Source organism: Streptomyces sp. NPDC127190, from assembly GCF_042672505.1.
Classification (GTDB): domain Bacteria; phylum Actinomycetota; class Actinomycetes; order Streptomycetales; family Streptomycetaceae; genus Streptomyces.
In genome coordinates this window covers 317,441-372,796 of sequence record NZ_JBHXVE010000002.1, presented here as the reverse complement: position 1 = coordinate 372,796, position 55,356 = coordinate 317,441, and the positions used below count along the sequence as shown (strand labels likewise).

Below are 55,356 nucleotides of genomic sequence, written 5' to 3'. Positions count from 1 at the left end.
TGGTCTTCCAGGGCGACAGCCTCATTCCCGCCCTGAACGTGCTGGAGAACGCCGCCCTGCCGCTCGTCCTGGCCGGCCGGACCGAGACGGAGGCTCAGGAAGCCGCCCGCGCGGCACTGGACCAGGTGGGTGCCGCCGACCTCGCCGAGCGCCTGCCCGAGGAGATCTCCGGCGGACAGGCCCAGCGTGCGGCCGCCGCCCGGGTCCTGGCCCAGAGCCCGCGCCTGATCCTCGCCGACGAGCCCACCGGGCGCCTCGACCATGCCACCGGCACCCGCGTCCTGGACGCCCTGCTGACGGCAGCCGACCGCACGGGCGCCGCACTCGTGGTCACCACCCATGACCCGGCCGTCGCCGCCCGGCTCACCGTCCGGCGCAGCATGCGCGACGGCCGCCTGCTCGCACCCGAGGGGACGTCATGATCACCGCATGGGCGCGCGGGCTGACCCGGCACCGGGCAGGACGGCTGCTGGCCGCACTGGCCGGGATCGCCCTCGCGGTCGCCCTCATCGCCGCCCTCGGCTCCTTCCTCACCGCGTCGAAGGCCACGATGACCCAGCGCGCCGTGCGCTCCGTCGCCGTCGACTGGCAGGTCCAGGTCCAGCCGGGCGCCGATACGCACACCGTCCTGTCACTCGTCCGCAGGACACCCGGGACCCGCGCCGCCCTGCCGGTCGGCTTCGCCCACACCTCCGGCTTCACCGCCCAGGTCCAGGGCAGCACCCAGACCACCGGCCCCGGTATGGCGCTCGGTCTGCCCGACGGCTACCGCAGCCGGTTCCCCGGCGAGATCCGCCCCCTGTCCGGGCGCGCCGATGGTGTCCTGCTGGCCCAGCAGACCGCGTCCAACCTGCACGCCGCCCCCGGTGACACGATCGGCATCGGTCTCCCCGGCGCCGGCATGCGCCAGGTGAAGGTCGACGGCGTGATCGACCTGCCCCAGGCCGACTCGCTCTTCCAGACCGTCGGCGCCCCCAGCCAGTCCCAGCCGACCGCGCCTCCGGACAACGTCGTCCTGCTGCCCGCGACCCGGTTCGCCTCGCTGACCCGGGGCGCCACCGGAGTCACCACCCAGATCCACGTCGCCCGCGACGACGGCCGGCTGCCCTCGGATCCGGCCGCCGCGTTCACCGCGGTCACGGGTGCCGCGCACAACCTCGAAGCCCGCTCGTCCGGGGCCGCGCTCGTCGGCAACAACGTCGGCGCCGCCCTCGACTCCGCCCGCCAGGACGCCCTCTACGCACAGATCCTCTTCCTCTTCCTCGGCGTCCCCGGCGCCGTCCTGGCCGCCTCTCTCACCGCCGCCGTCGCCGCCGCAGGGGGTGACCGGCGCCGCCAGGAGCAGGGACTGCTGCGGCTGCGCGGCCTTCGCCCCCGCCAGATCACCGCCCTCGCCGGCCTGGAGGCGGCACTGATCGCCGTCGCCGGCGGCCTGGCGGGCGTCGCTCTCGCCGCGCTGACCGGCCGCATCGCCTTCGGTACCGCGTCGTTCGGGACCGGGGGCAGCTGGGCCCTGTGGTACGCCGTCGCGTTCGTTCTCGGTGCCGCCGTCGCCGCCGGCGCCGTCCTCGTGCCCGCCGTGCGCGACCTGCGCACGCTCACCGTGTCCGACACCCGCAAGGAGGCGGGCGCCCGCAGCACCCGCAACCCGTGGTGGATGCGGTACGGCCTGGACTTCCTGCTGCTGATCGGCTCCTGGCTCGTCTTCCGGGCCTCGTCCGGGAACCAGTACGCCCTCGTCCTGGCCCCCGAAGGCGTCCCCAGCATCTCGGTGTCGTACTGGGCCTTCCTCGGCCCCGCCCTGCTGTGGATCGGCGCCGCCCTGCTGCTGTGGCGCCTGACCCTGCTCGCCCTCGGCCACGGCCGGCCCGTCCTGGCCCGGCTGGCGCGCCCTCTGACCGCTTCACTCGCCGGGACGACGGCCGCCGCCCTCTCCCGGCGCCGACGTCCCCTCGCCCGCTCGGTGGTCCTCCTCGCGCTGGCCGTGTCCTTCGCCGTGTCGACCGCCGTCTTCAACTCCACCTACAAGCAGCAGGCGGAGGTCGACACCCGGCTGACCAACGGCGCCGACGTCACCGTCACCCAGCCCCCCGGCGCCCGGGTACCGCCCAGTGCCGCCGGCACTCTGAAGATCCCCGGCGTGCGGCACGTCGAACCGCTCCAGCACCGCTTCGCCTACGTCGGCTCCGACCTTCAGGACCTCTACGGCGTCCGCCCCGACACCGTCGCGCAGGCCACCTCCCTGCAGAATGCCTACTTCTCCGGCGGCACCGCGGCCCAGCTGATGCACCGGCTCGCCCAGCGGCCCGACAGCCTGCTGGTCAGCGCCGAGACGGTCAACGACTTCCAGCTCTCCCCGGGCGACACGGTCAACCTGCGCATCCAGGACGCCCGCACCAAGGCCCTGCTCACCGTTCCGTTCCACTACGCGGGCATCGTCAAGGAGTTCCCCACCGCCCCCAGGGACAGCTTCTTCGTCGCCAACGCCTCCTACATCGCCAGGACCACAGGCAGCGACGCCGTCGGCGCCTTCCTCCTCGATACCGGCGCCACCCATCAGAAGCAGATCGCCGCACAGCTGCGCCACCGGCTCGGCACCGCCGCCACCGTCACGGACCTCACCCAGACCCGCGGCACCGTCGGCACCAGCCTCACCTCCGTCGACCTGGCCGGCCTGACCCGCATCGAACTCGCCTTCGCCGTCCTGCTGGCCGCCGGAGCCGGAGGACTCGTCCTCGCCCTCGGCCTCGCCGAACGCCGCCGCACCTTCGCCATCGCCACGGTCCTCGGCGCGAGGAAACATCAGCTGCGCGGCATGGTCCTCACCGAAGCCCTCCTGCTGATCACCGGCGGGCTGGCCGGGGGTGCCCTCATCGGCTGGGCCCTGTCCGACATGCTGGTCAAGGTACTGACCGGTGTGTTCGACCCACCCCCCTCGGCTCTTGCAGTCCCCGGCTCCTACCTGGTCCTCACCGCGCTCGCAGCGGTGCTGGCCGTGCTGGCCGCCGCCCTGAACGGCATCCGGCGGGCCAAGCGCCCCGCGGTGGAGGAGCTGCGAGACCTGTGAGCGCCCCACGGCCGCCGGTCCAGCCGGCCACGACGTCTGCTCCTACGCTGTCGGGCATGCGCTCACCCGCCATGCCGGACCACGACCGCCCCCGCGTCCTCGTCGTCGAGGACGACGACACCATCGGCCGCCACCTGGAAACCGGCCTGCGCAGCAACGGCTACACGACCCATTGGAGTCGCACCGGCGAGAGCGCCCTCACGGAAGCCTCCGGCACGTCCTATGACGCCCTGCTCCTGGACCTCGGTCTGCCCGACACGGACGGCATCGACATCGCCCGCACGCTACGCGCCCGCCGTCCCGACCTGCTGATCATCATCCTCACCGCACGCACCGACGACATCGACGTCATCGCCGGCCTGGACGCCGGAGCCGACGACTACCTCGTCAAACCCTTCAGCCTGACCGTCCTGCTCGCCCGCCTCCGCGCCCACCTGCGCCGCCACACCCCCACCACGACCGCCGTGCCGCTCCGGCTCGGCGACCTCGTCGTCGACACCGTGGCCCGACGCTGCACCCTGCACGGCGCGGACGTCCCCCTGCGCCCGAAGGAGTTCGAGCTGCTCGCCCTTCTCGGACGCCACGCGGGACAAGCGGTCTCCCGCGAGACCCTGATGGCCGAGGTCTGGGACGAGAACTGGTTCGGCTCCACCAAGACTCTCGACGTCACCATGGCCGGCCTGCGCCGCCGCCTCGCCGAAGCCACCCGAACAGCCTCCCGCCCGGCCCGTATGCCCGGCATCACCACGCTCAGGGGACACGGTTACCGACTGGAGGGCTGACACACTCGGCCCACGGCGGCAACGCCGGGCCGAGCACCGTCGACGGGGCGCGGGCAGGTCAGCCGGCCGTGGCGGCGCTGTGCGCGGGCTCGTCGGGGCAGGGGGCCGTCACGGGTCCGGGGTGTCTTCCTTGAAGTCCGTCACCCGTTCCAGCAGGATCGGCTCCCACGCCCGCCGCAGCTGGGTCCGCAGCAGGGTCGGGGAGCCTCCCGCGCGGCCCTCGATGTGGCCGGTGAGCCGGATGACGGTGTCGCAGCGGGCGAGCCACAGGCCGCGCAGGCAGGGGCGGGCGCCGTACCCGGCGAGGGTCGCGGCGCGGACGGCGGCCGGCGAGCCGACGGCGAGGGCGAGTCCGGCGATGTCCTCGGCGGGGTCGCCCACGGCCGCCCGGGTCCAGTCCAGGATGCCGCGCACCCGGCCGTCGGCGCTGACCACCACGTGCTCCCCGGTCAGCCCGTGGTGGGTGAGCACGGCGGTGCCGGGCTGCGCGGCGAGCTGGGCGGCGCCCGCGGGGGTGAGCTGGAGCAGCCGGGCGGCGTCGAACTCGTCGGCCGCGGCGAGCCGTTCCGCCGCGTGCACGGCCATCCGGCGCAGCGCCTCCAGCGAGCGCGGGGCGGTGCGTGGCACGCCGAGCGCCTCGGCCTGGCGTGCGGGCACCGCGCGCAGCCCGGTGAGCAGCCCGGCGAGGTCGGCCTCGCCGAGGGCGGAGACGTCGTGCTCGTCGGCCGTGCCGCCGGGCAGCTTGGTGTCGAGGGTGTAGGCGAGACCGGGCGCCCAGTCGCCGTGCGCGACGCTGGTGGGGACGGCGAGCGGCAGATGCGGGCGGACCAGGTCGCGCAGCCGCAGTTCCCTGCGGCGCAGCGCCGAGGCCTCCCGGTCGGGCGCCAGGCGCAGCACCTGACGGGTGCCGACGTACCAGGTGTAGTCATGGCCCTCGCGGACCGGACGGACGTCGGGTCCCGCGGTGCCGCCCGCCTTGTCGCCGCTGTCCTTGATCAGCGAACGGACCAGTCTGCGGACGGTCTCCGCGGTGGGTGTCGGTGCCTCGGTCATGGTCGGATGTCGCCGTTCCGGGTGTCGTCGAGGGTGTGTCTCCTGGGCCTCTCAGTCCACTATGACCATCTCACGCGTCGTGGTGTTGAAACGGCGGCCGCCGTCCTCCGTGACGGTGACGATGTCCTCGATGCGCACGCCGAAACGGCCGGGCAGATAGATGCCGGGCTCCACGGAGAAGCACATGCCGGGCACAAGGGGCTGCTCCTCGCCCTCGATCATGTACGGCGGCTCGTGCGTGGTGACGCCGATACCGTGCCCGGTGCGGTGGATGAAGTACTCGCCGTACCCCGCGCCGGCGATCACCGCGCGGGCGGCACGGTCGACCTCCTGACAGGCCACGCCCGGCCGTACGGCCAGGAAGCCCGCCTCCTGGGCGGCGCGCACGGTGTCGTGCACCCGGCGTTCCTCCTCGGTGGGCTCGCCGACGTGGACCGTGCGGGTGGTGTCGGAGCCGTAGCCGTCCTTCAGCCCGCCGAAGTCGAGGACGACCATGTCGCCGTGCCGGATGACCCGGTCGCCGACCTCGTGGTGCGGGTTGGCGCCGTTGGGGCCCGAGCCGACGATGGTGAAGTCGACCTGGGAGTGGCCGAAACGGCGCAGCAGGTCGGCGAGGTCGCGGCCGATGTCGGACTCGCGGCGGCCGGCGAAGGGAACCTTCCGGATCTCCTCGAACGTTGCATCGGCAGCCGCTCCGGCGGCTGCCAGGAGTTCCAGCTCGGCGGCGTCCTTGACGGCGCGCAGCATGGGCAGGGCGTCGGTGAGGGAGGCGTAGGAGGTGTCGGGCAGCGCCTGTTGCAGGCCGAGCAGGTGCATCGCCCAGGTGTTGTCGCTGATGCCGAACCGGCCGCGGGCGTCGAGGAGCGCGGCGGTGACGGCGTACGGGTCCTTGCCGTCGGTCCAGTCGCGCAGCGCCACCGCGGCGGCGCCGGCCGCCTGCTCGGCGTCGGGCGCCTCCAGGGTGGGCACGACGAGGACGGGGTCACGGCCGGCGGCGAGGACGAGCACGGTGAGCCGTTCGGTGACCGCGGCCGGTGTGTAGCCGGTCAGCCAGACCATGTCCGGGCCGGGTGCCACGAGCAGGCCCGCGAGGCCCGCGTCGGCGGCGGAGCGTGCGGCGCGTTCCATGCGGGCCCGGTAGTCGGCGGCGGTGAAGGGCGCGGGCGCGCTACCGGTCATGACATGCCTCCGGGGGCGGACGGGAGAGACGGGAGAAGCGGGCGGGGATGTCTCTCGGGCAGCATCCTGCCCGGAAGGACAGGGCCCCGCGAGCCGGTCGCACGGCGTCGGGGGGCAGCGCGGCCGGCCCGGTCAGACCACCACTCCCGGCACCACCGTCAACTGCTGGTACCCCCCGCTGCTGTGACGGATGGTGAGCAGCACACCGCTGCCGGGCCGGGCGTGGGCCACCGCGCGGGCGAGGTCGGCCGCGGTGTCGACCCGGACGGCGCCGAACTGGAGCAGGACGTCCCCGCGGACCAGACCGGCGGTGTAACCGGGCCCCGGCACATGGACGCCCACCACCAGCGCCCCGACCTTCCCGGCGTCGACGGCCTCCACGCCCAGGGTCGCCGTGGGCCCTGCCGGGGCGGGGCTCTGGGTGGCGGCGGGGCCGGGTCCGGTCGAGGGGGTGGGCCTCGGTTCCTGGCGTTGCAGCCCGGCGAGTCTGCTCATGCCGATCACAGTGGCGCCGACCGCTCCGATGCCGACCCCGGACAGCACCAGCACGGCGCCGGTGAACAGGCCGAACAGCAGGGTCCGCAGCCGCCGGCCGCGCCGGCGCGCGGCGTGCGGGCGGCGGGCGGGGCCGGGGTTGCCGGGGTCACGCGGGTCCTGTCCGGGCATCGGCTTGGGCCGCAACGCAGTCTGTTCCATGGTTCGCTCGCCTCCGGCTGGTGCCTACCCGGGGCACCGGGCCGCGACAAGACACGAACGAGTGAGACTGGTCGGGGCGTGGCGCAGGGTATCCATCCCCTGGGGTGCTCGTCGCCCCCGTGGGTGGCCCCCTCCGCTGTCCGCACCCGCTCATGCACCCGGCACCAGTCTGCTCACGAGCTGGGCCGCCGCTCCCCTCGGGGTTCCGCCGTGGAGGAGTTCCGTGCGGTGGACGAGGCGGGGGTCGGTGAGGGGGACGGCGGTCGTGCCCGGTACGGCCTCGGCGGTCGAGCGGGGCAGCAGGACCAGACCGTGGCCGGCGGCCGCGAGGGCGGTGAGGGTGCGCAGGTCGGTGCCCTCGTAGCGCAGGGCGCGGCGGAAGGCGCCGCCGCCGGTGGCGGCGCGCGCTTGCGGGAGCGGCAGGGCGGCGTCGGGCGCGTCGAGCCAGCGGGCGTCGCTCAGGTCGGCGAGGCGCAGACCGGGGCGGCCGGCGAGGGGGTGGGCGGCGGGCAGCAGGACGCTCACGGGCTCCTCGGCGACGCCGTGGCTGCTCAGCGGTGCCACATCGGACAGCCGCAGCGGATCGCTCGGCGCGGCCAGCCCGTCGACGAGGCCGAGATCGGCGGTGCCGGTCGCGACGGCGGCCGGGATCTCCTCGCGGGTGAGCACGCGCAGGGTGACGCCGGAGGGCGGCAGCGCGGCGAGGACGGCGGCACCGAGGGCGGTGGGCGTGGTGGCGAGGGTGAGGCCATGGGCGGGCGCGGTGGCCATGCGGGAGACATCGGCGCGGGCCGCGTCCAGGCGCAGCAGCAAGGGACCCGCGTGCTCCAGCAGCCGCTCCCCGGCCGCCGTGGGCGTGACCGGACGCCGGGTCAGCAGGGCCGCGCCCAGATCCTGTTCGAGCGCGGCGATGTGCTGGGAGACCGCCGACTGGGTGTAGCCCAGCTCGCGGGCGGCCGCGGAGAAGGAGGCGAGGCGCGCCACGGTGACGTACGTGCGCAGCAGATGGGGGTCCATGCGGCTCAGGATCCCACCCTGCGGGGCCTGCGCCATCAGCTGTGCTTATCGACCGTGCATGAATCATCGTTGGACGTGAACAAGAGGCCGAGCCGAGGATGGGGGACATGACGAACACCGCCACCGTCGCCCTCGTCGGCGACCGCTCCCCGAACGTCGTCTCGCACACGCGTGTGCCGCTCCTGCTGGAGGCGCTGGCCGCGCGGGACCGGCTGGTCCTGGACGCCTACTGGATCCCGTCCGAGGACGCCGAGGCCGACGGAGCCGTGCGCGGTTTCGACGCGGTGTGGGTGCTGCCGGGCAGCCCGTACCGCAGCGAGGCGGGCGTCCTCGCGGCCGTACGGACCGCGCGCGAGGAGGGCATTCCGTTCCTCGGCACGTGCGGCGGCTTCCAGCACGCGCTGCTGGAGTACGCGCGGAACGTGTGCGGGCTGAGCGGGGCCGCGCACGCGGAGAACGACCCGGGCGCCGAGGATCCGCTCATCGAGCCGCTGGCCTGCTCGCTGGTCGGGCACGAGGCCGCGGTGGTCATCGAGCCGGGCTCGCTGGCCGAGTCCGTGATCGGCTCGGCGCGCACGGTCGAGCGGTACTTCTGCGCGTACGGGCCCTCCCACCGCCTCGACCCGCTCCGCGCCCATGGTCTGCGCTTCTCCGGGCATGACGAGGACGGCCGGGTCCGGGTCGCCGAACTGCCCGGTCACCCGTTCTTCCTGGCGTCGCTGTTCCAGCCGGAGCTGGCCGGCGACGGCTCGCGCCCGCACCCGATCGTCCGGGCGCTGGCGCGGGCCGCCGTCGAGCACGCGGCGTCGCGGCGCGCTCAGCCCGTGTGACCCTCGCCGTGACCGCCGTGCGCCGCGTCGTGGCTGAACTTCATGGCCTCGGCCGGCATGACGACGAAGGGCCGCATCATGCCCTCGTCCTCGTGCTCCAGCAGATGGCAGTGGTACATGAACCGGCCGTACGCGCCGTCGAAGCGGCCCATGACCCGCAGCAGCTGGCTGCCGGGCACCCGGAAGACGTCCTTGTAGCCCCGCTCGTTGGGGGCGAGCGGGATCACCCGCCCGGTGTCGTACCGGATCGGGGTGCGGGTGCCGCCGACCGCCGGGTCGAAGCCGGACACGTCGTAGGCGTCCCGGCCGAGCAGCTGGAAGTCGGCCAGGTGGATGTGCATGGGATGCACGATCGGCGCCAGGTTGAGGAAGCTCCACTGCTCGTAGCCGCCCTCGGGGACGGTGAAGCCGAGACCGTCGTTGAACGTCCGTGCGATGCGCCGGTAGGTCTTCGTGGTGCCGTCGGGTCCGGTGACCTGGACGATGCCGTCGGCCGGGAGGGTCAGTCCGGCGCCGTCCTCGACCTCGGCCATCTCCCAGATCTCCGGGTGGCCGCCGCTGCCCCTGGTGGGCGGCGGGGTCAGCAGGATCAGGCGGTGGCCGTGCGGGAGGTCGTGGGTGAGGCGGCGGAAGGAGCCGGAGAGGACCGCGGGCAGCTCGAAGGTGTCCTCCTCGCAGGCGTCCCGGACCCGGAACTCCAGGACGTCGGGGTGGCGCACGTCCCCGGCCGGGTCGGGCACCCCGGCCGGCTGGTTGCGGCCCTTGTTGACCAGCCGGAGTGTCCGGCCGGCCAGCGCTCGGAAGTCGACCAGGAGGTCGAACCGCTCGGCCGGGGCCGCGGTCAGGGTGGGCAGGTCCGCGTCGAAGTCGACGGGCACCGGGCGCGGCAGCAGCCCGCCGTCGCTGCCGATCTGGTGCACGATGCCGGGCACCGGCTCACCGTCCTCGTCGATCAGCACGAGGTCGTAGATGCGCGCGTTGGAGGCGTTGAGCAGCCGGAAGCGGTACCAGGCCGCGTCCACGTCGGCGTACGGCCAGATGCGGCCGTTGACCGTGGTGTACGGGCCGGTGAAGGGCAGTGTGACCGGCTTGCCGGTCTCCGGGTTGCTCTGCTGGACGATGACCGTCTTGTGCAGCAGCCGGCCGTTGAGGCGGCCGTCCTCGTCGGTGTCGAGGTTGCGGTCGGCGATGATCAGCGGGATCTCCCGCTCGCCCGAGGGCAGGTGGAGGGCGTCCTCCTCGTCGTCACGGAGGAGGTAGGTGCCGAACAGGCCGGACATCACGTTCCACCGGGTGATGTTCATGGCGTGGTCGTGGTACCACCACTGCACCGCCTGGTGGTCGTTCGGGTACTCGGACAGCTGGGCGTCGCCGTGGCCGACGGCGTTGTCCGCCCAGCCGTCGTTGCCGCCGCCGGTCTGGGCGCCGTGCAGATGGGTCACCGTCCAGGCGGGCAGCGCGGCGACGTCCTTGTCCGGCTCGACGCCCTCGCGGCCGGGCTCGGTGGAGGCGGGCGGGGTGCCGGGCGCGCGGGCGGGCACCTGGACCGCGGTGACCGGGTACTCGGACTCCTTCGGTATGCGGTTGGTCCAGGCGATGCGGACGCGCTGGCCGCGCCGCACCTCGACGGTCGGGCCGGGCACATGGCCCTCGTAACCCCACATCAGGGTCGGCGGCAGCTGCGGGTGCAGCCGCACCCAGGTCGGACGCTGGGCGATCTCGGTCTCGTGCCGGACGTCCCCGGCGGCCGGGCGCAGGACGGGCGGGACGGTCAGCGGCGCGAGGTACGGCGTCAGTTCGGCCGTGACCGACGGCTGTTCCGCCCCCTCCGGCACCTGTTCCGGATGCTGTCCGGCGGCTTCGACGGTTCCCGCGATGAGGTCGGTCAAGATGAACACCCCCGTGTGTTCCGTGGTGGTTCCCCCTATGTCCCGCAAGACTTCCGGCGGGCCGACGGCGTTCCCTGAATGCCCCGTTCCGCACGCGAACGTCCGGAAACAGTCGGTCCGGGCAGGCCGGGCCGGGCGGCGTTGTCAGTGGGCGCTGTTACGTTCTGTGACATGAGCGATCGTCTTCTGCGGCAGCTGCGCCGGCACCGGCACCTCGCCGAACTGGCCGCCTTCCCCTTCGGCTTCGACCTGGACCGGGCCGCCCACGGCCATGTCGAACCCGTCCGTCTGGCCTCGGGCGGCCCGCTGGAGGTGCTCGCGGGTGACGACACCGGAGGCACCTTCTTCCGCTGCCCCGACGGGTCCGTGCTGTACGCCGACTCGGAGGGCGGCGCCGGGATCGTCGGGGCGAGCGTGGACGAGGCGCTGGAGATCCTGATCGGCCTGCCCGGCTGGCCGGATCACCTCGATCTGTCACCGGCGGACGGCGCGGAGACGATCCTCGCGCGCGTGGCGGAGACGGAGGAGGAGCTGCGCGAGTGCTACGGCATCGACGCCGAGCGGGCCGAGCTGCGTGCGGCGCTCGGGCTGCCGGAGCGCTCCCCGGTGGAGCTGGTCGGCATGCTGCACGCGGCCCTGCTGCGCACCGAACCGGAGCATGTGCTGCTCAACGCCGAGGAGGGGCGGGCCTACCGGCTGCTCGACGGCCATCCCCGTCCGCCGCTGTGGGAGCGGGTGCTGGCCGAGGGACGGGCCGGACTCGCCCGGCTGCGCGCCGGGGACACGTCCGTGGCCGGCGATCCGGTGCGGCGCCGACTGGTGCTGCGGGCCGCGCAGTTCGACCGCGCGGACGGCGATCTGCCCCTGCTGCGGCTGCTGCTGCGCCGGGAGGCGGAGTCGTCCATGACGGACGAACTGCGGCTCGCGGCCGTCCTGGTGGGACTGCACGGCGATCCGGCGGACCTGCCGCTGCTGCACGAGGTGCGGGAGACGGACTTCGACACCTGGTGCGGCCTCGGCGGGCTACCGGAGCCGGAAGCCGGCGGGGCCGCGCTGCGCCGCTGGGCCGAGGGGCTGGACGCGTCCCTGTTCGGCGGCGCCGACCCGGCCGACGAGCCGGAGTCGACCTGGACCGACCTGGCCGCCGCGCAGGGGCTCACCGAGCCGGCCCGGGTGGCCCTGATCCGGCGGCTGGACGCCATCGAGATGGACCAGAGCCTGCTGCGCCGGCCCGGCGACCCCACCGCGCTCGACCCGTCCCCGCTCGCCGCCCTGGCCTTCGACTTCGAGCACCTCGGCGACCTGGACCAGGCGCTGCGCGCCCAGCGGCTGTACGCCGCGCTCCGGGACAGCGCCTGGGACCGGGTGTCGGCCCTGCACGACCAGGCCCGGCTGGAGCGGGCGACGGGCCGGCTCGTCCCGGCCGCGCGGTCGCTGGCCAGGCTGCGGGAGATCCTCACCGCCCCGGGTGACGACTCGCTCGGGTACTGGCGGGAGGTGAACCTCGGCCGGTATCTCGCCCAGGAGCACTACGCGCTCGTCCGCGCCCTGGCCGACGCGGACCTCCTTGCGGAGGCGCGTGCGGCCTTGGCGGGCGGCGGGGCGATACGCGCCGAGTTGCGCGGGGCGGCCCGGGCGGGGCTGGACGAGACCGCGGCGGAGGCTGCGGAGCACATCGCCGCGGCCGAACGGCGGACCGCGGAGGTCAGCTGACGAGCTGGAGGGGTGGTGCCGGCGTGTGGCCGGGCAGGAAGCCATGGGCCCGGCGGCCCAGCCACTCGGCCTTGTAGCGGTCCACCTTCCGGTGCCAGTTGAGAATCCCGGCCAGCCAGTTCTGGAGGTCCAGGACATAGGCGTCCATCGCCGCGCGGGCCTCCTTAGACAGTTCGAAGTCGTCGCAGAGCACGGGCAGTTCGTGCGCGATGACATGCTCGAACTGCTGCATGCGCTGGGTGGTCAGGTCGTGGACGACCCGGAGCGCGGTCGGATAGTCCATGCCGAAGAAGTTCTGTACGACGAGGACGGCGTTGTGCAGCTCGCCCTCGTACTCGATCTCCTTCTGGTAGGAGAAGATGTCGTTGAGGAGGCACGCGTAGTCGATGGCGGCGTTCTCCAGGGAGCGCACCGGGCCGCTGCGGTAGACCTCCGGCGGGAGGGCGGGGCCCTGGCCCATCCGGCACAGGCTCAGGGTGAGGTCGGAGCCGAAGGTGGAGCGGCGCATCTCCAGGTAGTCGACCGGGTCGGGGACGCGGTTCTGCATCTGGTTGGACAGCTCCCAGACCCAGCTCTCGGTCATCGTGTCCACGGATGCCTTGACGGTGCGCCGCTGCTCGGCGGTCATCCTGGCCGTCGTCCGGGCCCACAGGTCGATCAGCCCGCGCTCCATGGCGTTGGCGGGCACCAGGGCCGGCTCGCCCTCGACGGGCATGCACTGGGAGAGCCGGGCCGTGGTCAGCCGGGCGGCGGCCAGGTCCCGGCGGTGGCCGTAGACGAGCGGGTAGTAGTCGTCGCCGTAGGTGCCCCAGGCGAGCCACTGGGCGCTGAGGTCGAGGGCCTCGGGGGTGGCGTCCGGGTCCAGGCCGGCGGAGCACAGGGCGAGGTCGTAGGCGGCGAGCTTGTCCTCGTCCCAGACGCCTTCCTGGAGGATGCCCATCCGGTGCGACCAGGTGACGAGGTTGCTCCGGGCGCTGTCCAGGTGCGCGCTCAGCTGGAGCGGGTACGGCATGCGGAACTCGGGCAGCACGGACGGGCCGACCTTCTGGTACGGCACGTGCGCGTAGGCGCGCAGGCGTTCCTGGGCGGCCGAGGCGAGCAGTGCGCCGATGCCGGCCGCGGAGGTGCCGGGCCCGCTCGGGAGCTGCCACGGCGACCGGGAGCGCGCGCCCTTGTTCATGTAGCGGCTGGAGCGCATGTGCCACTCGTGGCCGCCGGACTGCCAGTCCTGGAGCCCCTTGGTGTAGGCGGCGACCGCGGCGACGTCGACGGGGGTGAGGCCCTTCTCCAGGGCGACGGCGGGGACTTCGGTGAGCGCGGTGTGCTCGAACTGGTGCAGCCGGGAGGTGAGGATGTCGTTGACGGTGTCGGCGGCCTCCTGGGTGGTGCAGCCGAAGAACTTCTCCAGCACGAGGACGCCGTTGCTGTTCTCGCCCTCGTCCTCGACCTCGCGCTGGTAGGAGAACAGGTCGTTGCGCAGATGGACGGCGTCGGAGAAGGTCTCCATCAGCACGCGCAGCGGCCGGGTCCCGGCGACGGCCGCGGGCACCTCGGCGGTCGCGTACTCCACCAGCCCCGCCGACCAGGGCGCGCCGCCCACCTTGCGGCGCATCTCGATGTACTCGACGGGGTTGGCGATCCGCCCCTCGTTGATGTTGGACAGCTCCCACATCGACTCGTTGAGCAGGTGCTCGGTGGCGACGGCGAAGCGGCGGCGCCAGTCCGCCGACATCGAGGGCACCGTGCGCTCCCACAGGTCCTTCAGGCCCGCCTCGACCGGGTTCGCGGGCTCGGGCACCTCGGTCGCGAGGTCGAGCGGCATGAACAGCGGCAGGCGGTCCAGGTGGGCCTTGCCCGCGGCGCGGTCCTGGGTGCGCTTGAACATGTCCAGGAAGTGGTCGTCGAAGAAGAACACCCACACATACCAGTCGGTGATCAGCGAGAGGGCGGGTCCGTCGCAGTCGGGGTGGGTGTAGGCGCACAGGAGCCCGTAGTCGTGCGCCTCCAGGTCGGCCTGGTCCCAGATTCCGGAGCCTTCCAGCATGCCCATCTCGCGTGCCCACGCGGTGGAGTGGGCACGGGCCTCGTCGAGGTGCGGGTTGAGCCGCGCGGGATACGGCATGTAGAAGTGCGGGAGTTCGAACGGCTGCGTCATGGCCGGGGCCCTACCCGTGCCCTCCGAGGCCCATCCACCGGGAGGCACATGATCACACCATCGCGTGAAGTGTCGTCGAAACACCGATGCTCCCGCGCACCGGTGTGCACGCGGGCGCCGGGCGACGCGTTGTGCCGGTGCCCTTGCCGCGGCCGTGCGGGGACGTCACGGTAGGCCCATGACCTCCTTCGTACTGCCTCATGAGGTGCACGGCGACGGCGCCCACAAGGTGTTCGCGGTGCACGGCTGGTTCGCCGACCGGTCCGCCTACGCGACCGTCCTGCCGGACCTGGACCGTACGGCCTTCAGCTACGCGCTGGTGGATCTGCGCGGCTACGGCGAGGCCCGCGACGCCGGTGGCGCGTACACGACCGCCGAGGCGGCCGGGGACCTGCTGGTGCTGGCCGACCGGCTCGGCTGGGCGCGGTTCTCGGTGATCGGGCACTCCATGGGCGGCGCGGTCGCACAGCGGCTGCTGGCGCTCGCCCCGCACCGGGTGCGCCGGATCGTCGGGGTCTCCCCCGTGCCCGCCTCGGGCATGCCGCTGGACGGCGAGCAGGGCGCCCTGTTCACGGAGGCGGCGCACAGGGCGGAGAACCGCAGGGCGATCATCGACATCACCACCGGGGGCCGCCGTCCGGCCGCCTGGCTGGACCGGATGACCGCGCGCTCGCTGGAACGCAGTGACGCCACGGCGTTCCGGGCCTGGCTGGACTCCTGGGCGGGCGAGGACTTCCACACGGAGGTCAAGGGCAGCGAGGTGCCGGCGCTGGCGGTCGCGGGCGAGCAGGATCCGGCGCTGTCGGCCGAGGTCATGACGCAGACCTGGATGGCCTGGTATCCGCGGGCGCGGCTCGTCAGCCTGCCGGGGGCCGGGCACTACGCCATGGACGAGACCCCGCTGGAGCTGGTCCGCACGGTCGAGGACTTCCTGCGCGCGGACGGGGACGCACCGGCGTGAGCGTGCGCGCGACGCCGTCGGTCCCCGATGTCTTCGACCCGCGCCGCTATGCGGCCGGGGTGCCCTACGACGACTACCGCGTGCTGCGCGACCACCACCCGGTGGCCTGGCAGGAGGAGCACGAGGTGCTGGGCTGGCCGGCCGGGCCGGGTTTCTGGGCGGTGACCCGGCACGCGGACGTGGTCCGGGTGCTCAAGGACGCGGCGACGTTCTCCTCGTACCTCGGCGCAACGCAGATCCGGGACCCGGAGCCGGCGGACCTGCCGTTCGTCCGGCGCATGATGCTCAATCAGGATCCGCCCGCCCACGGGCGGCTGCGCAGGGTGGTGAGCCGGGCGTTCACCCCGGGGCGCGTGGACCGGTTCGCTCAGGCCGCCCGGGAGCGGGCGCGCGGTCTGCTCGCCGGGGCGCTCGCGGCGGCGCGGGCGGGCGACGGCACCCTCGACCTGGTCGGCTCCGTCACGGACGAGTACGCGCTGCTCAACCTGGCGGATCTGCTGGGGGTGCCGGCAAGCGACCGGGGCCTGCTGCTGCACTGGACCCGGCGGGTCATCGGCTACCAGGATCCGGACGAGGCCGGGCCGCAGGTGCGGGACGCGGCGGGCCGCCCGGTCAATCCCCGCTCCCCGGCGCTGCTGGCGGACATGTTCGGCTACGCCCGCCGGCTGGCCGCGTACCGGAGACGGTGTCCCGCCGACGACATCCTGACCACCCTCGCCCACGACCCGGATCTCGACGACGCCGGCCTGGAGATGTTCTTCTTCCTGCTCACGGTCGCGGGCAACGACACCGTGCGCAGCGCGGCCCCCGGCGGCCTGGCGCAGCTCGCCGCGCACCCGGCGGCGTACGAGCGGCTGCGCACCGGGAAGGCGGAACCGGGCCCGGCGGTGGAGGAGTTGCTGCGGCTGCATCCGCCGGTGCTGACCTTCCGGCGGACGGCCGCCCGGGACACCGAACTGGCCGGCCGGCGGATCCGGGCGGGTGACAAGGTCGTGGTGTTCCATGCCTCGGCCAACCGCGACGAGCGGGTGTTCGCCGACCCCGACCGGCTGGATCTGGCCCGCTCGCCCAATCCGCATGTGTCCTTCGGCGACGGCCCGCATGTCTGCCTCGGCGCCCACTTCGCCCGGTTGCAGCTGCGGATCCTCTACGAGGAGGTGCTGAGCGCCCTGCCCGAGCTGCGGCTCGCCGGGCCGCCGGTGCGGCTGGTGTCGAACTTCATCAACGGCCTCAAGTCACTGCCGGCGCGGGCCGCGTGAGGCGTTGACCTGGATGAGGGCGTGGGTGCCCGCGGTGCGCCAGCGCTGTCCCTCCGCCGCCACCAGGGCCGTCTCGGTGGCGGCGGTCAGGCCGGTGATCACGTCCGACTTCAGGGTACGCAGCGCCGCGACCGGGCCGGGGAACCAGCCGGTCGCCTCCTGGAAGGACGTGGTCGGCGGCCACCACCGGTCGCCCACCAGGCGCCGGTAGTTGAGGTCGCCCTTGAAGACGGTGAGCGCGGCGGCGGCGAACTCGGCGCGCAGGTCGTCGGGCATGTCGGCGTACGGCAGGGGGGCGCACGAGAAGGGGTGCGCGCGCACGGTCAGCCGGCCGTCGGCCAGCGCCGACCAGAGCACCCCGCCGTATCCGGCGGCCGCGCCGCCCGCCGCGCGCAGCCGGTGCAGAGCGTCGACCACGTCGGCGGTCGTGGCGTCGGAGACGTAGTAGGGGTACGGCTTGACGTGCAGCACGGCGCGGGCGGCCCGGCCCTCGGTGAGCAGATGGGCGATGAGCAGCAGGTCGGGGACGAGTTCACGGCCCGCGTTGTCGGCGACCAGGACCAGGGTGCCCGTGCCGCCGGGCGGCAGCAGCCGCCACAGGGTGTCGCTGTCGTCGGCGACCAGCGCGGGCGCCGGCTCGCCGGCCTCGGCGCCCGCGGCGGAGAGCCGGAAGCCGAGGTCGGCGCGGTTGCCCCAGAGCGAGCCGTGCAGCAGGGCGTGCGCGCGCTCGGCCGCGGGCCGCTCGTGCAGCTCGTCCAGGGCAGCCAGTTCCGCGTCGGTCTCCGGGGCGTCCAGTTCGGCGCGTTTGAAGGGGCGGAAGGGGTCGATGCCCTGCCAGGCGCCGGGCCCGAACCAGCCGACGGCGTCCAGCAGTCGGCGGTAGAAGTAGCTCTCGGCCCACAGCCAGGGCACCTCGTACCAGGACCGCCCGGTGTGCTCGGCCAGGCCCCAGGCGTGCCACCGGTCGCGGTCCGGCGCGTCGCCGGGCAGCGGCTCCACCGTGCCCTCGGTGCAGCTCTTCAGCAGCTCGTCCAGGGCCCGGTGCTGCCCGGGGCCGTACGGGAAGGCGTCCCGCACCTGCCGGATGATCGCGGGGTGCCGCTCGGCCAGCACGCTGTGCGGGAACGAGCCGGGTTCGTTGCCGAGGATCACGGGTGCGAACGGGGTGTCGGGCATGTCGGTCACCGTATCGCGGCGGTCAGGCGGTCCTGGTCTCCCGCTCCAGCTGCGTGGCGAGGGTGACATAGCGGGGGCGGCGGTGCACCGGGACCAGGCTCCGGATCAGCAGGTGCCACATCTCGGCGATCCGGCGCGGAAGCCGTCCCACCGGTTCGAGGGAACGTCCGGCGACACGGGTGCCGATGAAGAAGCAGACGAGGGAGTGGGCGACGACGCCGACATCGAGGTCGCTGTGCACGTCGGCCTCTCGGATGGCTCCGCTGAACTTGCGGGTGGCGAACTCCAGCGCCTCGGTGAAGGGGTGCCGCAGCGGCGGCCGTACGGCGACGTCCGCGGTGGCCAGCCGGAGTCCGGCGCGCGGCACCGGGTCCTCCACGGCGAGCCGGGCGACGCCGAACGTGCAGCGCATGAGGGCCTCCAGCGAGGAGTAGCCGCGGCTCTCGACGTCGGCCACGACCGCTTGCGCGGACTTGAACTGGAGTTCCAGGATGGCGTGGGCGAGGTCCTCCTTGGCGGCGAAGTGGAAGTACAGCGCACCCTTGGTGACCTTCGCGTGTGCGACGATGTCACTCAGACTGGTGGACTCGTAGCCGTGCCGGTCGAACAGATCGGCGGCGGCCGTGATGATCGTCGACCGGGTCTGCTCAGCGCGTAACTGCCTCGCCATCGGTGGACCCCTCCTCGCGGCTCGGACGAACAGGACATGCGGTTTGTTTTAGCCCCTTGCACACGATAACTCACCGAATGCCAGCGGGAATCCCCGGATTGATCGCCACGATACGAGGCCGACGGCCGGCTCCTCAACGGGGCCGCGCGCGGGAGCAAAACAGCCGATTCGGTCTGTGACCGGCCCCGGGACCGGAAAGCCGTGCGACAGGGCGGGCGGCACGGGGAACTCCGCACACGGAAGGAACGGGGAACTCCGCACACGAAGGAGCCGCCGGCGACGGCACTCCGTGACGGAGGCCACGCGCGGCGGCTCGGGATCCTCGACACCGGCCTCGAAGTCGGCCGGGTCCGGGGTCAGTTGACGAAGACCTTGGCTCCGTTGTCGGTGACGGGGGCGTACTTGGCGGTGAAGTAGCCGCTGGAGAAGCAGAGCGAGGAGCCGGACACCTTGGTGAACTGCTGGTTGGTGAAGGCGATGCTGTTGTCGGTGTTGTCGGCCTTTCCGGTCAGGGCGGGGGCCTGGTAGACGCAGGTGACGGTGCCCAGCAGGGTGGTCAGCTTGACCGTGGTCTGGATGGTGGAGCCACTGGCGGGCGAGACGGTGAGGGTGCCGTCGGAGGCGACCGTCGCCGAGTAGGGCAGGTTGTTGACGGTGATGCCGCTGACCCCGAGCACCCCGGCGACGTTGCTGGTGCAGCTGCCGCTGTCGAAGGTGTGCGCGACGACCGACTCGGTGGCCGTGCCGGGCGCGGTGGGGTTGCCGGTGACCTTGGCGGTGAACTGCGAGGACTTGCAGCTGACCCCGCTGGTGCCGGTCGCGCTGGAGTAGAGGGTGGCGGAGGTGCCGGAGGCCAGGGGCGCGGTGAGGGTGTCGCCCACGGCGGCCGCGGTGCCGCCGGCGCCGCCGGTGGTGAGGACGGCGCCGCCGTCGGCGGAGGCGGGACCGGCCGTCGCGAGGGCGAGCGCGGTGGCCGTACCGGCGAGGGCGAGGAGGGTACGTGTGCGCATGCGGGTGCCTCTTTCCAGGAGTGGGGGGACGGTGGGGTGAGGTGGGGGGTGGGCATGCGGGCGCGGCCGGAGGCGGGGGGTTGACCTGCGGCCGCACCCGGACAGGGCAGGGCCGGGCACGGAGAAGGAGGAGAAGAGACCGTGCCGAAGCCAAGCCGGGGGTGAGCCGGCGGAAGCGGCGGCCGTCGGGATGAGCGGTCGCCGAATCGCCGTACGGGCGGAAGCGGTTGCCGTGCGTGCCGGGAAGCGGGGCTCGCGGCCTTGCCGCCGCCCCTGCTGCCGCTCGGTGGATCCGGCGCCACGGATCCGCGGAAACACCGGAAGTTGTAGACCTGATGAACCATCAACGTCAAGGCTCGAAAGGGCAGTTGATGAGGACGGGAAGCGGTGCGCGCATGTCCGACACCGTTTTTTCACATCTCCCTTGACCCCCCGAAGTAACCGGCGGTAACTTCCTGGAAGCTACCGCCGCGTAACGAGAAAGCCCTTGCACCCGCCGGGAGTGCGAGGAGGCGTCCGCGGCGGCCGCTGTCCGCGCCAGGACACGCGCCACTGGAGCCCAACCCGCATCCGATCCACTTGATCCATGCCCATGGGAGCAGACATGGCCTCGTCCCCGGACGTCCCGTCCACCGGCAACACCCCCGACAACCCGGACAGCGGTTCCCCGTCCGCAAGCCCGAGCGCCACCGAGACCGCCGCGGGCGGCGAGAGACGGGGACGGGTCCGGGCCCGCAGGGCCGCGGTGATGGCGGTGCCCGCCACCCTGGTCGCCGCCGGCCTCGCGGTGCTCACCGCGCAGGGCGCGCTCGGTGTGCAGTTCGCGATCTCCGGCATGCCGTTCACCGTCACCGCCACCGACCTGAACGGCACCGGGTTCGAGCAGTACGGCGGGCTGGACAACATGGCGGACGGCAGCCCGAACGCCGGGGACTCCGGCGGCCAGGTGCTCATCGTCACCTCGGCGATCAGGAACGCCACGCTGGACCACCTGTGCCAGAGCGTCGACCTCGGCGGCACCAACCTGCTGATCACCGCGGGCAGCGGCGCACAGAAGGTGCAGGCGAGCGATCTCACCACCGACTCCACCGAGTTGTCGGGCAACGCGGAGTTCAACAACATCGAGATCGGCAACGACGCCAGCACGCTGACGAAGGCCGGCAAGAAGGGCCCGATCGGCGTGTTCAGCCAGCAGGCCGACACCGTGCACATCGGCAATCTGCGCCAGACGAACTACGCCACGACCGCCGGTGTGTTCAAGCTGCCGGGCCTCAAGCTCCGCTTCAGCGACTCGGGTTGCTGAGCACCGTGCCGGAGCGTCCACGCCGGGGAGCGCGGCTCGCCTTCCGCGGCTGGCGGGCCCGCCGGCCGTTCTGGGGCGGGCTGCTGCTCGCCCTGGGCGGCGGGGAGATCCTGCTGACCGAGAAGGCCTCGCTGAAGGTCGTCATGCACATCGGGATGCAGGGCCTGGCCGGCTATCTGCTGCCCGCCCTGATGCTGCTGCTGGGTCTGCTGATCCTCTTCAACCCCGCACAGCGGCTCTTCTACTCCGTCACCGGCATCCTGCTGTCCCTGGGCACCTGGCTCACCTCCAACCTGGGCGGCTTCTTCATCGGCCTGCTGCTGGGCGCGACCGGCAGCTGCCTCGCCTTCGGCTGGCTGCCCGACCAGGAACCGCGCGTCGGCCGCCGGAAACGCCGCAGGCAGGCCCGGGCCGCGGCGCAGGCGGCGCAGGCGGCACAGGCCGAGGGCGCGTGAGGGGAGGCTGACCCCCTCACGCGCGCGACCGCCGGCCGCCGGTGACGGGTGGTTCAGCCGAGGCCGGCGGAGCCCAGCCACGCCCGGGCCACGTCCAGCGGGTCCTTCTTCTGGGCCTGCACCTGGGTGTCCAGGTCCCGCAGGGTCGCGGTGTCCAGCTTGGCCGAGACCGCGTTGAGCGCTGCCACGCCCTTCTGCGGCAGGGCGCCCTTGCGCACGAGCGGCTGGATGTTCTCGAACCCGAAGAGGTTCTGCGGGTCCTGGAGGACGACGAACTTCTCCTTGGAGATGGTCGGATCGGTGGTGAAGATGTCCGCGACCTGCACGGTGTTGCGTTGCAGCGCCGCCTGGGTGAGCGGGCCGCCCGCGTCCAGCGCCCGGAAGGACCGGAACTCCAGCCCGTAGACCGACTTCAGGCCGACCAGGCCCTGCCGCCGGGCCTGGAACTCCGGCGAGGCGCCGATGACCAGGTCCTTCGCCAGGGGCTTCAGATCGGCGATGGAGGACTTCCCGGTGAGGCCGTACTTCCGCGCGGTGGCCGCGTTGACCGTCACCGAGTCCTTGTTCTGCGCGGCGGACGGCTCCAGCAGGGTGAGCCCCGCGTCCAGCTTGGCCTCGATGGCCGAGGTCGTGGCCGCGGTGGTCTTCGGCGCGGCCTTGGGGTCCAGGTAGGCGAGCAGCGCGCCGTTGTACTCGGGCAGCACCTGCACCGAGCCGTTCTTGAGCAGCCCGTAGGTGGTCTCACGGCTGCCGATGTTGGGCTTGTAGGTGACCTTGATCCCCTTGGCCTTGAGCGCCTCGCCATAGAGGTCGGCGAGCAGGGTGCTCTCGGGGAAGTTGTTGGAGCCGACGACGACCGTGCCGGCGCTCGCCTTGCCACCGCCGTCCGACAGGGGGTCGCGGGAGCTGCCGCTGTGGGAGGAACAGCCCGCCAGCAGGGCTGTCGCCGCCGCGAGGACGACCGCCGCCGCGCCCCGACTCCGCCGGATGGGCCTGCTGTTCTGGGGTGTTGAAGTCACCCGCCGATCCAACCCAGGTCGTTCTCGGTCAGTCAAGGGCGTCGGATCATCAATTTACCTGGCGTTACGATCAGTTGTTCAGGCGTTCGGCGGGGCCTCGCTGATGTGGGCGAGGACCGAGTCCGGGTCCCGGACCAGGGCCAGGTCGCCCAGGCTGAGGGTGCCGACCAGCCGGTCGTCCTCCAGCACCGGCAGCCGTCGTACGGCGTGCTCGCGCATCAGCCGGACCGCGTCCTCGACCGGGTCCTCCGGCGCGCAGGTGAACAGATCGCCGCTGCACACGTCGCCGGCCGCGGTGGTCGCGGGGTCGCGGTGCTCGGCGACGGCCCGGATCACCAGATCGCGGTCGGTCACCAGGCCGAGGACATGGCCCGACTCGGCGACGACGACGTCCCCGATGTCCCGCTCCCGCATCAGCCGCGCCACCTCGGTGAGTGGCGTCCGCTCCGTCACCGTCGCCGGGTCCGGCGTCATGATCTCCCGGACGTGCTGCACCATGACCGCCTCCCTGGGCCTCGCGGTACGCCGGTCCCTGCGGCCGGCGCGCTCCGGGTACCCGGCGCCGCCCGGCCCACCCGCGCGACCGGCCCACCCGCCCTGCCGGCCCACCCGCCCTGCCGGCCCAGCCGCGCGGACAGCCCACCCACGTGGTCGGCCCCGCCGTTTCGTCCCGCCGCCGGTGGCTACCCGGTGTCGCGGACCGCCCGGCGGTCCGGCCTGCCCCTGTCCCTGCTCTCTTCCCTGCCCAGGAGGTACCGATGAGCCGGCGGATTCGAGACGTGATGTCGTGCGGTGCGGTGGCGGTGGAGCCGATGACCACCGTGGAGCGCGCGGCACTGGTGATGCGGGAGCACGACGTCGGTGACGTTCTGGTGGCCTACGACTGCGATCTGTTCGGCGTGCTCACCGACCGGGACATCGTGGTGCGGGCGCTCGCCGAGGGCCGGGACCCGCACACCACCCCGGTCGGCCAGGTGTGCAGCAAGCCGCCGGTGGTGACGGTGTCGCCGGAGGACACCACCGACCACGCCATGGAGCTGATGAGCCGGCACGCCGTGCGCCGGCTGCCCGTCGTGGAGCGCGGCGGCTGCCCGGTCGGCATGGTGAGCATCGGCGACCTGGCCACGGTCGAGGACCCGCACTCCGCGCTGGCCGACATCAGCGCCGCCGACCCCGGCCACTGAGCGCCCGCGCGGCTCAGCGGCCGCGCGGCTCAGCGGCCGCGGCGCACGCCCGGCGACACCGTCAGCCGGGCCACCGCCCAGAAGACCGCGAGGGTGGCGAGGGCGAGCCCGGCGACCAGGGTGGCGCCGCCGACGACCTTCTCGTAGCTCTTCTGGTAGAGCCCGTCGATGATGTACCGGCCGAGGCCGCCCAGGCTGACGTACGCGGCGATGGTGGCGGTGGAGATGATCTGCACCGCCGCGTTGCGCAGACCGCTCAGGATCAGCGGCAGCGCGACCGGCACCTCCACCTGGAACAGCACCCGCGACTCGGACATGCCCATGCCCCGCGCCGCGTCCACCGGGGACGGGTCGACGGAGCGGACCGCCTCGTAGGTGGTGACGAGGATCGGCGGCACGGCGAGCACCACCAGCGGGATCATCACCGGGAGCAGACCGAAGCCGATCCAGATGAACATCAGCACCAGCAGGCCGAAGCTGGGCAGCGCCCGGCCCGCGGTGGCGATCAGGGACAGCACGGTGCCGCCGCGGCCGTAGTGCCCGGTGACCAGGCCGACCGGCAGGCCGATCAGGGCGGCGATCAGCAGCGCCTCCCCCGCGAAGGCGAGGTGCTCGGCGAACCGGGTGGGGATCCCGTCGTAGCCCTGCCAGTGGGTGCTGTCGGCGAAGAAGGCGCGGGCGAAGTCGAGGACGTTCACCGGGCGGCCCCCGAGCGTGCCATCCAGGGCGTGAGCAGCGTCCGGAGCAGGACCAGCGCGCCGTCGGCGAGGGCGCCGAGCACTCCGATCGTCACGACCGCGTTCACGGCCAGGGCGGGCCGGTGGTAGGTCATGGCGTCGTAGAGCAGATTGCCGAGCGCGCCCTGGTTGCCGATGAGCATGCCGACGCTGACGAGGGAGATGCTCGACACGGTGGCCACCCTGAGGCCCGCGATGATCGCGGGTACGGCGATGGGGAGCTGCACCTGGAGATAGCGGCGTACCGGGCCGAAGCCCATGGCGCGGGCGGCGTCCAGGGTCTGCGGCGGCACCGAGCGGACGCCGTCCACGATCGCCGGGACCAGCACCACCAGGCTGTACAGCGCGAGCGGGATCATCACCGTGGTCTCGCTCTGCCCGAAGTAGTCGATGAGCACGACGAAGAGGGCCAGCGACGGGATGGCGTACAGGACGGTGGTGACGCCGAGGACGGGCGGATAGAGCCAGCGCAGCCGCACGCACAGCTGGGCGACGGGCAGCGAGACGAGCAGCCCGGCCAGCACCGGCAGCAGGGCCTCGCGCAGATGCAGTCCGACGAGGCCGGCGTAGCTGTGCTGGAGGTCGCTGGGGAGGTCGAAGAAGCCGTTCATCGTACGGCCCTCGCGTCGCTGTCCGCGGTCGCGCGGCGGTGGGCGGCGCGGATGGCCTCGCCGATGTCCTGCTGGGAGACCACACCGACGGCGCGTCCCTCGCCGTCCACGGCGACGGCCCAGCCGGTCGGGGAGAGGACGGCGCCGTCAAGCGCCGTGCGCAGTGAGTCGACGCCGGGCACGAACGGCCTTCCGTACGGCAGGAGGTGGTGCCGGTCGACAGGTCCGTCGCCCTCGTGCCAGCCGAGTGGCCGGCCGTCCTCGTCGGTGACCAGCAGACAGGGGGCGTCGGTTCGGGAGGCGAGCTGCTCGGGTCCGGCGTCGGCCGGGACGAGCGGCGCGGTCCGCAGGCCGAGCCCCGCCGAGGAGAAGAAGGACAGCCGGCGGATGCCCCGGTCGGCGCCGAGGAAGTCCTCCACGAAGGGGTCGGCGGGCGCGCTGAGCAGATCGGCCGGCGAGGCGAACTGGGCGAGCCGGCCGCCGGTGCGCAGTACGGCGACCATCGTGCCCAGCTTGACCGCCTCGTCGATGTCGTGGGTGACGAAGACGATGGTCTTGCCCAACTCCTCCTGAATGCGCAGGAGTTCGTCCTGGAGCTGCTTGCGGACCACGGGGTCGACGGCGGAGAACGGCTCGTCCATCAGCAGCACCGGCGGGTCGGCGGCGAGCGCGCGTGCCACGCCGACCCGCTGCTGTTGGCCGCCGGAGAGCTGGTAGGGGTAGCGCCGGGCGAGCGAGGTGTCGAGGCCGACCCGCGCCATCAGCTCCGCGGCCCGGTCCCGGGCCTGCCGCCTGCGCTCGCCGAGCAGCCGGGGCACGGTGGCGATGTTGTCGAGGACGGTGCGGTGCGGGAAGAGTCCGGCGTGCTGGATGACGTAACCCATCGAGCGGCGCAGGGTGTTGACCGGCTGCCGGCGGATGTCGGTGCCGTCGAGGAGGATGCTGCCCTCGGTGGGCTCGACCATCCGGTTGATCATCCGCAGCGTGGTCGTCTTGCCGCAGCCGGAGGGGCCGACGAGGACGGTGATCGCGCGATCCGGTATGTCCAGCGACAGCCGGTCGACCGCGACCGTGCCGTCCGGGTACCGCTTGGTGACTGCGTCTATCCGTATCAAAGCGCCGCGTACCCTTCGGGTCTGACCGGTCCTGGACTGATGCGGGTCGAGTCTAGACCGCGGGGTGACCATCATCGGGTGACGTGTCGTCACCGGAGCACCGCGATCACGAACTCGCACTGCGGGTGGTGCGGCGCGGTTGTGGGCGGGCGCCGAGGACGGCCACGTCGTCCTCGGCGTTCCGGGCGTCCAGGTGGCCGAGGACGGTGTCGAGGATGGCGTCGAGACCGGCATCGGGGGCGAAGCGGAGGGCGGCCAGCCGGGCGAGGGAGTCGTCGATGTCCTCGCCACGGCGTTCCACGAGCCCGTCGGTGAACAGCACCAGCGTCTGTCCGGGCTCCAGGGTGTGGGTGGTGACGTCGTACCCGCCGAGCCCGGTGCCCAGCGGCGGTCCGACCGGCACCGGCAGCAGGGTGGCGGCGCCGTCCCGGTTGATCAGCAGGGGCGGCAGGTGACCGGCGCTGGCCAGCGTCAGCTGGCCCCGGGCGGGGTCCACCCGGACGAGCAGACAGGTCGCGGGCCGGTGCTCGGCCTCACCGGCGGCGAGGTCGTCCATCTGCCGCAGCACCCGGTGCGGCGGGAGGTCGGCGGCGGCGATGGCGCGCAGTGAGGAGCGGTAGGCGTTCATGTCGACGGCGGCCTCCAGCCCGTGTCCCATGACATCGCCGACGACCAGCAGGGTCCGGCCGAAGTGCAGCCGTACGGTCTCGCACCAGTCGCCGCCGACCAGGGCGCGCCGGCCGGCCGGGAGGTAGCGGGTGGCGACGTCCAGGTTGGGGTGCGGCCGGCCGGGCTCGGCGAGCAGGGCGCGTTGCAGGTCCACGGCGGTGCGGCTGACGCGCTCGTGGGCGCGGGCGTGCCTCAGGTGGGAGGCGGCGCGTTCGGCGAGCAGGGCGAGCAGCTCGCCCTCCGCGGGGCCAGGCGGCCGCCCGGCGCTCGCCCACACCAGGACGCCGTACGTGTCGTCGCCGCTGGTCAGCGGCGCACAGAGCGCGGTCCGGCGGTGGGTGCCGGCGGGCTGCTCCAGCCAGCTCCGGGCCGGGGCGTCCAGCACCGGTACGGCCGTCTGCCGGGCCACGGCGGTGGCCCAGCGGGCGTCGGGCAGCAGGTCGGTGTCCCCGGTGATCGCCGTGTACCCGGAGAGGGTCTGCCCGTGGCGGAGCAGTACGGCGGCGGCCCCACCGGTCAGCCGTACGGCGGCCCGGGTCAGCTCGGTGCAGGTCGTGGCCTCGTCGAGGGTGGTCCCGATCGCGGCCAGGGCCGTGCGCAGCGTGGCCGGCGGCACGGCGGCGGCCTGCGTGTCCGCGCAGGGCTCCCCGGCACCGCCGTCGCGGCGGTGGCGCAGGCCGACGGGTACGGGCCGGCGCCGGGACCGGATCCAACGCGGCACACCCAACACCCTCACAGCGTCTCAAACCAGAACAAGCAGGACAGCCCGGCCCAGCCGCCGCTCGGCGCCGGCCGCCGAGGCTCAGCCCTGGTCCGGGGTCAGCCGCAGCGAGATCGAGTTGATGCAGTAGCGCTGGTCGGTGGGGGTCGGATAGCCCTCGCCCTCGAAGACGTGTCCGAGGTGGGAGCCGCACCGGGCGCAGCGCACCTCGGTGCGGACCATGCCGTGGGACCGGTCCTCGACCAGTTCCACGGCGTCCGTGTCCTTCGGGTCGTAGAAGGACGGCCAGCCGCAGTGCGACTCGAACTTGGTCTGCGAGGTGAACAGCTCGGCACCACAGGCCCGGCAGGAGTACACCCCCTTGGTCCTGGTGTCGGTGTACTCACCGGTGAAGGCCGGCTCGGTGGCGGCCTGGCGCAGCACCGCGTACTCCCCCGGAGTCAGCTCCGCGCGCCACTGCTCGTCCGGCTTCTCGACCTCGTACGACATGGGTCCTATCCCCTCACTGCTGCTTACTGCCGCGCCAGGCGGTCCAGGATCAGCGGGCCCAGGTCGGTCACGTCGCCCGCGCCCATGGTGAGAACGAGATCGCCCGGCTTCGCCATTCCCGCGATCACCTCGGGGATCTCCGCCTTGTCGGACACGGCGGTCACCTCGGCGCCCGCCGTGCGCGCGGCCTCGATGATCAGCTCGCTGGTGACGCCCGGGATCGGGTCCTCCCGGGCCGGGTAGATGTCGAGCACGGCCGAGGCGTCCGCGAGGGCCAGCGCCTGGCCCATCTCCTTGCCCAGCTCCTGGGTGCGGGAGAACAGGTGCGGCTGGAAGACGACGAGGATGCGGGAGTCGCCGGCGGCGGCCCGCATGGCCTCCAGGTCGGCGGTCATCTCGGTCGGGTGGTGCGCGTAGGAGTCGATCACCTGCACCCCGGCTGCCTCGCCCTTGAGCTGGAGGCGCCGCTTGACGCCGGTGTAGGCGGCCAGCGCGGGCGCCAGCTCGGCGGCCGGGATGCCGAGGGCGGCACCGGCGGCGAGCGCGGCGACGGCGTTGAGCGCGTAGTGCCGGCCGGGCACGGAGACGGCGAAGGTCAGCTCCTGCCCGTCGAGGACGGCGGTGACCTGGCTCTTCAGGCCCTGCGGGACGATCGACAGCACGCGTACGTCGGCGTCCTCGGCCTCGCCGTAGGTCACGGTCCGCACGGAGCCGGCCAGTCGCCGGGTCAGTTCGCGGGCGCCCTCGTGGTCGGCGGAGATCACCAGCGTGCCGCCGGGCACGATCTTCCCGGCGAAGGTCTCGAAGGACTCGTAGATCTCGTCCATCGAGGCGTAGTTGGCGTGGTGGTCCAGCTCGACGTTGAGGACGATGGCGACCTCGGGGGCGTACCGGTGGAAGCTGCGGTCCGACTCGTCGGCCTCGGCGACGAAGATGTCGCCCGTGCCGTGCAGCGCGTTGGAGCCGGGGGCGTCCAGGTCGCCGCCGATGGCGTACGACGGCTCCAGCCCCAGCTCGGTGAGCGAGACGGCCAGCATCGAGGTGGTCGTGGTCTTGCCGTGCGTGCCCGCCACGGCGATCGGGCGCAGCCCCTCCATCAGTGCGGCGAGCGCGTCGGAGCGGTGCACGGTGGGGATCCCCAGCTCGGCGGCGCGGGCCAGCTCGGGGTTGTCCTTGCGGATCGCCGACGACACGACGACACAGCTCGCGTCGTCGGCGAGGTGCTCGGCGGCGTGCCCGATGTGCACGGTCACGCCGAACGAGCGCAGCGCCTCGGCGGTCGCCGACTCCTTGGCGTCGCTGCCGGCGACCTTGGCCCCGCGCTGCGCGAGGATCTTGGCGATGCCCGACATCCCGGCGCCGCCGATGCCGATGAAGTGCGGTCGGTCCATGGCGGTAGGAAGGCCGGGTGCCATGCGTTTCTCCCCAGGGGCGGTACGTGACTAGAGCGGGCCCTAGCCTATGCGCTGCGGCACCGGGCCACGCGCAGCGAGGGCCGACCGGCTCCGCGCGGGCGTCGGCTAGGCCTTGCTGTGCGAGAACAGCTTCAGGACCGGGACCCCCACCTTGTGCCGGGCCCGGGAGGCCCAGTCGCGGTGGAAGAACTCCTCCACGTAGTGCGGGTCCGTCAGCACGATCACCTCGTCGGCGGAGACCGAGGCCACCAGGTCCTTCAGCGCGTCCAGCGGGTGGTCCTCGACCAGCGAGCCGTGCGCCTCGCTGCCGGCCGCCCGCAGGGCCGCCAGGGAGACCTCCAGCGCCCTCCGGCCGACGCTGAGCGCCTCCTCACCCTCCGGCGTCTCTCCTTCTCGGACGGCCTCGTCGAGTTCGCCCAGCGCGATGTCGTCGATGGCCCGCAGCAGCCGGTCCGCCTGGTCTCCGCGCGGCTGGAGCAGCACATGGAAGGTCACCGGCTCCTCTCCGTGCAGGGTGGTGACGAACTCCACGTCGGCGGACGTCAGGGCCTTCTCGATCATCAGAACGCTTGTGAACACCAGGCGCCTCTTCTCCTTTGGGGCCCGGACAAGGCCCTTGCGGAAACCATCCTTCCCCGTGATCGCACGGGTACTGCCGGACTAAGTCTGCCCGCCGGAAGCTAACCGGAACGGTAGATTCCGCTGAATTCAGGAGCGCTGGTAACGACCGAACAGAAATCCGTCCTCTTCCAGCAGGGACGCGAGCGAGAACCGGCGCGGCACGGTGACCGACGGCCCCCCGGCGATCCGCTGGGCGTCACCGGCGGTCAGCATCGGCGAGACGGTCAGACACAGCTCGTCCAGCACCTCCGCGGCGACCAGCTGGCCGAGCAGCCGCGGGCCGCCCTCGGTGAGCAGCCGGGTGTGGCCGAGACCGGCGAGGGCCTCGACGGCCCGCGCGGGATCGACGCCCATGCCTTCGCCGGCGATCACGACCCGGGCGCCGGCCCGCTCGGCGGCGGCGACCCGGTCGGGGGCGGCCGCGGCACCGGTGAGGATCAGCGTGGGCACCGTGGGCGAGGTGAACAGGGGCAGCGAGAAGTCCAGGTCCAGGCTGGCGGTGACCACCGCGACGGCCGCGGCCGGGGTCTGTCCGGCGGCCTTGCGGGCCCCGGCGAACTCGGCCCGCGCGCGGGCCGGGCGGTAGCCCTCCATCCGCACCGTCTCCGCGCCGACCACGATGACGTCCGCGAGCGCCCGCAGCGTGCCGAAGATCCGCATGTCGGCGGCGCTGGAGATGGGCTGGGAGCGGCCCTCGTGCTGGGCGGCGCCGTCGAGCGTGGAGACCATGTTGGCCCGCAGCCACGGCCGCGGGGCGCCCTGGGCCGGCGGGTAGGCGTACGCGGCGGCCAGCTCGGCGAGGCTCCACTCACGGTCCGCGAGCGCCCCGGCGTCCGACCCACCACCGGCGCCCTCGGCACCGGGGGCCGTACCGGCGGTCTGGGCTGCTGTTTCGTCGGTCACAGGGAACAGGCGTCGCATGCCGTGCAGTCTGACACGGCGCTTAGCATGGATAACCGTGTCGTCCTCCACCACCGCCCCCGGTTCCGCCCCGCTGACCGACGCGGGCCCCTTCTCCCTGTGCGAGCGTGAGCCGCACGTGCCCGCGGACCGGCTGGTCGCCGAGATGGTGCCGCCGCCGCGCTTCGACTCGGTGCGCTTCTCGACGTACATCCCGGACCCGAAGCAGCCCAGCCAGACCGAGGCGGTCGGCGTGCTCGAGGGCTTCGCGGCCGGGCTCGGCGGGGCGCACGCCTCCGGCGCCGGGCGCCGCGGGTTCTTCGGGTTCGGCCGCGGGAAGGCACCCAAGGCCCCGGCGGGTCCGCGCGGGATGTACCTGGACGGCGGCTACGGCGTCGGCAAGACCCATCTGCTCGCGTCCCTGTGGCACGCCACCCCGGCCGAGCCCGCGCTGAAGGCGTTCGGCACCTTCGTGGAGCTGACCAACCTGGTGGGCGCGCTCGGCTTCCAGCAGACGGTACGGACCCTGTCCGGCCACCGCCTGCTGTGCATCGACGAGTTCGAGCTGGACGACCCGGGCGACACGGTGCTCGTCTCGACGCTGCTGGGCAAGCTGGTCGAGGCGGGTGTGGCGCTGGCCGCGACCTCCAACACGCTGCCCGGGAAGCTGGGCGAGGGCCGGTTCGCGGCCGCCGACTTCCTGCGCGAGATACAGGGCCTGTCGGCGCACTTCCGCAGCCTGCGCATCGACGGCGAGGACTACCGCCACCGCGGTCTGCCCGAGGCGCCGGCGCCGTTCACCGACGAAGAGGTGACGAAGGCGGCGTACGCCACCGAGGGCGCCTCGCTGGACCACTTCCCGCATCTGCTGGAGCACCTGGCCCGGGTGCACCCCAGCCGGTACGGCGCGCTGACCGACGGCCTCAAGGCGGTGTGCCTCACCGATGTGCGGCCGGTGCCGGACCAGTCGACCGCGCTGCGCCTGGTGGTGCTCGCCGACCGGCTCTACGACCGCGAGGTCCCGGTGCTGGCCTCGGGGCTGCCCTTCGACCGGCTGTTCAGCGAGGAGATGCTGAAGGGCGGCTACCGGAAGAAGTACTTCCGTGCGATCTCCCGGCTCACCGCGCTGGCCCGGGACGCCAAGGGGCTCGTCCCCGGCGACCGGCACAGCGACTAGTTCACGCCACCCGACAGCGCTTTCCACGCTTCCTTCGGCACGTAACCCTCCGTTAACCCTGCAAAGGACTTTGCAGGGTTAATCTGTTTCTTGACCAACCATTGACCAATGTTTGGTCCAAGCGAGAGGTGTGGACTTCCCGGAGGGGGGCGCATGTTCCGAGGTACGACGACCCGCACCCGGCTCGCCCTGCTTGCCGTCACCCTGCTCGCCCTCAAGTTCTTCGCTCTCACGGGCCCCTTCGCAGCCGCGCACACGCTCAGCCATGCGAAGGCCAAGGCCACTTCCGGAACCGTGCTGTCCACGCAGCCCGTGCGCCACAAGCCCAGCACCCTGCGCGACGGCGGCGGCACCCAGGACGCCGCGTCCACCCAGCATCTGCGCGACCGGCAGCGCGGCTCCGGCCACGGATGGCCGGCGGATCGCGCACCGATATCCCGGCAGTCCGCCGCTGCGCGGACCCCGGGCGCGACCGGCGCCCCGCACCCGCACGCCCCGAGAAGCTCCAGAGCCCACGCCCCGGCGGCGCTTCAGGTCTTCCGCTGCTGACGGCCACTGACAGCCGCTGCCGGCCGCGCCGCGGCTCCGCTCCCCCCACCCCTGTCGTGCACGTCCGACGCGCCACGCAGGCGCGCCAGGAGGAACCCACACACATGCAGCCCCTCATCGACAACGCCCGTACGTTCGGACAGCGCCCTGAGGAGTTCGCCCCGCTCGCCGAAGGCCAGTCCCCCGAGGTCCTCTTCATCACCTGCTCCGACTCCCGGGTCGTCCCGGCCCTGATCACGGGCGCCCGCCCCGGCCAGCTCTTCGAGCTGCGCACCGCGGGCAACATCGTCCCGCCGCACACCTCCGAGCAGCCCACCAGCGAGGCGGCCACCATCGAGTACGCCGTGGAGGTGCTCGGCGTCCGCGACATCGTCGTGTGCGGCCACTCGCACTGCGGTGCCGTCGGCGCGCTGGTGCGCGGCGACGACCTGACCGCCGTACCCGCCGTACGCGACTGGCTCGCGCACGCCACCCCGCGCCCGGCCGGCGCGCCCGAGGACCCGGAGGTCGCCGAGGGCGTGCAGGCCCATGTCCTGACCCAGCTGCTGCGGCTGCGCTCGTACCCCTGCGTCGAGCGCAGGCTGGCGGACGGCCGGCTGACCCTGCACGCCTGGTACTACGAGGTGCACACCGGCTCCGTACGGACGCACCGCCCGCAGACCGACACCTTCGAGTCCCTGTGAGCGCGCCGATGACCAGCAACGACAACACCCTGATAGCCCGTTTCCCGTATCTGCGGCAGGACTTCACCGCCTCGCTCGTGGTCTTCCTGGTCGCGCTGCCGCTCTGCGTGGGCGTGGCCGTCGCCTCCGGGGTCCCGGCCGAACTCGGCCTGGTCACCGGCATCGTGGGCGGCATCGTCACCGGGCTGATGCGGGGCAGCAGCCTCCAGGTCTCGGGGCCGGCGGCCGGCATGACCGTGCTGGTCTTCGAGGCGGTCAAGGAGTTCGGGCTGCCGATGCTCGGCGCGCTCGTGCTCGCCACCGGACTGCTCCAGGTGGGCATGGGCCTGCTGCGGCTCGGCCGCTGGTTCCGCGCCATATCGGTCTCCGTCGTGGAGGGCATGCTGGCCGGGATCGGGCTGGTGCTCGTCGCCGGACAGCTGTACCCGGCGCTCGCCGCGAAGGCTCCCGACTCCGGCCTGGGCAAGATCGCCGGGCTGCCCGGGGCGTTCGTGGACGCCCTGGGCGAGGGCAGGGCGCTGGCCTCGCTCGCGGTGTGCGCGGGCACCGTCGCGGTGCTGCTGCTGTGGAAGCACGTCCCGGCGAAGCTGCGTACGCTGCCCGGCCCGCTGGCCGCGGTCGGCCTCGCCACGGTGGCCGTGTTCGCGCTGGGCCTGCCGGTGGCCACCGTCGAGGTGCAGGGGCTGCTGGGCTCGGTCCAGCCGCCGCCGCTGAGCGCGTTCGGCGAGCTGGCGGCCGTCGGCGCGCTCGGCACGGTCCTCGCGTTCACGCTGATCGCGTCCGCCGAGTCGCTGTTCAGCGCGGCGGCCGTGGACCGGCTGCACTCCGGCCCGCGCACCCGGTACGACCAGGAGCTGGTCGCCCAGGGCGTCGGCAACGCGGTGTGCGGGGTGCTCGGCGCGCTGCCGATGACCGCGGTGATCGTGCGCAGCGCGGCCAACGTCCAGGCGGGCGCCCGTACCAAGGCCTCCCGGGTGCTGCACGGCGTATGGCTGCTGCTGTTCACCGCGCTGCTGCCGGACGTGCTCGGCTACATCCCGATCCCGGCGCTCGCCGGCATCCTGATCTATTCCGGGGCGAAGCTGGTACCGGTCCGGGCGCTGGCCGCGCTCTGGCGCGAGCAACGGGGCGAGGCGGTGGTACTCGCCGCCACGGCCGTGTCCATCGTCGCGGTCAGCATGTTCGAGGGGGTGCTGATCGGCCTGGCGCTGGCGGTGGTCAAGACCGCCTGGGAGGCCTCGCACGGCAAGCTGGAGATCGTCGACAAGGGCGCCGGCCCCATCGAGGCGTATCTGTCGGGCAACGCGACCTTCCTGCGCCTGCCGAAGATCCTGGACACCCTGGAGTCGCTGCCCCAGGACCGCCCGGTCCGCCTGGACCTGTCCGGGCTGCACCATCTGGACCACGCCTGTCGTACGGCCCTGGAGAACTGGGCCGAGCGGCACAGCGCGGCCGGCACCGAGCCGGTGCGGGTGCTGACCGCCGCCGCGTAATCCCGGCATGGCCACTGCGGCCGCCGCGGGCATATCGTTGCAGCAACAGACAAACCAGACCTCTGTGCGAGGAGGTCGACATGGTCCAGGAGCTGCTGGGAGCGATCGCCGCGGCGGCCGTCTTCGGTCTGGTGTATCTCGCGATGGCGGCCCGCGTGGTCAAGCAGTACGAGCGCGGGGTGCTGTTCCGGCTGGGCCGGGTGGCCGGTGACGCCCGGACGCCCGGCTTCAAGCTGATCATCCCGTTCGTCGACCGGCTGCAAAAGGTCAACATGCAGATCGTGACGCTGCCGATCCCCGCCCAGGAGGGCATCACCCGGGACAACGTCACGGTCCGCGTGGACGCGGTCGTCTACTTCCGGGTGATCGACCCGACGAGCGCGCTGGTGAAGGTCGAGGACTACAAGTTCGCGGTCTCGCAGATGGCGCAGACGTCCCTGCGCTCGATCATCGGCAAGAGCGACCTGGACGACCTGCTCTCCAACCGCGAGAAACTCAACCAGGGGCTGGAGCTGATGATCGACAGCCCGGCCGTCGGCTGGGGCATCCAGGTCGACCGGGTGGAGATCAAGGACGTGTCCCTGCCGGACACGATGAAGCGGTCCATGGCCCGCCAGGCCGAGGCCGACCGGGAGCGCCGGGCACGGATCATCAACGCGGACGCGGAGCTCCAGGCCTCCAAGAAGCTCGCGGAGGCGGCCCAGCAGATGTCCGGGACGCCGGCCGCGCTGCAACTCCGGCTTCTCCAGACCGTGATGGCGGTGGCCGCGGAGAAGAACTCCACGCTGGTGCTGCCGATTCCGGTGGAGCTGCTGCACTTTCTGGAGCGGGGCGGACAGGGCGGACAGCAGCAGGCGCTGCCCGACGGGGACGGCGAGGTCCGGGATGGTTAGGCGGTGCGGGTGACCGGGGAACTCCGCGATGTGCTGCGGCTGCCGGTCGGGGAACCGGTCGAGCTGGCCGCGTACGACAGCCGGGCCACGCCCGAGGCGCCCGGCGGGAAGAAGGTGTCCCGGGCGGACACGGGCCGGATGGGCGCGTGTCTGGCCGAGTTGCAGGAGCGGCTGTGGGCCGCCGGGACCGCGGGGGACCGGCGGCGGGTGCTGCTGGTGCTCCAGGGCATGGACACCAGCGGCAAGGGGGGCACGGTCAAGCATGTCATCGGCCAGTTCAACCCCTCCGGCTGCCGGATCCAGGCGTTCAAGGCGCCGACGGAGGAGGAGCGGCGGCACGACTTCCTGTGGCGGGTGCGGCAGGCGCTGCCCGAGCCGGGCGAGATCGGCATCTTCGACCGCTCGCACTACGAGGACGTCCTCATCGCCCGCGTCCGGCATCTCGTCCCGCCCGCCGAGATCGGCAGCCGCTACGGCCTGGTCAACGACTTCGAACGGTCCCTCGGCGAGGACGAGGTGACCCTCGTCAAGTGCTTCCTGCACATCTCGTACCAGGAGCAGCGGCGCCGGCTGCTGCGCCGGCTGGACCGCCCGGACAAGCAGTGGAAGTTCGACCCCGGCGACATCGACGAGCGGTCCCGGTGGCCCGCCTACCAGGAGGCCTACCAGCTGGCCCTGGAGCGCTGCGCGGCGCCGTACGCGCCCTGGTACCTGATCCCCGCGGACCGCAAGTGGTACCGCAACTGGGCCGTCAGCCGGCTGCTGCTGGAGCATCTGACGGCCCTGGACCCGCAGTACCCGAAGCCCGGGTTCGATGTGGCGGAATGCCGGGACCGGCTGCTGAACCAGAGGTAGGCGGGTACCCGGCGCGCATGCGCGAGCAACCGCATCTCACGGATTCGTACTGGCTGCGGACCGCCCCGGGGCCCGAGCTTCCCGCCCTGGACGGGGATCTGGACGCCGATGTGGCCGTGGTCGGCGCAGGTATCGCCGGGCTGAGCACCGCCCATGAGCTGGCCCGCGCCGGGCTGCGGGTGGTGGTGCTGGAGGCCGGGCGGGTGGCGGCCGGGGTCACCGGCTACACCACCGCCAAGCTGACCGCCCAGCACACCCTGGTCTACGACCGGCTGCGCCGCACCCGTGGCCCCGAGGCCGCGCGGCTGTACGCCCGCTCGCAGTCGGAGGCGATCGAGCATGCCAAGCGGCTGGTGGACGAGCTGGGCATCGACTGCGAGTGGGAGACCCGGGACGCCTACACCTTCGTACGGGACCAGGCGCGGGTGGACGAGGTGCGGGCGGAGGCGGAGGCCGCGCGGGAGGCGGGGCTGCCGGCCGCGTTCACGACCAGGACCGGGCTGCCGTTCCCGGTGGCGGGCGCGGTCCGGGTGACCGGGCAGGCGCAGTTCCACCCGGTCAGGTATCTGCGGGCGCTCACCGCGGATCTGCTCGCGCGGGGCGGGCGGGTGTACGAGCGGACGCGGGTCGTCGGTCTCCAGGAGGGCGGGCGGCCCTGCCGGGTGACGACCGAGGCCGGCCACACGGTGACCGCCGGGGACGTGGTCGTCGCCACCCACTACCCGGTGTTCGACCGCGCCCTGCTGTTCCCCCGCCTCTCCCCACGCCGGGAACTGGTGGTCGCCGGGCCACTGGACGACGGCGCCGACCCGGAGGGCATGTACATCACGCCGGAGGAGAACACCCGGTCCGTGCGCACCGCGCCGTTCGGGGCGGACGGGCAGCGGCTGCTGGTGGTCACCGGGGAGCACTTCACACCCGGCACCGGCGATGTGCGGGCCGGTCTCGACGCCCTCGCCGGCTGGGCCGAGCGGCACTTCCCCGGCGTGACGCTGGACCAGGCCTGGGCCACCCAGGACAACGACGCCACCGACACCGTGCCGATGGTGGGTCCGCTGCACCCGGCCGCCCGGCACACCTACGTGGCCACCGGCTTCGGCGGCTGGGGGCTGAGCGGCGGCATCATGGCCGGGCTGCTGCTGACCGCGCTGATCACCGGCCGGGACTGCGCCTGGCGGGAGCTGTACGACCCGCGCCGGCTGAAGCCGGTGGTGCGGGAGGCACCGGCACTGCTGAAGACGCAGGCGGAGGTGGCCCGGCACTTCGTCGGCGACCGGCTCAAACCGCCCGTCTCGACGGACGACATCGCGCCCGGCGACGGCGCGGTGGTCCGGGCGGCCGGCGGCGGGCGGGTCGCCGTGCACCGGGACGACGCGGGTGAGCTGCACGCGGTCTCGGCCCGCTGCACCCACCTGGGCTGCCTGGTCGGCTTCAACCGCGCCGAACGCGCCTGGGAGTGCCCCTGCCACGGCTCCCGCTTCGCCGTCGACGGCACCGTGCTCCAGGGTCCGGCGGTGCACCCGCTGGAGCGGCGGGAACCGTGACGCCCGCCGCTCACTACGCTGGACCTATGAGCGACGAGGACTACTGCACGGTCGCCGCGGCCCCACGGCCGCCGCAGGCCGACGGACCGCCGTACGCGGAGTGCGTGCTGTGCCGGCAGCCCACGGAGTACCCGGAGTCCTACAAGGGCATCACGCTGTGCCCGGTGTGCGAGTGGCAGGAGGCGCAGCGCACCGCCTGTTCAGGGTGAGCGGCGCGCGGTGAGACCCGCGGCCAGGGCGAAGGCGGCCGCCGTGAGGACGGCCGCCCCGGTCAGCGGCAGCAGCGACAGCGGCGCCCGGCCGGTCTGCGAACCGGTGACCAGACCACTGACCGCGGCCTGCGCCGGGGACCCGGTCACCACCACCGCGAGCAGCGCGCCCAGCAGCATCGCCGGGACCGCGCGGCCGGTGGACCGCAGCACCGGCCGGTTGGTGAGCGCGCCGACGGCCGCGCCGAGCAGCGCGCAGACCAGGGTGGCCGGCAGCCCGGCCGCGGCCGCCCGCAGCCGGGGCACCGGGATCAGGTGGCCGTTGCTCGCCGCGTCGCTGACCAGCGTGAAGACCGCGGTCGCGGCCACCCCGAGCAGCACGGCCACCAGCAGCGCGGTCAGCAGACAGGCGAGGTGGGCCCGGACCGGCCCGCGCGCGGCGGCGACACAGGCCTGGGCGGCGGGCGGCTCCGCCGTGACACAGATCCGTACCAGCCAGGCGGCGACCGGCAGCAGCCCGGCGGCCGTGTAGCCGAGCGAGTCGAGGATCGGCTCGCCGCTCTGCACGCCGACCCCGAGGAAGGCGACGTAGAGGATCACCGGCGGCAGCCACCGCTGCGAGCGCAGCAGCAGGTCGGCCTGGTAGCGCAGGAGTGCGGTCATGGGCGGTCCTGGAAGTGGTCGGGGGCGGCCGCGGGATCCGGGGGCGTGGCGACGCTGACCACGTGCCACGGCGGGTCGGCCGTGAGCAGCGCGCGCAGCACGACGTCGGAGCGGGCGGCGGGGACGGTGAGGCGGTAGGTGCCGGGCGTGGTCTCCTCGGCGGAGGCGAGGGCGCGCACGGCGTCCGGCGGCAGCTGTCCGCCGGCCGGTCCCCGGACCGTGATCCGGGCGAGCGGCCCGGTCTGCGGACGCGGCGTCGCGGTACGGCGCTCCAGCCGGCCGTCGGTCACGGCGTAGGTGGCGTCCGGCGCCCCGGCCAGCCGGCGGGGGTCGTGGTCGACGAAGACGACGGCGCCCCCGGCGGCGGTCCGCTCGGCCACCGCCCGCTCCAGCTCGGCCCGCGCGGCCGTGTCCAGCCCGGTCCACGCCTCGTCCAGCACCAGCAGCTCCGGCTCGCCGAGCAGGGCCTGGGCGACGGCGACCTTCTGGCTGCTGCCCTTGGACAGCCGCGCCATCGGCGTACCGGCGTAGGCGGCGGCGCCGAAGCGCTCCAGCCAGGTGCCCGCGGCGCGGGCGGCGTCGGCGCGGCCGAGGCCGTGGACGGTGCCGAGGTGGGTCAGATAGCCGATCGTCGTGAAGGGCAGGGCGGCGGGGAAGCGCTCGGGTACGTAGGCGGTGCGGGGGCGGCCGGTGACCCGGCCCTCGGTGGGGGCGTCGAGGCGGGCCAGCAGCCGGAGCAGGGTGGACTTCCCGCTGCCGTTCGCCCCTTCCACCCGGATGAGCGTGCCGGGGGCGACGGTGAGGTCGACCCCGCGTAACACCCAGGGGCCGCGCAGGCCGTAGCGGCGGCCGACGGCGGTCAGGCGCAGGTCATGGTGCATGGGGCCATTGTGGTCGGCCGGGCGGGGTGCGGGGGCCGCGCCCCGTAGAGTTGGCCGGTGTGAGCAGTGTTTCAGCGCCCCCCGGAGACAGCCCCTTCCACGCCGACCGCACGGTCCGCGACGAGGCACCGCAGTTCGTGCTGCCCCTCGTGGTGCGGATCGAGCGTGCCGCGCCGCCGGCCCGTACCGACGCGCTGGAGACGGCCGCGCGGGCGGTGCTGGTGCTGCTCGGTGACGCCCGGGCGCTCGGTGACGGCGAGTGGGCCGAGGCGGTACGGAACTGGGAGGACGCCCGGATCCGCAAGGTGGTCCGGCGGGCCCGGGGCGCGGAGTGGCTGCGGGCCGAGGCGCTCCCCGGCATCACGCTCACCGGAACGTCCGCGCAGGTACGGGTGTTTCCGCCCGTCCCGCTGGACGGCTGGCCCAAGGAGCTGGCCAAGCTCCAGGTGTCGGGCACCGAACTGGACGACCCGGAACCGCCGCCGGCGGCCGGTTCCGCCGAGCCGGTGCTGTGGCTCAACCCCGAGCTGGAGATGTCGGCCGGCAAGGCGATGGCGCAGGCCGGGCACGGCGCCCAACTGGCCTGGTGGGCGCTGTCCGACGCGGCGCGCACCGCCTGGCGGGACGCCGGCTTCCCGCTGGCCGTCCGCACCGCGGACCCCGCCGCCTGGCCGGAACTGACCCGCTCGGGGCTGCCGTTGGTCCGGGACGCGGGCTTCACCGAGATCGCCCCCGGCTCCTGCACGGTCGTGGCGGACCATCCCGCCCTGCGCTGACCGCCCGCGCGGCGACGGACCTCAGGAACCGGCGCGCGGCAGGGGGAGGGAGCGGGCCTCCTCCAGGACGCGGTAGCCCGTGCTGGTGTACAGGCCCATCGCGACCTCGTTGCCGCCCCACACGGTGAACATCAGCACCGAGTCGCCGGCCGCGAGCGTCGCCTGTTCACCGGCCGTCATCGCGGCCCGGCCGTAGCCCTTTCCCCGGTGCTGCTCGTGGATGTACAGCGAGTAGCCGTAGCTGACCCCGGGAAGGTATCCGTGCTTCAGCCAGCCGGTGCCGATCCGCTCGCCCGCCGCCTCCAGCACCAGGAAGGTGTGGTCCGGCGTGTCGAGGCCCTCGGGGACCAGCTCCGCGAAGTCGCGGTCGGCCTTGCGTGCGGCGTCCTCGGGGCTCAGGAATCCGGCCCGGATGATGTCCCCGGCGTACTGGGCCTTCTCGGCGGCGACCCACTCGGGATACTCGTCCGGTGTCATGGGCCGCACGGTGACGCCGTCCGGCGCGTCCGGCGGGGAGCCGATCGGCCGGGTCCGGAACTGGGCGCGGACGCCGTACCCGGCGAACAGCTCGCCGGCGGGCTCGGTGAGCGTCACGTCTATCCGGTGCGCGCCCCGCTCCTCGCACCAGGCCTCGGCCCAGTCCCGGGCCACCTGCTCGTGGCCCCGGCCGGCGTGGCGCGGGTCGATGTGCAGGTCGTGGATCCGCCCCGTGGGGACGCCGTTGCGGTCGTCGGCCGTGGCCACGGCGACGTGCCCCACGCGGGTCCCGGCGTCCGTGATCTCGGCGACGGTGCAGTCAGCGATGCCGGCGCGGCCGTTCTCGATCAGGCGGTCCGCCGCGGCCGCGGTCAGCCCGGACGCCGTGTACGCGGTGCGCAGCCGCCGCTCGAAGTCCGCCTGCCAGTCGGTGGTTTCGCCCAGGATGCTGATCTCGGTCATCGGGGCACAGTAGCTTCCGCTGTCATGATCCTGATCGGAATATCCCGCCGAAGCCGGTGCCTCCGGCGGAACCTCAAATGTTGCTCTGAAGGAAGCCCGTAGGTGATTCGGTGCGGTGTGCCGGGGCCATACCCCCCTCACGGACCAGGAGGGGGACACGGATGCGGGGACTGGGCACGGGGATCGGGTGGCGGCCGGAGATCGCCGAGGCCGTCGAGCGCATGCCGGGCATCGACTGGGTGGAGGTCGTGGCGGAGAACGTCTGCCCCGGCCATCTCCCCGACTCCCTGCTGCGGCTGCGGGAGCGCGGGGTCACCGTGATCCCGCACGGGGTGTCCCTCGGCCTCGGCGGCGCCGACCGGCCCGACCCCGACCGGCTGACGGCGCTGGCGGAGCGGGCGGAGGCGCTGGGCGCTCCGCTGGTCACCGAGCACATCGCGTTCGTCCGCGCGGGCGGCCCGCGCACCGCGTCCCCGCTGCTGGAGGCCGGGCACCTGCTGCCGGTGCCGCGCACCCGGGACGCCCTGGACGTGCTGTGCGAGAACGTCCGCATCGCCCAGGAGGCGCTGCCGGTGCCGCTCGCCCTGGAGAACATCGCCGCCCTGTTCGGCTGGCCGGGCGAGGAGCTGACGGAGGGGCAGTTCCTGTCCGAGCTGGTCGAGCGGACCGGCGTACGGCTGCTGATCGATGTCGCCAACCTGCACACCAACCGCGTCAACCGGGGCGAGGACCCGGCCGAGGCACTGGCCGCGCTGCCGCTGGAGGCGCTCGCCTACGTCCATGTCGCGGGCGGCTTCGAACGCGACGGCGTCTGGCACGACAGCCACGCCCACCCCGTCCCCCGCCCGGTCCTCGACCTCCTGACCGACCTCTCCACCCGGGTGGCCCCGCCCGGGGTGCTCCTGGAGCGCGACGAGAACTTCCCCGAACCGGCGGAGCTGGAAGCCGAGCTGACGGCGATCCGGGCGGCGGTGGCGGTTGGGCGGGCTCGGGGTACGGCGCGGGGTGCCGCTGGTGCCGGTACGGCCGAGCGGGCGCGGGGTACGGGTGCCGCTGATGCCGGTGCGGTTGGGCGGGCTCGGGGTACGGCGCGGGGTGCCGCTGGTGCCGGTGCGGCCGGTAGGGCTCGGGGTACGGCGCGGGGTTCCGGTGATGCCGGTGCGGCCGAGCGGGCGCGGGGTACGGGTGCTGCTGATGCCGGTGCGGCCGGTAGGGCTCGGGGTACGGCGCGGGGTGCCGCTGGTGCTGGTGCGGTTGGGCGGGCTCGGGGTACTGGTGCCGCTGATGCCGGTGCGGTTGGGCGGGCTCGGGGTACGACGCGGGATGCCGCTGGTGCTGGTGCGGCCGGTAGGGCTCGGGGTACGGCGCGGGGTGCCGTTGATGCCGGTGCGGCCGGGGGCCGTACGGCGGCCGGGGGCGGGGGTGTGGCCGTGCTGGCGCGGGCGACGGCCGGGGCGGAGGTCCGCGAGGCCACCCGGCAGCGGCTCGGGGTCGCCCAGGCGGCCGTGCTGTCGGCGCTGGTGGCGGGGACGCCGGTGCCGGAGGGGTTCGACCGGGTGCGGATGGGGGTACAGGCGCGGGCACTGGCGGCGAAGCGGGCGGACGTGGTGGCGAAGGTCGCGCCGGAACTGCCGGGGATCCTGGGGGCGGGCTACCGGCCGGCGTTCCTGGAGTACGCCCGCGAGCGGCCGATGAACGGGGGATACCGCCGGGACGCCCTCGACTTCGCGGCGCATGTGCTGCGCAGCGGGGCGGAGTTGGCGGGCGGCGCGGACGCCGCGCTGCGGGAGTGGTGGCTGGACCGGGCGGGCCCGGCGCCGAGGCCCCACGGGCGGCGAGCGCGGCTGGCCCGGGCGGTGGGGAGGGTGCTGCCGGGGAGGAGGTGAGGCGCGGACGGCCGGTGCGGGCGGGGCGCGGCGCGGCCGGAGCGATGCCGGCCCATGGCCGGAACCGGCGCGCACCCCAGCGGCCCCGAGGACGCGCACCCCGGCCGCGCCGCGCAGCAGCCGGAAGCGACGCACACCTCAGGCACCCCGACGGCGCGCGCACCCCAGCCGCGCCTCTCCCCCAGCCGGAAACAGCACGCACCATGGCGGGGAACACCACGGTGTTGTCCGCCTGGGCGGGCCGCTCCCCCACCCGGAAACAACACGCACCCCGGCCGACCCGACAGCCCCCCGGCGGCAACGCGCAGTAGCCGGAAACGGCGCACGCCTCAGGCACCCCGACGGCGCTCACCCCAGCCGCACCGCGCACCAGCCGGAAGCCACGCACACCTCAGCCACCCAGCCGGCCCGCACCCCGGCCACGCCGCTCCCCCACCCGCAAACTTCACGTCACCCCAGCCACCCCGCCCCCGGCCGGAAACAGCGCGCTGCCCAGCCGTGCCGCCCCGCGATCCTCCCCCGCCGTCCACCGCCCAGTAATATCCAACCCCGCACCAGCCCGTACCACCCCGCACCCGCCCCCCGACCCACCGTGGTGTGCGGTGCGTAGCAGGAGTCACCATGCGACCGCGTCCCCCGATCCAGGGTCGAGGCATATTCAGCGGCACCGGGCTCGTCATCGCGGCCCTCGCGGCGACCACGGTCGCGCTGCTGTACCCGCTGTGGACCTACGCCGACCGGCAGCAGCCCGCCGGCGCGGCCACCCTGAGCGCCCGGGCCGTGACCACGCCGTACGGCCCGCTGTCCGCGCAGGACCAGGACTTCATCACCAAGGTGCGGCTGGCCGGACTGTGGGAGCTGCCCGCCGGCCGGCTCGCGGAGCGCAAGGGCACCACCCCGGCCGTACGCGCGGCGGGCCGGCACCTGATCGACGGCCACACCTCCCTCGACGCGCATGTGCGCACCGTCGCCACCCAGCTCGGCGTCCCGCTGCCCAACGAGCCGAACGAGCAGCAGAAGCAGTGGCTCGCCACCCTGAACACGGCCCAGGGCCAGGACTTCGACCGCCAGTTCGCCGGCCTGCTGCGCCTGGCCCACGGCCGGGTCTTCTCGCTGGTCGCCGCCGTCCGGGCGGGCACCCAGAACTCCCTGGTCCGCGATCTCGCCGACGACGCCAACGCGACCGTCCTCGACCACATCAAGGTCCTGGAGGCGACCGGATACGTCGACTTCGCCTCGCTCGCCCGCGAACTGGCGGCCTCCGCCACCCCGGTACCGACCCCGCCCGCGGTCGCACCCGCCTCCGCCGTCCCGGTCACGCCCGGCCCCTGACCTGCGTGGCGAACGGAACGTCACAAAGCCGCAACACCGCGTCCGGATACGGGAAATGCCATGGCGCGGGCCCGGGGCCGTGACATAGAAACACGTCATGTTCTGGGTCCTACTCCTGCTCCTGGCCTGGGCTTTCGCCGGTACGGCCTGTACCCGGCTGTGTCTGGCGGCCGCCCGCGCGGCCGCCGTCGACACGGATGTCGCGACGGCGGACCGGGAGCACGCGCTGACGTTGTACGAGGCGGCCTTCCTCTCCGGCGGCCCCGCCCGGGTCGCCGACGTGACCCTCGTGTCGATGGCCCGGCAGCGCCGTCTGCTGCTCGCCCACACCGGCTGGGCCACCGTGGTGGACCCGCGGGGCCGGGACGAGCTGGAGAAGTCCGTCATAGGGGCGATAGGGCCGGAGGGCCAGTCCCGGATCGCACCGGTGCGGGCGCGGACGGCCGGCGCGGAGGCGGTACGGCGGCTGGCCGACGGGCTGGTGCGCGCGGGCCTCGCGGTACCCGACGGCGCCCGTACGGGGACCGTGGGAGCCGCCGTACGGCAGGTGCGGGCCGCCGCCGCGGCCGCGCTGCTGCTCGGGGCGACCGCGCTGCTGCTGCCCGTCGAGCCGGGGACGTCCCGGCTGCTGGTCGGCCTGTGGTTCGCGCTGCCCGTCATCCTGTCCCTGAGCTGCCTGGCCATCGCCCGCTTCGAGGTGCACCCGTACTCGCGCTGGGCCTCCCCGGCCGGTCAGCGGCTGCTGGGCGCGCTGGCCCGCAGGCCGGCCGGTGACGAACGGTCCTTCCTCACCTCGGTCGCCATGCGGGGCGTCCGCGCGATCGGCGAACCGGAGCTGCGCGCGGCCTTCGCCCACCGCGACCAGCCACACTGGCGGGACTAGGGCCTTTCTTTCGGATCAGGTCGGCTGCGGCGCCGGCGCCTTCTCGGCCGACCCGAGCGGGCTCATGGGGGTGCCCCCTGCTCATGGGGGTCCCCCCGCGCGAGCGAAGCCGAGCGTGGGGGAGAGTGACGACAACGCAGCAGATGTGCGTGCCAGGGCCCGCGACGCCGGCAAGATCCGAAAGAGAGGCCCTAGGGGCGAAAGAGAGGTCCTGAGGGCGCCGGAGGGCTTCGGGGGCGCATAGGGGGCATTGGCGCCGACACCGGCCGGGTGGTGCTTGCCTTCCCCGACAGTCATACGAAACATCCCTTTTGTGGTCGCCGGGCCATGGCAGCCGTGCCATCGCCGCCGCTCACCGAAGGGATTCGCGATGAGAACTGCCGCCCTGTACTCGGCCGCTGGCTCCTTGCTCCTGACCAGCCTGGCCGCGGCCCCCGCGGGCGGCGCACCCGGCGGGCCCGGCAGCCTCCCCGGCGCCCCCGGCACGGCCGAGCTGCGCGGCACCGCGGTGGCCGTGGCCCGCGCCCGGGCGGCCGGGGTCGACTTCGGGACCTGTTCCGCGGCCGACGTGCCGGACGCGCCGGAGGGCCTGGAGTGCGGCACCGTGACCGTCCCGCTGGACTACGCGCACCCCGACGGCAGGCGGATCCGGCTCACCGTCAGCCGGGTCCGGGCCACCCAGCGGGACCCGCGCAACAGCAAGCGGAAGGTGCCCCGGCAGGGCGCCCTGGTCTACAACCCGGGCGGGCCGGGCGCCTCCGGCATGTACTTCCCGCTGATCGGCGGGGTCCCGCAGTGGAAGCAGATCGCGGCCGCCTACGATCTGGTCGGCTACGCCCCACGCGGAGTGGGCCGTTCGGCGCCGCTGTCCTGTGTGGACCCCGCGCACTTCCTCAAGGCACCGACGGCGGCGCCGGAGCACCCCTCGGAGAGCTACAAGCGGCAGCGGATCGCCCAGGCGAAGGCGTACGCGCGCGGCTGCGCGCAGCGGTCCGGGAGCGGGCTGCGTTTCTTCAACTCGCTCAACAACGCCCGTGACCTGGACGTCCTGCGGGCCGCGCTGGGCGAGGACCGGCTGACCTTCATGGGCGCGTCGTACGGCACCTACTTCGGCGCGCTGTACGCGGCGATGTTCCCCTCGCATGTGCGGCGCATGGTGCTGGACTCGGCGGTGGACCCGGACCCGGAGAAGATCTGGTACCGCGACAACCTGGACCAGTCGGCCGCGTTCGAGGACCGCTGGGCGGACTTCCGGGAGTGGATCGCCCGGAACGACGCCGTGTACCGGCTCGGTGACACCCCCGCGAAGGTGCAGCGCAGCTACGACACGGCGCGGGAGCGGCTGGGCCGGAAGGCGGCGGGCGGCACGGTCGGGCCCGGCCAGTTGCAGAACGCGTTCCTGACCGCGGGTTACTACGACGACTTCTGGCCGAGCCGGGCCGCCGCGCTCTCGGCCTATCTGCACGGCGACCCCAAGCCGCTGGTCCGGCTGGCCGCCCCGAGCCCGGAGTCGGCCGCGGAGGCGGAGAACGGCAGCGCGGTGTACACGGCCGTCGAGTGCAACGACGCGCCATGGCCGACGGACTGGAAGGTGTGGGACCGGGACAACACCCGGCTGGCCCGCTCTGCGCCCTTCGAGACCTGGGACAACGCGTGGATGAACCTGCCGTGCGCCTACTGGCCGGCGCCCCGGCAGCGGCCGCTGGACGTGCGGACCGGGCCGGGTGAGCTGCCGCCGGTGCTGATCCTGGCGGCCGAGCGGGACGCGGCCGCGCCGTACCCGGGGGCGCTGGAGATGAGCCGGCGGCTGGCCGGTTCGGCGCTGGTGACCGAGCGGGACGCGGGGACGCACGGCATCGGGGGCGGCCCCAATGCGTGCGTCAACGCGTACCTCGATGCGTATCTGCTGGCGGGACGGGTGCCGGAGCGGCATGCGTCCTGTGCCCCGCACACGCCCCCGGCGGCCGGGCCGAAGGCGCAGAGCACCCTCGCCGGCAGGGCCGGGCGGCGGTGAGGCGGCCTGCGCTCAGGCCAGGCCTGCCACCAGATCCGCGATGTCCTTCCTGCGGCCCGTGAAGAAGGGGACTTCCTCGCGGACGTGCATGCGGGCCTCGGAGCCGCGCAGATGGCGCATGAGGTCGACGATGCGGTACAGCTCGTCGGCCTCGAAGGCCAGGAGCCACTCGTAGTCGCCGAGCGAGAACGAGGCGACCGTGTTGGCGCGCACGTCCGGGTAGCCGCGGGCCATCTTGCCGTGGTCGGCGAGCATGCGGCGGCGGTCCTCGTCGGGCAGCAGGTACCAGTCGTAGGAGCGCACGAACGGGTACACGCTCACGTAGTTGCGCGGCGTCTCGTCGGCGAGGAAGGCCGGGATGTGCGAGCGGTTGAACTCCGCGGGGCGGTGCAGCGCCATGTTCGACCACACCGGGGTCAGCGCACGGCCGAGCCTGGTGCGGCGGAACAGGTTGTACGCCTCCTGGAGCTGGTCGCTGGTCTCGGCGTGCCACCAGATCATGAGATCGGCGTCGGCCCGCAGGCCGGAGACGTCGTACGTGCCGCGGATCGTCACGTCCTTGGCGGCGAGCTGGTCGAACAGCTCCTGGACCTCGTCGGCGTATCCCGCGCGGTCCTCCGGCAGTACGTCCTTCAGCTTGAAGACCGACCAGAGGGTGTAGCGGATGACCTCGTTGAGGTCCTTGGCCAGCTTGCCCTTGTTCGGGATCCTGCCGGACTCGGTGGTGGAGGCGTCGTCACTCATGTCCCTTATTCTCCTGCTCCGCCGTGCAGACTCTGCACCGGGGCCGCGGTGAGCTGCTGCACACCGCGCAGATCTCCGCCCAGCTGGTCCACCGCGGCGTTGGCGCTCGCGATGCACGCCGGGATGCCGACGCCGTCGTACTGCGCCCCGCACACCGCGAGGCCGGGCAGCTTGGCGACGTGTTCCCGGACGCGGGCCACGCGCGCGTGGTGGCCCACCGGGTACTGCGGCAGGCCGTCGGTCCAGCGGGTGACCCGGGTGCGCAGGGGTACGGCGTCCAGTCCGGTGGCCTCCCGCAGGTCGTGCCGGGAGACCTCCACCAGCTCGGCGTCGTCGCGCTCGAGGATCTCCGTCTCGCCGTGCCGGCCGACCGAGGTGCGCAGGACGACCACGTCGGGGTCCTCCTCGGCGATCCAGCCCCACTTCTGGGAGGCGAAGGTGGACGCCTTGATGGTGCGGCCGTCGACGGGCGGGACGAGGAAGCCGCTGCCCTCGGGCAGCTCCAGCCCGGTGCGCCGGTAGGCGAGGGTGACCAGGGCCATGGAGGCGTACTCGATCGCGGCCAGTTCGGCGGCGGCCGCCGGGGACTCGGCGCGCAGCAGCCGCGCGGCGGCCGGGGCGGGTACGGCGACGATCACCGCGTCGGCGTGCAGCACCCGGTCGCCGGCCGTGACCCGCCAGCCGCCGCCGGCCTCCCGGCGCAGCCCGGTCACGGGCGTCCCGGTGCGGATCTCGCCGCCGCGCGCGCGGACGGACTCGGCGACGGCGAGGGGCAGCGTGCCCACTCCGCCCTCGATGCCCATGAAGACCGGGCCGGTCTGCGCGCTCGCGGCGGCCTTGGCCTGGATCTCCCGGACGCCCTCGGTGAGGGAGGTGTGGGTGCGGGCGGCCTGGAAGAGCTGGGGTACGGCCGAGCGCATCGAGATGCGGTACGCGTCGCCCGCGTAGACCCCGCCGAGGAGGGGCTCGACCAGCCGGTCGACGACCTCGCGGCCGAGCCGGGCGGCCACGTACGCGCCGACCGCCACGTCGTCACCGATCTCGGTGCGGGGCAGGCCGGCGTCCTGCTCGATCCGGGCCAGGCCCTCGTCGGACAGGACTCCGGACAGCGCGGCGGCGGTGCCGGGGACGCCCATCACATGGCCCTTCGGCATGGGCCGCAGGGCCCCGCGGGTCCAGATCGAGGCGGTGGCGGTGGCCGGCGGCTGGAGCCGCTCGCCGAGGCCGACCTCCCGGGCGAGGGCCACTGCCTCGGGGCGGCGGGCGAGCATCGACTCGGCGCCGAGGTCGACCCGCACGCCCGCGATCTCGCCGGGCAGCAGCTTGCCGCCGACCCGGTCGGAGGCCTCCAGGACGGTCACGCGGACGCCGCGTGCCAGCAGGCGGTGGGCGGCGGCCAGGCCGGCGACACCGGCTCCGACGACGACGGCGTGCTCCGCTTCGGTACCCCTTGCGCTCATGCCCCCCACTCTCTCAGACCCCGCTGACACTCCGTCCGGGACCCGGGAACACCGGTGCGACGGGCAGGTCCTGCCCTAGCGTGTCCTCATGGGCAACGGTGGCATGGAGCGGCTGGTCGTGATCGGCGGAGACGCGGCGGGGATGTCCGCCGCGTCACAGGCGCGGCGGATGAGGGACCCCGGCGAGCTGGAGATCGTGGCGTTCGAGCGCGGGCACTTCACCTCCTACTCGGCGTGCGGCATCCCGTACTGGGTGGGCGGCGACGTGGCCGAGCGCGACGACCTGATCGCCCGCACCCCCGAGGAGCACCGGGCCCGCGGGATCGATCTGCGGCTGCGCACCGAGGTGGTGGAGATCGACGTTCCCGGACAGCGGGTACGCGCGCGTGACGTCGATTCCGGGGCCGAATCCTGGACGTCGTACGACAAGCTCGTCCTCGCCACCGGCGCCCGCCCGGTCCGCCCGGACCTGCCCGGCGCGGACGCCGCGGGGGTGCACGGTGTGCAGACCCTGGACGACGGCCAGGCCCTGCTCGACACGCTCACGCGTGCGCGTGGGCGCCGCGCGGTGGTCGTGGGGGCGGGCTACATCGGTGTGGAGATGGCCGAGGCGCTGCTCCACCGCGGCTTCGAGGTGACCGTCGTCAACCGCGGCCGGGAGCCCATGTCGACGCTCGACCCGGACATGGGCCGGCTGGTGCACCGGGCCATGGAGGGCCTGGGCATCACCATGGTGAACGACGCCGAGGTCACCAAGATCCTCACCGACGCGGACGGCGGCGTCCGCGCGGTGGCCACCCGGGAGGCCGAGTACCCGGCGGACGTGGTGGTCCTCGGGATCGGCGTCCGCCCGCAGACCGGTCTCGCCGAGGCGGCCGGTCTCCCCCTCGGCGCCCACGGCGGCCTGCTCACCGACCTCGCCATGCGGGTGCGCGGCCACGAGAACATCTGGGCGGGCGGTGACTGCGTGGAGGTGCTGAACCTGGTCTCCGGCCAGGAGCAGTACGTCCCGCTGGGCACCCACGCCAACAAGCACGGCCAGGTCATCGGCACCAACGCGGGCGGCGGCTACGCCACGTTCCCGGGCGTGGTCGGCACGGCCGTCAGCAAGGTGTGCGACCTGGAGATCGCCCGTACGGGGCTGCGCGAGAAGGACGCCCGCAGGGTGGGTCTCGCGTACGAGACGGTCACCATCGAGTCGACCAGCCGCGCGGGCTACTACCCGGGTGCCTCCCCGATGACGGTCAAGATGCTCGCCGAACGCCGTACCGGCCGGCTGCTCGGCGTGCAGATCGTGGGCCGGGAGGGCGCGGCGAAGCGGGTGGACATCGCCGCGGTGGCGCTCACCGCGCGGCTGACGGTGGAGGAGATGACGGCCCTGGACCTCGGCTACGCCCCGCCCTTCTCCCCGGTGTGGGACCCGGTCCTGGTGGCGGCGAGAAAGGCGGCGGCGAAGGTGCGCCAGGGAGCGGCCCGGTGAGGCGCCCTATGCCGACCCGCTGATCCGGGGCAGGGCGGACACCGCCGCGCCGCCGGTGGCGTCCGCGGGCTTCGCATGGGTGGCGGTCGGCCGGGCCGAGCGCAGGCGGTGGCTGACGGCCTCGTCCAGCGTCACCGGCCGCCCGGTCTGCGCCGCCAGCCGGCCGGCGTCCTGGCCGAGCCGGGCGACGTCCTCCCAGGGGAGCCGTATCACCAGTGACAGCTCGGCCTCGCCGTCGGGCAGAGCATGCAGAGCCGGAACCTGTGCAGCGTTCATCGCCTGTCCTCACGTCGGTTGTGAAGAGATACGCACACCCGCTCGGAGGTGTTCACCGATTCACCCGGCCCGCCTGGGGCAGTAGTCCTGTGTGGTCATCCCCGTCCATGACGTGAACCCGGTGCGCCGCACCCCCTGGGTGACGTACGCCCTCATCGCCGCCAATGTGCTCGTGTTCATCTCCACGCCCGGCATAGCCGGTTCCGTGGCCGGCGGCAGCGATCTGGTCCAGCTGTGCCGGCTGCACGCCTTCATGGACCACTACGCGGCGGTCCCGCGGGAACTGATCCACCATCAGCTGCCGGGGGTGGTGCCGACGGGTCAGGCGGGGCTGGGCGCGCACGGCCCGGGCTGTGTCGTGGGCCCGCCCGGCTACCACAAGTCGCCGGCGCTGTCGGTGTTCACGGCGATGTTCCTGCACGGCAGCTGGCTGCACCTGCTCGGCAACATGCTCTTCCTGCTGATCTTCGGCAACAACGTCGAGGACCGGATGGGGCACATCCGCTTCTTCCTCTTCTACGTCGTCTGCGGCTATGCGGCCGGGTACGGCTTCGCGCTGCTGAACGCCGGTTCCGGCGACCCGCTGATCGGGGCGTCCGGGGCGATCGCCGGGGTCCTCGGCGCGTACATCGTGCTGTGGCCGAAGGCCCGGGTGTGGGTGCTGGTGCCGTTCCTGGTCTTCCTGCCGCTGCGGCTGCCCGCCTGGCTGGTGCTGGGCTTCTGGTTCGCGCTCCAGGCGGTGTACTCCTCGGGGCACGGCGTCTCCGGCGCCGGCACGGTGGCGTACGCGGCGCACGTGGTCGGCTTCGTGGCGGGCGCGCTGCTCGCCTGGCCGCTCAAGCCCGGTACGCCTGCCCCGCCGGAGCCGCGCGGCCTGCTGTTCGGCAGGCGCGCCCGGCCCCGGTACACATGGTGAGGCTCAGCGCGCGCTCGCGGCGTGGACGTACTCGACGAGGCGGGTGAGCGCGTCCGGGTCGGTGTTCGGCATGACCCCGTGGCCGAGGTTGAAGATGTGTCCCTCCAGCCCGGCGGCGGCGTCGAGCACCTCCTGGGCCTTGGCCTCGACGGTCTCCTTGCCGGTGAACAGCACGGTCGGGTCGAGGTTGCCCTGGAGCGCCTTGCCCGGGCCGACGCGGCGCCGGGCCTCGTCCAGCGGGACCCGCCAGTCGACGCCGACCACGTCCGCGCCGGCCTCGCCCATGAGCCCCAGCAGCTCGCCGGTGCCGACGCCGAAGTGGATGCGCGGGACGCCGTACCCGGCGACGGCGTCGAAGACCTTCGCCGAGGCGGACATGACCGAGGCGCGGTAGTCGGCGGGGGCGAGGGCGCCGGCCCAGGAGTCGAAGAGCTGAACGGCGCTCGCGCCGGCCTCGATCTGGACCTTCAGGAAGGCGGCCGTGATGTCGGCGAGGCGGTCCAGCAGGTCGGCCCAGAGCTGCGGGTCGCCGTACATCATCGCCTTGGCGTTCTCGTACGTGCGGGACGGGCCGCCCTCGACCAGGTAGCTCGCGAGGGTGAACGGCGCGCCGGCGAAACCGATCAGCGGGGTGCCGCCCAGCTCGCGGGTGAGCAGGCCGACGGCCTCGGTGACGTAGGGCACGTCCTCCGGGGTGAGGTCACGCAGCCGGTCCAGGTCGGCGCGGGTGCGGATCGGCTCGTCGACGACCGGGCCGACGCCGGGCTTGATGTCCAGGCCGACGCCGATGGCCTTGAGCGGGACGACGATGTCGCTGTAGAAGATCGCCGCGTCGACGTTGTGCCGGCGGACCGGCTGGAGGGTGATCTCGGTGACCAGCTCGGGGCGCATGCAGGAGTCGAGCATCGGGATGCCCTCGCGGACCTTGCGGTACTCGGGCAGGGAGCGGCCGGCCTGGCGCATGAACCACACGGGGGTGTGCGGTACGGGTTCGCGGCGGCACGCCCTGAGGAAGGCGCTGTCGTACGTCGGGGTCGGCTGCGTGCTCTCGTTCGCGGTCACAGTGGCAAGTTTCGCATGCCGCCGTTCCGCGGCCCGCCCGGCAGGGGGTGCCCCGGCGGCGGGGCGCTCGCGCATGCCGTAGGGGTGTCTTGCCCTGCGCGGGGGCCCGCTTCGCCTTACTCTTCCCCGCATGGCTGCGGCTCACGGACAAATGTCGGACGACTCCGACGGAATGGACGACGTGCAGGACACCGAGGGGGCGGACCCGCGTTCCCGTGCTTCAGGCCCCCCGGCTTTCCGGGCCGCGGTCGACGCCCTGCGCGGGTGCCGGCTGCGGCCGCAGGTCGAGGTGGAGCCGACGCCGGCGCCGCAGCGGCTCGCGCCGTACGCGTACGCGCTGGAGGCGGTGGTGGTCGACGGCGAGCAGGAGCTGGCCGACGGCCGGCTGGTGCTGCTGCACGACCCGGCCGGGCACGACGCGTGGCGGGGCACGTTCCGGCTGGTGACGCTGGTGCGGGCGGAGCTGGAGCCGGAGATGGCGGCCGATCCGCTGCTGCCCGAGGTGTGCTGGTCGTGGCTGACCGGTGCGCTCCAGGCGCGCGGGCTCGGTTACGGCGAGCCGAGCGGCACGGTCACCCGGGCGGGGTCGCACTACTTCGGGGGGCTCGCCGAGCGGCCGCCCGCCTCGCAGATCGAGATCCGGGCCTCCTGGACGCCTCGCGAGGGGCTGGGCGGGGTGCCGGACACCGCCGCCCACCTGGCCTCCTGGTGCGATCTGCTGGCGCAGGTGGGGGGGCTGCCGCCGGCCGGTCCGGGGGACGCGTCGGTGGTGACGCTGCCGCAGCGCCGGGGCCCGCAGCCGCACTGAGCGGCCACCGTCGAACCGTCGAACCCGCGAAAACACGGTGAGCGCCGTATTGACCATCTCTTTGTCGATACGGCCACTTTCCGCATCGGAATCGCATCCGCTTGAACCGACTCGATCTTCGGATGATCGATCGCGTGTCCGAATTGCACGGATTGTTACTCACTAGATCGTGATCATTCTCTAAAGGCGGACGGGTTTGCTGCCGAAGACGACTGTGACCTTGAAAGCACGGTTAGTCCCGGCTTCATCCCCCCAAGCCGGCCCCCCGTCCCCCCACCCCAGGAGGCCTGGTGTCCGTTCTCCTCGAGCAGCCCGCAAGCCTGGTCGCCTACCGCCCGAACAAGCCCACCGCCATGGTGGTCGTGGCCGACCCGCGCGTCCGCTCCACCGTCACGCGCCACCTGTGGGCGCTCGGCGTGCGCGATGTCATCGAGGCCTCGTCCATCGCCGAGGCCCGCCCCCGTATCGGAAACCCCCGCGACATCTGCGTCGCCGACGTCCACCTGCCCGACGGCTCCGGCCTGACCCTGCTGTCCGAGACCCGCGCCGCCGGCTGGCCCAACGGTCTCGCCCTCTCCGCCGCCGACGACATCGGCGCCGTCCGCAACGCCCTGGCCGGTGGCGTCAAGGGCTACGTCGTCACCGGCACCCGCACCAACATCGGGCTGCCCACCCGGCCCGGCGCCACTCCCCTCGGCGCCGCCCGGATGCACCGCCGCCCCCCGGGTGCCCCGAGCCACCCGGGCGGCTACCGGGAACTGTCCGGACGCGAGGTCGAGGTGCTCCGGCTGGTCGCGGAGGGCCAGTCGAACAAGGCGATCGGCGTCTCCATGGGGCTGTCCGCGCTCACCGTGAAGAGCCACCTCGCCCGTATCGCCCGCAAGCTGGGCACCGGCGACCGGGCCGGAATGGTGGCCGTGGCCCTGCGCACGGGGATCATCCACTGAGTCCGCACCGCGACCGCCCGCCCACCCGGGACCCCGCCCGCCCCCCGAGTCGGCCGGGGCCGCCTCCGGCCCTTCCGGGTGAACCCCGCGTTTCCCCGGCCTGACTGGATTACGACCCTCCGGGGGGGGGGGGGGGGGGGGCGGGGGGGCGGGGGGGGGGGGGGGCGCGGCGATCGGGAGGGGTGGGGGT

At 73.6% G+C, this 55,356-nt stretch carries 53 protein-coding genes (1 of these 53 running past the window's edge); 27 read left to right on the top strand and 26 right to left on the bottom strand.

Going from position 1 to position 55,356, the window contains the following annotated elements; genetic code table 11:
- The 3 genes in view from ACFVIU_RS04920 to ACFVIU_RS04910 are tightly spaced (at most 56 nt apart) and all read left to right on the top strand, a layout consistent with a single transcriptional unit that may run on beyond the window.
- Positions 1–422, top strand: the 3' portion of a protein-coding gene (locus tag ACFVIU_RS04920; protein WP_385840657.1) for an ABC transporter ATP-binding protein. Its footprint begins 241 nt before the window's first position; the window shows 422 of its 663 coding nt (coding positions 242–663); its start codon lies off the left edge, out of view; its stop codon occupies positions 420–422.
- Positions 419–3,067 carry an FtsX-like permease family protein gene (locus ACFVIU_RS04915; protein WP_385840656.1) on the top strand — a complete coding sequence of 883 codons (2,649 nt, stop codon included), beginning with the start codon at positions 419–421 and terminating at the stop codon, positions 3,065–3,067. Before ACFVIU_RS04920 ends, ACFVIU_RS04915 begins: the two co-directional genes overlap by 4 nt.
- Before the next feature lie 56 nt (positions 3,068–3,123).
- Positions 3,124–3,849, top strand: coding sequence for a response regulator transcription factor (locus ACFVIU_RS04910; RefSeq protein WP_385840655.1), 726 nt, complete (start codon positions 3,124–3,126; stop codon positions 3,847–3,849).
- A 108-nt stretch (positions 3,850–3,957) separates the two neighbouring features.
- On the opposite strand, the gene ACFVIU_RS04905 is transcribed toward ACFVIU_RS04910, so the two are convergent.
- From ACFVIU_RS04905 to ACFVIU_RS04890, 4 genes are all read right to left on the bottom strand, one after another.
- Positions 3,958–4,902: an aminoglycoside phosphotransferase family protein gene (locus ACFVIU_RS04905; protein WP_385840654.1), complete on the bottom strand. Its 945-nt coding sequence runs from the start codon at positions 4,900–4,902 to the stop codon at positions 3,958–3,960.
- Positions 4,903–4,953: 51 nt separating this feature from the next.
- Positions 4,954–6,081, bottom strand: a complete 1,128-nt coding sequence (locus ACFVIU_RS04900) for an aminopeptidase P family protein (protein WP_385840652.1) — start codon at positions 6,079–6,081, stop codon at positions 4,954–4,956.
- A gap of 132 nt (positions 6,082–6,213) precedes the next feature.
- Entirely contained in the window at positions 6,214–6,777 is a 564-nt protein-coding gene (locus ACFVIU_RS04895; RefSeq protein ID WP_385840651.1) for a PDZ domain-containing protein, read from the bottom strand.
- Positions 6,778–6,927: 150 nt separating this feature from the next.
- On the bottom strand, positions 6,928–7,794 hold the full coding sequence (locus tag ACFVIU_RS04890) for a LysR family transcriptional regulator (protein ID WP_385840650.1): 867 nt from the start codon (positions 7,792–7,794) through the stop codon (positions 6,928–6,930).
- A 107-nt stretch (positions 7,795–7,901) separates the two neighbouring features.
- Between ACFVIU_RS04890 and ACFVIU_RS04885 the strand changes: the two genes are divergently transcribed.
- Positions 7,902–8,624, top strand: coding sequence for a hypothetical protein (locus ACFVIU_RS04885; RefSeq protein ID WP_385840648.1), 723 nt, complete (start codon positions 7,902–7,904; stop codon positions 8,622–8,624).
- Here the strand turns inward: ACFVIU_RS04885 and phsA are convergent.
- On the bottom strand, positions 8,612–10,459 hold the full coding sequence (gene phsA, locus ACFVIU_RS04880; protein WP_385840835.1) for an O-aminophenol oxidase PhsA: 1,848 nt from the start codon (positions 10,457–10,459) through the stop codon (positions 8,612–8,614). The two genes, ACFVIU_RS04885 and phsA, sit on opposite strands and share 13 nt — an antisense overlap.
- Positions 10,460–10,684: 225 nt before the next feature.
- On the opposite strand from phsA, the gene ACFVIU_RS04875 reads away from it, so the two are divergent.
- The gene (locus tag ACFVIU_RS04875; protein ID WP_385840647.1) at positions 10,685–12,226 is read left to right on the top strand and encodes a hypothetical protein; all 1,542 of its coding nucleotides are present in this window, start codon (positions 10,685–10,687) and stop codon (positions 12,224–12,226) included.
- On the opposite strand, the gene cyc2 is transcribed toward ACFVIU_RS04875, so the two are convergent.
- Positions 12,219–14,381, bottom strand: coding sequence for a germacradienol/geosmin synthase Cyc2 (cyc2, locus tag ACFVIU_RS04870; RefSeq protein WP_385840646.1), 2,163 nt, complete (start codon positions 14,379–14,381; stop codon positions 12,219–12,221). The two genes, ACFVIU_RS04875 and cyc2, sit on opposite strands and share 8 nt — an antisense overlap.
- A gap of 178 nt (positions 14,382–14,559) precedes the next feature.
- Between cyc2 and ACFVIU_RS04865 the strand changes: the two genes are divergently transcribed.
- The gene (locus tag ACFVIU_RS04865) at positions 14,560–15,342 is read left to right on the top strand and encodes an alpha/beta fold hydrolase (protein ID WP_385840645.1); all 783 of its coding nucleotides are present in this window, start codon (positions 14,560–14,562) and stop codon (positions 15,340–15,342) included.
- Positions 15,339–16,601 (top strand): cytochrome P450, encoded by a 1,263-nt coding sequence (locus ACFVIU_RS04860; RefSeq protein ID WP_385840643.1) that lies wholly within the window; start codon positions 15,339–15,341, stop codon positions 16,599–16,601. Before ACFVIU_RS04865 ends, ACFVIU_RS04860 begins: the two co-directional genes overlap by 4 nt.
- On the opposite strand, the gene ACFVIU_RS04855 is transcribed toward ACFVIU_RS04860, so the two are convergent.
- The 3 genes from ACFVIU_RS04855 to ACFVIU_RS04845 form a co-directional block, all read right to left on the bottom strand.
- Complete coding sequence (locus tag ACFVIU_RS04855; RefSeq protein WP_385840642.1) at positions 16,578–17,777, bottom strand: damage-control phosphatase ARMT1 family protein; 1,200 nt, start codon at positions 17,775–17,777, stop codon at positions 16,578–16,580. The genes ACFVIU_RS04860 and ACFVIU_RS04855 overlap by 24 nt on opposite strands.
- A 22-nt stretch (positions 17,778–17,799) precedes the next feature.
- Entirely contained in the window at positions 17,800–18,447 is a 648-nt protein-coding gene (locus ACFVIU_RS04850) for a ScbR family autoregulator-binding transcription factor (protein ID WP_385840640.1), read from the bottom strand.
- A gap of 356 nt (positions 18,448–18,803) precedes the next feature.
- Positions 18,804–19,457, bottom strand: coding sequence for a Tat pathway signal sequence domain protein (locus ACFVIU_RS04845; RefSeq protein WP_385840639.1), 654 nt, complete (start codon positions 19,455–19,457; stop codon positions 18,804–18,806).
- 604 nt (positions 19,458–20,061) lie between these two features.
- Between ACFVIU_RS04845 and ACFVIU_RS04840 the strand changes: the two genes are divergently transcribed.
- Together ACFVIU_RS04840 and ACFVIU_RS04835 are read left to right on the top strand one after the other, a co-directional pair.
- Entirely contained in the window at positions 20,062–20,760 is a 699-nt protein-coding gene (locus ACFVIU_RS04840) for a DUF6230 family protein (protein ID WP_385840834.1), read from the top strand.
- A 5-nt stretch (positions 20,761–20,765) separates the two neighbouring features.
- Positions 20,766–21,215, top strand: a complete 450-nt coding sequence (locus ACFVIU_RS04835; protein ID WP_385840637.1) for a DUF6114 domain-containing protein — start codon at positions 20,766–20,768, stop codon at positions 21,213–21,215.
- 53 nt (positions 21,216–21,268) lie between these two features.
- Here the strand turns inward: ACFVIU_RS04835 and ACFVIU_RS04830 are convergent, their stop codons facing one another.
- Together ACFVIU_RS04830 and ACFVIU_RS04825 are read right to left on the bottom strand one after the other, a co-directional pair.
- Positions 21,269–22,234 (bottom strand): ABC transporter substrate-binding protein, encoded by a 966-nt coding sequence (locus ACFVIU_RS04830; protein WP_385840636.1) that lies wholly within the window; start codon positions 22,232–22,234, stop codon positions 21,269–21,271.
- 78 nt (positions 22,235–22,312) lie between these two features.
- A complete protein-coding gene (locus ACFVIU_RS04825) occupies positions 22,313–22,732 on the bottom strand; it encodes a CBS domain-containing protein (RefSeq protein WP_385840635.1) in 420 nt (139 codons plus the stop codon).
- A gap of 260 nt (positions 22,733–22,992) precedes the next feature.
- Here ACFVIU_RS04825 and ACFVIU_RS04820 point away from each other — a divergent pair, with 260 nt between their 5' ends.
- Entirely contained in the window at positions 22,993–23,418 is a 426-nt protein-coding gene (locus ACFVIU_RS04820) for a CBS domain-containing protein (RefSeq protein WP_385840634.1), read from the top strand.
- A gap of 29 nt (positions 23,419–23,447) precedes the next feature.
- On the opposite strand, the gene ACFVIU_RS04815 is transcribed toward ACFVIU_RS04820, so the two are convergent.
- The 8 genes from ACFVIU_RS04815 to ACFVIU_RS04780 all read right to left on the bottom strand — a co-directional run bounded on the left by ACFVIU_RS04815 (position 23,448) and on the right by ACFVIU_RS04780 (position 30,717).
- Positions 23,448–24,116, bottom strand: coding sequence for an ABC transporter permease (locus ACFVIU_RS04815; RefSeq protein ID WP_385840632.1), 669 nt, complete (start codon positions 24,114–24,116; stop codon positions 23,448–23,450).
- Positions 24,113–24,766, bottom strand: coding sequence for an ABC transporter permease (locus tag ACFVIU_RS04810; protein ID WP_385840631.1), 654 nt, complete (start codon positions 24,764–24,766; stop codon positions 24,113–24,115). Before ACFVIU_RS04810 ends, ACFVIU_RS04815 begins: the two co-directional genes overlap by 4 nt.
- On the bottom strand, positions 24,763–25,881 hold the full coding sequence (locus ACFVIU_RS04805; protein ID WP_385840630.1) for an ABC transporter ATP-binding protein: 1,119 nt from the start codon (positions 25,879–25,881) through the stop codon (positions 24,763–24,765). The genes ACFVIU_RS04810 and ACFVIU_RS04805 overlap by 4 nt, the downstream gene beginning before the upstream one ends.
- Before the next feature lie 106 nt (positions 25,882–25,987).
- Entirely contained in the window at positions 25,988–27,271 is a 1,284-nt protein-coding gene (locus ACFVIU_RS04800; RefSeq protein ID WP_385840629.1) for a PP2C family protein-serine/threonine phosphatase, read from the bottom strand.
- Positions 27,272–27,352: 81 nt separating this feature from the next.
- Positions 27,353–27,760 (bottom strand): peptide-methionine (R)-S-oxide reductase MsrB, encoded by a 408-nt coding sequence (msrB, locus tag ACFVIU_RS04795; protein ID WP_385840627.1) that lies wholly within the window; start codon positions 27,758–27,760, stop codon positions 27,353–27,355.
- 23 nt (positions 27,761–27,783) lie between these two features.
- On the bottom strand, positions 27,784–29,175 hold the full coding sequence (gene murC, locus ACFVIU_RS04790) for a UDP-N-acetylmuramate--L-alanine ligase (RefSeq protein WP_385840626.1): 1,392 nt from the start codon (positions 29,173–29,175) through the stop codon (positions 27,784–27,786).
- 105 nt (positions 29,176–29,280) lie between these two features.
- Positions 29,281–29,754 carry an indole-3-glycerol phosphate synthase gene (locus ACFVIU_RS04785; RefSeq protein ID WP_385840625.1) on the bottom strand — a complete coding sequence of 158 codons (474 nt, stop codon included), beginning with the start codon at positions 29,752–29,754 and terminating at the stop codon, positions 29,281–29,283.
- Between the two features lie 129 nt (positions 29,755–29,883).
- A complete protein-coding gene (locus ACFVIU_RS04780; protein WP_385840624.1) occupies positions 29,884–30,717 on the bottom strand; it encodes a pyrimidine reductase family protein in 834 nt (277 codons plus the stop codon).
- A 37-nt stretch (positions 30,718–30,754) separates the two neighbouring features.
- Between ACFVIU_RS04780 and zapE the strand changes: the two genes are divergently transcribed.
- The 8 genes from zapE (at position 30,755) to ACFVIU_RS04740 (ending at position 38,099) form a co-directional block, all read left to right on the top strand.
- On the top strand, positions 30,755–31,873 hold the full coding sequence (gene zapE / locus ACFVIU_RS04775; protein WP_385840622.1) for a cell division protein ZapE: 1,119 nt from the start codon (positions 30,755–30,757) through the stop codon (positions 31,871–31,873).
- Positions 31,874–32,026: 153 nt separating this feature from the next.
- Entirely contained in the window at positions 32,027–32,422 is a 396-nt protein-coding gene (locus tag ACFVIU_RS04770) for a hypothetical protein (protein ID WP_385840621.1), read from the top strand.
- Between the two features lie 104 nt (positions 32,423–32,526).
- Entirely contained in the window at positions 32,527–33,105 is a 579-nt protein-coding gene (locus tag ACFVIU_RS04765; protein WP_385840620.1) for a carbonic anhydrase, read from the top strand.
- An 8-nt stretch (positions 33,106–33,113) separates the two neighbouring features.
- A complete protein-coding gene (locus ACFVIU_RS04760; protein WP_385840619.1) occupies positions 33,114–34,598 on the top strand; it encodes a SulP family inorganic anion transporter in 1,485 nt (494 codons plus the stop codon).
- 80 nt (positions 34,599–34,678) lie between these two features.
- Entirely contained in the window at positions 34,679–35,491 is an 813-nt protein-coding gene (locus ACFVIU_RS04755; protein WP_385840618.1) for a slipin family protein, read from the top strand.
- Positions 35,492–35,494: 3 nt separating this feature from the next.
- On the top strand, positions 35,495–36,346 hold the full coding sequence (locus ACFVIU_RS04750; protein ID WP_385840617.1) for a PPK2 family polyphosphate kinase: 852 nt from the start codon (positions 35,495–35,497) through the stop codon (positions 36,344–36,346).
- Positions 36,347–36,363: 17 nt separating this feature from the next.
- The gene (locus ACFVIU_RS04745) at positions 36,364–37,890 is read left to right on the top strand and encodes an FAD-dependent oxidoreductase (protein ID WP_385840615.1); all 1,527 of its coding nucleotides are present in this window, start codon (positions 36,364–36,366) and stop codon (positions 37,888–37,890) included.
- Positions 37,891–37,916: 26 nt separating this feature from the next.
- On the top strand, positions 37,917–38,099 hold the full coding sequence (locus ACFVIU_RS04740) for a hypothetical protein (RefSeq protein ID WP_385840613.1): 183 nt from the start codon (positions 37,917–37,919) through the stop codon (positions 38,097–38,099).
- Here the strand turns inward: ACFVIU_RS04740 and ACFVIU_RS04735 are convergent.
- Positions 38,091–38,762 carry an ABC transporter gene (locus tag ACFVIU_RS04735; RefSeq protein ID WP_385840612.1) on the bottom strand — a complete coding sequence of 224 codons (672 nt, stop codon included), beginning with the start codon at positions 38,760–38,762 and terminating at the stop codon, positions 38,091–38,093. The two genes, ACFVIU_RS04740 and ACFVIU_RS04735, sit on opposite strands and share 9 nt — an antisense overlap.
- The gene (locus ACFVIU_RS04730; protein ID WP_385840611.1) at positions 38,759–39,643 is read right to left on the bottom strand and encodes an ATP-binding cassette domain-containing protein; all 885 of its coding nucleotides are present in this window, start codon (positions 39,641–39,643) and stop codon (positions 38,759–38,761) included. Before ACFVIU_RS04730 ends, ACFVIU_RS04735 begins: the two co-directional genes overlap by 4 nt.
- Before the next feature lie 59 nt (positions 39,644–39,702).
- Between ACFVIU_RS04730 and ACFVIU_RS04725 the strand changes: the two genes are divergently transcribed.
- Positions 39,703–40,419: a peptidyl-tRNA hydrolase gene (locus tag ACFVIU_RS04725; RefSeq protein ID WP_385840610.1), complete on the top strand. Its 717-nt coding sequence runs from the start codon at positions 39,703–39,705 to the stop codon at positions 40,417–40,419.
- Positions 40,420–40,440: 21 nt separating this feature from the next.
- Here ACFVIU_RS04725 and ACFVIU_RS04720 read toward each other — a convergent pair whose 3' ends face one another.
- On the bottom strand, positions 40,441–41,358 hold the full coding sequence (locus ACFVIU_RS04720; protein WP_385840609.1) for a GNAT family N-acetyltransferase: 918 nt from the start codon (positions 41,356–41,358) through the stop codon (positions 40,441–40,443).
- Between the two features lie 161 nt (positions 41,359–41,519).
- On the opposite strand from ACFVIU_RS04720, the gene ACFVIU_RS04715 reads away from it, so the two are divergent.
- The 4 genes from ACFVIU_RS04715 (at position 41,520) to ACFVIU_RS04700 (ending at position 47,473) form a co-directional block, all read left to right on the top strand.
- Complete coding sequence (locus tag ACFVIU_RS04715; protein ID WP_385840607.1) at positions 41,520–43,244, top strand: DUF692 domain-containing protein; 1,725 nt, start codon at positions 41,520–41,522, stop codon at positions 43,242–43,244.
- A gap of 621 nt (positions 43,245–43,865) precedes the next feature.
- Positions 43,866–44,576, top strand: a complete 711-nt coding sequence (locus ACFVIU_RS04710) for a DUF4142 domain-containing protein (protein WP_385840606.1) — start codon at positions 43,866–43,868, stop codon at positions 44,574–44,576.
- 97 nt (positions 44,577–44,673) lie between these two features.
- Entirely contained in the window at positions 44,674–45,459 is a 786-nt protein-coding gene (locus ACFVIU_RS04705; protein ID WP_385840605.1) for a TIGR04222 domain-containing membrane protein, read from the top strand.
- 370 nt (positions 45,460–45,829) lie between these two features.
- Positions 45,830–47,473: an alpha/beta hydrolase gene (locus ACFVIU_RS04700; RefSeq protein WP_385840604.1), complete on the top strand. Its 1,644-nt coding sequence runs from the start codon at positions 45,830–45,832 to the stop codon at positions 47,471–47,473.
- 12 nt (positions 47,474–47,485) lie between these two features.
- On the opposite strand, the gene hemQ is transcribed toward ACFVIU_RS04700, so the two are convergent.
- Positions 47,486–48,217, bottom strand: a complete 732-nt coding sequence (hemQ, locus tag ACFVIU_RS04695) for a hydrogen peroxide-dependent heme synthase (RefSeq protein WP_385840602.1) — start codon at positions 48,215–48,217, stop codon at positions 47,486–47,488.
- Positions 48,218–48,222: 5 nt separating this feature from the next.
- Positions 48,223–49,677, bottom strand: a complete 1,455-nt coding sequence (gene hemG, locus ACFVIU_RS04690) for a protoporphyrinogen oxidase (RefSeq protein ID WP_385840601.1) — start codon at positions 49,675–49,677, stop codon at positions 48,223–48,225.
- A gap of 88 nt (positions 49,678–49,765) precedes the next feature.
- On the opposite strand from hemG, the gene ACFVIU_RS04685 reads away from it, so the two are divergent.
- On the top strand, positions 49,766–51,157 hold the full coding sequence (locus ACFVIU_RS04685) for an FAD-dependent oxidoreductase (RefSeq protein WP_385840600.1): 1,392 nt from the start codon (positions 49,766–49,768) through the stop codon (positions 51,155–51,157).
- A 6-nt stretch (positions 51,158–51,163) separates the two neighbouring features.
- Here ACFVIU_RS04685 and ACFVIU_RS04680 read toward each other — a convergent pair whose 3' ends face one another.
- Complete coding sequence (locus tag ACFVIU_RS04680) at positions 51,164–51,433, bottom strand: hypothetical protein (RefSeq protein ID WP_385840599.1); 270 nt, start codon at positions 51,431–51,433, stop codon at positions 51,164–51,166.
- Positions 51,434–51,524: 91 nt separating this feature from the next.
- On the opposite strand from ACFVIU_RS04680, the gene ACFVIU_RS04675 reads away from it, so the two are divergent.
- A complete protein-coding gene (locus ACFVIU_RS04675; protein WP_385840597.1) occupies positions 51,525–52,349 on the top strand; it encodes a rhomboid family intramembrane serine protease in 825 nt (274 codons plus the stop codon).
- Positions 52,350–52,352: 3 nt separating this feature from the next.
- Here the strand turns inward: ACFVIU_RS04675 and hemE are convergent, their stop codons facing one another.
- Positions 52,353–53,411 (bottom strand): uroporphyrinogen decarboxylase, encoded by a 1,059-nt coding sequence (hemE, locus tag ACFVIU_RS04670; RefSeq protein ID WP_385840596.1) that lies wholly within the window; start codon positions 53,409–53,411, stop codon positions 52,353–52,355.
- Positions 53,412–53,541: 130 nt separating this feature from the next.
- On the opposite strand from hemE, the gene ACFVIU_RS04665 reads away from it, so the two are divergent.
- Both ACFVIU_RS04665 and ACFVIU_RS04660 read left to right on the top strand, forming a co-directional pair.
- Positions 53,542–54,219, top strand: a complete 678-nt coding sequence (locus tag ACFVIU_RS04665; protein WP_385840594.1) for a DUF3000 domain-containing protein — start codon at positions 53,542–53,544, stop codon at positions 54,217–54,219.
- Between the two features lie 290 nt (positions 54,220–54,509).
- Positions 54,510–55,166 carry a response regulator transcription factor gene (locus ACFVIU_RS04660; protein WP_158925899.1) on the top strand — a complete coding sequence of 219 codons (657 nt, stop codon included), beginning with the start codon at positions 54,510–54,512 and terminating at the stop codon, positions 55,164–55,166.
- The last annotated feature ends 190 nt before the right edge of the window (positions 55,167–55,356 follow it).

Bases quoted from the DNA above. Each gene is read 5' to 3' on its own strand.
- ACFVIU_RS04915 (WP_385840656.1), top strand. From the start codon at position 419: ATGATCACCGCATGGGCGCGCGGGCTGACCCGGCACCGGGCAGGACGG.
- ACFVIU_RS04910 (WP_385840655.1), top strand. From the start codon at position 3,124: ATGCGCTCACCCGCCATGCCGGACCACGACCGCCCCCGCGTCCTCGTC.
- ACFVIU_RS04905 (WP_385840654.1), bottom strand. From the start codon at position 4,902: ATGACCGAGGCACCGACACCCACCGCGGAGACCGTCCGCAGACTGGTC.
- ACFVIU_RS04900 (WP_385840652.1), bottom strand. From the start codon at position 6,081: ATGACCGGTAGCGCGCCCGCGCCCTTCACCGCCGCCGACTACCGGGCC.
- ACFVIU_RS04895 (WP_385840651.1), bottom strand. From the start codon at position 6,777: ATGGAACAGACTGCGTTGCGGCCCAAGCCGATGCCCGGACAGGACCCG.
- ACFVIU_RS04890 (WP_385840650.1), bottom strand. From the start codon at position 7,794: ATGGACCCCCATCTGCTGCGCACGTACGTCACCGTGGCGCGCCTCGCC.
- ACFVIU_RS04885 (WP_385840648.1), top strand. From the start codon at position 7,902: ATGACGAACACCGCCACCGTCGCCCTCGTCGGCGACCGCTCCCCGAAC.
- ACFVIU_RS04875 (WP_385840647.1), top strand. From the start codon at position 10,685: ATGAGCGATCGTCTTCTGCGGCAGCTGCGCCGGCACCGGCACCTCGCC.
- cyc2 (WP_385840646.1), bottom strand. From the start codon at position 14,381: ATGACGCAGCCGTTCGAACTCCCGCACTTCTACATGCCGTATCCCGCG.
- ACFVIU_RS04865 (WP_385840645.1), top strand. From the start codon at position 14,560: ATGACCTCCTTCGTACTGCCTCATGAGGTGCACGGCGACGGCGCCCAC.
- ACFVIU_RS04855 (WP_385840642.1), bottom strand. From the start codon at position 17,777: ATGCCCGACACCCCGTTCGCACCCGTGATCCTCGGCAACGAACCCGGC.
- ACFVIU_RS04850 (WP_385840640.1), bottom strand. From the start codon at position 18,447: ATGGCGAGGCAGTTACGCGCTGAGCAGACCCGGTCGACGATCATCACG.
- ACFVIU_RS04845 (WP_385840639.1), bottom strand. From the start codon at position 19,457: ATGCGCACACGTACCCTCCTCGCCCTCGCCGGTACGGCCACCGCGCTC.
- ACFVIU_RS04840 (WP_385840834.1), top strand. From the start codon at position 20,062: ATGGCCTCGTCCCCGGACGTCCCGTCCACCGGCAACACCCCCGACAAC.
- ACFVIU_RS04825 (WP_385840635.1), bottom strand. From the start codon at position 22,732: ATGGTGCAGCACGTCCGGGAGATCATGACGCCGGACCCGGCGACGGTG.
- ACFVIU_RS04820 (WP_385840634.1), top strand. From the start codon at position 22,993: ATGAGCCGGCGGATTCGAGACGTGATGTCGTGCGGTGCGGTGGCGGTG.
- ACFVIU_RS04810 (WP_385840631.1), bottom strand. From the start codon at position 24,766: ATGAACGGCTTCTTCGACCTCCCCAGCGACCTCCAGCACAGCTACGCC.
- msrB (WP_385840627.1), bottom strand. From the start codon at position 27,760: ATGTCGTACGAGGTCGAGAAGCCGGACGAGCAGTGGCGCGCGGAGCTG.
- murC (WP_385840626.1), bottom strand. From the start codon at position 29,175: ATGGCACCCGGCCTTCCTACCGCCATGGACCGACCGCACTTCATCGGC.
- ACFVIU_RS04780 (WP_385840624.1), bottom strand. From the start codon at position 30,717: ATGCGACGCCTGTTCCCTGTGACCGACGAAACAGCAGCCCAGACCGCC.
- ACFVIU_RS04770 (WP_385840621.1), top strand. From the start codon at position 32,027: ATGTTCCGAGGTACGACGACCCGCACCCGGCTCGCCCTGCTTGCCGTC.
- ACFVIU_RS04765 (WP_385840620.1), top strand. From the start codon at position 32,527: ATGCAGCCCCTCATCGACAACGCCCGTACGTTCGGACAGCGCCCTGAG.
- ACFVIU_RS04760 (WP_385840619.1), top strand. From the start codon at position 33,114: ATGACCAGCAACGACAACACCCTGATAGCCCGTTTCCCGTATCTGCGG.
- ACFVIU_RS04755 (WP_385840618.1), top strand. From the start codon at position 34,679: ATGGTCCAGGAGCTGCTGGGAGCGATCGCCGCGGCGGCCGTCTTCGGT.
- ACFVIU_RS04745 (WP_385840615.1), top strand. From the start codon at position 36,364: ATGCGCGAGCAACCGCATCTCACGGATTCGTACTGGCTGCGGACCGCC.
- ACFVIU_RS04740 (WP_385840613.1), top strand. From the start codon at position 37,917: ATGAGCGACGAGGACTACTGCACGGTCGCCGCGGCCCCACGGCCGCCG.
- ACFVIU_RS04735 (WP_385840612.1), bottom strand. From the start codon at position 38,762: ATGACCGCACTCCTGCGCTACCAGGCCGACCTGCTGCTGCGCTCGCAG.
- ACFVIU_RS04730 (WP_385840611.1), bottom strand. From the start codon at position 39,643: ATGCACCATGACCTGCGCCTGACCGCCGTCGGCCGCCGCTACGGCCTG.
- ACFVIU_RS04720 (WP_385840609.1), bottom strand. From the start codon at position 41,358: ATGACCGAGATCAGCATCCTGGGCGAAACCACCGACTGGCAGGCGGAC.
- ACFVIU_RS04715 (WP_385840607.1), top strand. From the start codon at position 41,520: ATGCGGGGACTGGGCACGGGGATCGGGTGGCGGCCGGAGATCGCCGAG.
- ACFVIU_RS04710 (WP_385840606.1), top strand. From the start codon at position 43,866: ATGCGACCGCGTCCCCCGATCCAGGGTCGAGGCATATTCAGCGGCACC.
- ACFVIU_RS04705 (WP_385840605.1), top strand. From the start codon at position 44,674: ATGTTCTGGGTCCTACTCCTGCTCCTGGCCTGGGCTTTCGCCGGTACG.
- ACFVIU_RS04700 (WP_385840604.1), top strand. From the start codon at position 45,830: ATGAGAACTGCCGCCCTGTACTCGGCCGCTGGCTCCTTGCTCCTGACC.
- hemQ (WP_385840602.1), bottom strand. From the start codon at position 48,217: ATGAGTGACGACGCCTCCACCACCGAGTCCGGCAGGATCCCGAACAAG.
- hemG (WP_385840601.1), bottom strand. From the start codon at position 49,677: ATGAGCGCAAGGGGTACCGAAGCGGAGCACGCCGTCGTCGTCGGAGCC.
- ACFVIU_RS04685 (WP_385840600.1), top strand. From the start codon at position 49,766: ATGGGCAACGGTGGCATGGAGCGGCTGGTCGTGATCGGCGGAGACGCG.
- ACFVIU_RS04680 (WP_385840599.1), bottom strand. From the start codon at position 51,433: ATGAACGCTGCACAGGTTCCGGCTCTGCATGCTCTGCCCGACGGCGAG.
- ACFVIU_RS04665 (WP_385840594.1), top strand. From the start codon at position 53,542: ATGGCTGCGGCTCACGGACAAATGTCGGACGACTCCGACGGAATGGAC.